34 protein-coding genes (1 of these 34 running past the window's edge) are annotated in these 57,671 nt (G+C 69.8%); 22 read left to right on the forward strand and 12 right to left on the reverse strand.

Features of this window, described 5'->3' with window-relative positions; all coding sequences use genetic code 11:
• The 5 genes from BN6_RS16225 to BN6_RS43755 form a co-directional block, all read left to right on the forward strand.
• Positions 1-1,091, forward strand: partial view of an ABC1 kinase family protein gene (locus tag BN6_RS16225; protein ID WP_158509391.1) — the 3' portion only. The gene continues 343 nt to the left of window position 1, outside the view; the window shows 1,091 of its 1,434 coding nt (coding positions 344-1,434); its start codon lies beyond the left edge, outside the window; the stop codon is at positions 1,089-1,091.
• A 66-nt stretch (positions 1,092-1,157) separates the two neighbouring features.
• Positions 1,158-1,403: an acyl carrier protein gene (locus tag BN6_RS16230; protein ID WP_015100759.1), complete on the forward strand. Its 246-nt coding sequence runs from the start codon at positions 1,158-1,160 to the stop codon at positions 1,401-1,403.
• 27 nt (positions 1,404-1,430) lie between these two features.
• Positions 1,431-2,705: a beta-ketoacyl-[acyl-carrier-protein] synthase family protein gene (locus BN6_RS16235; RefSeq protein WP_015100760.1), complete on the forward strand. Its 1,275-nt coding sequence runs from the start codon at positions 1,431-1,433 to the stop codon at positions 2,703-2,705.
• Positions 2,699-3,691: an ACP S-malonyltransferase gene (locus tag BN6_RS16240; RefSeq protein ID WP_015100761.1), complete on the forward strand. Its 993-nt coding sequence runs from the start codon at positions 2,699-2,701 to the stop codon at positions 3,689-3,691. Before BN6_RS16235 ends, BN6_RS16240 begins: the two co-directional genes overlap by 7 nt.
• Before the next feature lie 139 nt (positions 3,692-3,830).
• Positions 3,831-5,126: a putative 4-hydroxy-3-methylbut-2-enyl diphosphate reductase gene (locus tag BN6_RS43755; RefSeq protein WP_015100762.1), complete on the forward strand. Its 1,296-nt coding sequence runs from the start codon at positions 3,831-3,833 to the stop codon at positions 5,124-5,126.
• On the opposite strand, the gene BN6_RS16250 is transcribed toward BN6_RS43755, so the two are convergent.
• The gene (locus BN6_RS16250; protein WP_231905312.1) at positions 5,104-6,402 is read right to left on the reverse strand and encodes a hypothetical protein; all 1,299 of its coding nucleotides are present in this window, start codon (positions 6,400-6,402) and stop codon (positions 5,104-5,106) included. The genes BN6_RS43755 and BN6_RS16250 overlap by 23 nt on opposite strands.
• Before the next feature lie 370 nt (positions 6,403-6,772).
• Between BN6_RS16250 and BN6_RS16255 the strand changes: the two genes are divergently transcribed.
• From BN6_RS16255 to BN6_RS16275, 5 genes are all read left to right on the forward strand, one after another.
• Positions 6,773-13,165, forward strand: coding sequence for a type I polyketide synthase (locus BN6_RS16255; RefSeq protein WP_015100765.1), 6,393 nt, complete (start codon positions 6,773-6,775; stop codon positions 13,163-13,165).
• Positions 13,162-13,410 (forward strand): DUF5988 family protein, encoded by a 249-nt coding sequence (locus BN6_RS50235; RefSeq protein WP_041312942.1) that lies wholly within the window; start codon positions 13,162-13,164, stop codon positions 13,408-13,410. Before BN6_RS16255 ends, BN6_RS50235 begins: the two co-directional genes overlap by 4 nt.
• An 83-nt stretch (positions 13,411-13,493) precedes the next feature.
• Positions 13,494-14,936: an FAD-dependent monooxygenase gene (locus BN6_RS49620; protein ID WP_051075595.1), complete on the forward strand. Its 1,443-nt coding sequence runs from the start codon at positions 13,494-13,496 to the stop codon at positions 14,934-14,936.
• Positions 14,917-15,822, forward strand: a complete 906-nt coding sequence (locus BN6_RS16270) for an NAD(P)-dependent oxidoreductase (protein ID WP_015100767.1) — start codon at positions 14,917-14,919, stop codon at positions 15,820-15,822. The genes BN6_RS49620 and BN6_RS16270 overlap by 20 nt, the downstream gene beginning before the upstream one ends.
• 58 nt (positions 15,823-15,880) lie before the next feature.
• Positions 15,881-16,330: a nuclear transport factor 2 family protein gene (locus BN6_RS16275; RefSeq protein ID WP_015100768.1), complete on the forward strand. Its 450-nt coding sequence runs from the start codon at positions 15,881-15,883 to the stop codon at positions 16,328-16,330.
• Between the two features lie 196 nt (positions 16,331-16,526).
• Here BN6_RS16275 and BN6_RS16280 read toward each other — a convergent pair whose 3' ends face one another.
• The 5 genes from BN6_RS16280 to BN6_RS42000 all read right to left on the reverse strand — a co-directional run bounded on the left by BN6_RS16280 (position 16,527) and on the right by BN6_RS42000 (position 23,836).
• Complete coding sequence (locus BN6_RS16280) at positions 16,527-17,789, reverse strand: NAD(P)/FAD-dependent oxidoreductase (RefSeq protein WP_015100769.1); 1,263 nt, start codon at positions 17,787-17,789, stop codon at positions 16,527-16,529.
• 153 nt (positions 17,790-17,942) lie between these two features.
• Positions 17,943-19,196 carry a cytochrome P450 gene (locus BN6_RS16285; RefSeq protein ID WP_015100770.1) on the reverse strand — a complete coding sequence of 418 codons (1,254 nt, stop codon included), beginning with the start codon at positions 19,194-19,196 and terminating at the stop codon, positions 17,943-17,945.
• A 544-nt stretch (positions 19,197-19,740) separates the two neighbouring features.
• Positions 19,741-20,988, reverse strand: a complete 1,248-nt coding sequence (locus BN6_RS41995) for an alpha/beta hydrolase (protein ID WP_015100771.1) — start codon at positions 20,986-20,988, stop codon at positions 19,741-19,743.
• 1,228 nt (positions 20,989-22,216) lie between these two features.
• Complete coding sequence (locus BN6_RS46705; RefSeq protein WP_158509392.1) at positions 22,217-22,360, reverse strand: hypothetical protein; 144 nt, start codon at positions 22,358-22,360, stop codon at positions 22,217-22,219.
• Positions 22,361-22,477: 117 nt separating this feature from the next.
• On the reverse strand, positions 22,478-23,836 hold the full coding sequence (locus BN6_RS42000; RefSeq protein ID WP_015100773.1) for a hypothetical protein: 1,359 nt from the start codon (positions 23,834-23,836) through the stop codon (positions 22,478-22,480).
• Between the two features lie 1,394 nt (positions 23,837-25,230).
• Here BN6_RS42000 and BN6_RS16305 point away from each other — a divergent pair.
• From BN6_RS16305 to BN6_RS16320, 4 genes are all read left to right on the forward strand, one after another.
• Entirely contained in the window at positions 25,231-25,695 is a 465-nt protein-coding gene (locus BN6_RS16305) for a LuxR C-terminal-related transcriptional regulator (RefSeq protein WP_041312947.1), read from the forward strand.
• Between the two features lie 710 nt (positions 25,696-26,405).
• Positions 26,406-27,935: a PfaD family polyunsaturated fatty acid/polyketide biosynthesis protein gene (locus BN6_RS16310; RefSeq protein WP_231905313.1), complete on the forward strand. Its 1,530-nt coding sequence runs from the start codon at positions 26,406-26,408 to the stop codon at positions 27,933-27,935.
• Between the two features lie 30 nt (positions 27,936-27,965).
• Positions 27,966-33,848: a type I polyketide synthase gene (locus BN6_RS16315; RefSeq protein ID WP_015100776.1), complete on the forward strand. Its 5,883-nt coding sequence runs from the start codon at positions 27,966-27,968 to the stop codon at positions 33,846-33,848.
• 397 nt (positions 33,849-34,245) lie between these two features.
• Complete coding sequence (locus BN6_RS16320) at positions 34,246-35,793, forward strand: GMC family oxidoreductase N-terminal domain-containing protein (RefSeq protein ID WP_015100778.1); 1,548 nt, start codon at positions 34,246-34,248, stop codon at positions 35,791-35,793.
• Between the two features lie 540 nt (positions 35,794-36,333).
• On the opposite strand, the gene BN6_RS16325 is transcribed toward BN6_RS16320, so the two are convergent.
• On the reverse strand, positions 36,334-37,920 hold the full coding sequence (locus tag BN6_RS16325) for a PHA/PHB synthase family protein (protein ID WP_084672674.1): 1,587 nt from the start codon (positions 37,918-37,920) through the stop codon (positions 36,334-36,336).
• The gene (locus BN6_RS16330) at positions 37,856-38,764 is read right to left on the reverse strand and encodes an alpha/beta fold hydrolase (RefSeq protein WP_015100780.1); all 909 of its coding nucleotides are present in this window, start codon (positions 38,762-38,764) and stop codon (positions 37,856-37,858) included. Before BN6_RS16330 ends, BN6_RS16325 begins: the two co-directional genes overlap by 65 nt.
• Positions 38,765-40,509: 1,745 nt before the next feature.
• Between BN6_RS16330 and BN6_RS16340 the strand changes: the two genes are divergently transcribed.
• From BN6_RS16340 to BN6_RS43760, 3 genes are all read left to right on the forward strand, one after another.
• The gene (locus BN6_RS16340) at positions 40,510-41,520 is read left to right on the forward strand and encodes a 3-oxoacyl-ACP synthase III family protein (RefSeq protein WP_015100782.1); all 1,011 of its coding nucleotides are present in this window, start codon (positions 40,510-40,512) and stop codon (positions 41,518-41,520) included.
• A complete protein-coding gene (locus tag BN6_RS16345) occupies positions 41,514-48,776 on the forward strand; it encodes a type I polyketide synthase (RefSeq protein ID WP_015100783.1) in 7,263 nt (2,420 codons plus the stop codon). Before BN6_RS16340 ends, BN6_RS16345 begins: the two co-directional genes overlap by 7 nt.
• A gap of 612 nt (positions 48,777-49,388) precedes the next feature.
• Positions 49,389-49,937, forward strand: coding sequence for a 3-oxoacyl-[acyl-carrier-protein] synthase III C-terminal domain-containing protein (locus BN6_RS43760; RefSeq protein WP_015100786.1), 549 nt, complete (start codon positions 49,389-49,391; stop codon positions 49,935-49,937).
• Positions 49,938-49,991: 54 nt separating this feature from the next.
• On the opposite strand, the gene BN6_RS43765 is transcribed toward BN6_RS43760, so the two are convergent.
• A complete protein-coding gene (locus tag BN6_RS43765) occupies positions 49,992-50,276 on the reverse strand; it encodes a hypothetical protein (protein ID WP_015100787.1) in 285 nt (94 codons plus the stop codon).
• A 245-nt stretch (positions 50,277-50,521) separates the two neighbouring features.
• Here BN6_RS43765 and BN6_RS47880 point away from each other — a divergent pair, with 245 nt between their 5' ends.
• Together BN6_RS47880 and BN6_RS16355 are read left to right on the forward strand one after the other, a co-directional pair.
• Positions 50,522-50,767, forward strand: coding sequence for a helix-turn-helix domain-containing protein (locus tag BN6_RS47880; protein WP_197540280.1), 246 nt, complete (start codon positions 50,522-50,524; stop codon positions 50,765-50,767).
• A gap of 12 nt (positions 50,768-50,779) precedes the next feature.
• A complete protein-coding gene (locus BN6_RS16355; protein WP_197540281.1) occupies positions 50,780-51,577 on the forward strand; it encodes a transposase in 798 nt (265 codons plus the stop codon).
• Between the two features lie 30 nt (positions 51,578-51,607).
• On the opposite strand, the gene BN6_RS16360 is transcribed toward BN6_RS16355, so the two are convergent.
• Entirely contained in the window at positions 51,608-52,198 is a 591-nt protein-coding gene (locus tag BN6_RS16360; RefSeq protein ID WP_015100788.1) for a TetR/AcrR family transcriptional regulator, read from the reverse strand.
• Between the two features lie 78 nt (positions 52,199-52,276).
• Between BN6_RS16360 and BN6_RS42965 the strand changes: the two genes are divergently transcribed.
• Positions 52,277-53,272, forward strand: coding sequence for an O-methyltransferase (locus BN6_RS42965; RefSeq protein WP_084672676.1), 996 nt, complete (start codon positions 52,277-52,279; stop codon positions 53,270-53,272).
• Between the two features lie 599 nt (positions 53,273-53,871).
• The gene (locus tag BN6_RS16370) at positions 53,872-55,527 is read left to right on the forward strand and encodes a hypothetical protein (protein ID WP_015100791.1); all 1,656 of its coding nucleotides are present in this window, start codon (positions 53,872-53,874) and stop codon (positions 55,525-55,527) included.
• Positions 55,528-55,561: 34 nt separating this feature from the next.
• Here the strand turns inward: BN6_RS16370 and BN6_RS46710 are convergent, their stop codons facing one another.
• Together BN6_RS46710 and BN6_RS16380 are read right to left on the reverse strand one after the other, a co-directional pair.
• A complete protein-coding gene (locus BN6_RS46710; RefSeq protein WP_015100792.1) occupies positions 55,562-56,035 on the reverse strand; it encodes a hypothetical protein in 474 nt (157 codons plus the stop codon).
• An 825-nt stretch (positions 56,036-56,860) separates the two neighbouring features.
• Positions 56,861-57,256 carry a pa-i galactophilic lectin-like protein gene (locus BN6_RS16380; protein WP_015100794.1) on the reverse strand — a complete coding sequence of 132 codons (396 nt, stop codon included), beginning with the start codon at positions 57,254-57,256 and terminating at the stop codon, positions 56,861-56,863.
• A gap of 176 nt (positions 57,257-57,432) precedes the next feature.
• On the opposite strand from BN6_RS16380, the gene BN6_RS16385 reads away from it, so the two are divergent.
• Positions 57,433-57,633: a hypothetical protein gene (locus tag BN6_RS16385; RefSeq protein ID WP_015100795.1), complete on the forward strand. Its 201-nt coding sequence runs from the start codon at positions 57,433-57,435 to the stop codon at positions 57,631-57,633.
• The last annotated feature ends 38 nt before the right edge of the window (positions 57,634-57,671 follow it).

The following is a 57,671-nucleotide window of genomic DNA, read 5'->3' on the forward strand; positions in this document are numbered from 1 at the left end:
CCGAGGACATGGCGCTGCTGCGCCGCGCCGCCCGGCTGCTGGCCGTGACCGCGCCCGGGTTCACCGAGCTTGTCGACGTGCGGGCCATGCTCGACATGCTGTTCGAAGCCATGCGCTCGGAACTGGACTTCACCCGCGAGGCCGTCGAGGCCGACCGCGCTCGCGCCGAAGTCCTCGAGTACAAGCACCTCGACGTTCCCGAGGTGTACGAAGCATCGCCGACGGTGATGGTGCAGAGCCTGGCGCCGGGCTGCTCCATCGCCGACGCCCGTCCCGAGGAGTTCACCACCGCCGAACGCGTCGGCATCGGCCGCGACCTCATGGCGTTCATGTTCAGCAGCTACTTCACCACCAAGGTCTTCCACGCCGATCCCCACCCGGGCAACGTGTTCGTCCAGCCGGGAAGCAAAGCGTCGCTGCTGGACTGGGGCATGGTCGGCCGCATCGACCACCGGACCAGCCTGGGCATGTTGCGGATGCTGCTCAACGTCGCCCTCAACGACGCCCTCGGCGTCACCCGCGCGTGGGTGGACATGGGGCGCGCCACCGAACGCGCGGACGTCGCCGCGTTCCGCAACGACATGGAGCTGCTCGTCCCGAGCCTGACCACCGTCACGCTCGACCGGCTCGACTTCGGCGCCACCTTCACCTCGGTGCTGGGCAGCTCGACCCGGCACGGCATCCGCACCAACCCCGCCATCGCGCTGCTGGGCAAGTCGTTCGCCAACCTGGAGGGCTCCATCCGCTACCTGGCACCCGAGCTGAGCGTCGTGGGCACCTTCCGCGACCAGCTCCAGGACATCATGATCGACATCGCGGACGAGGCCATCTCCGAGGCGCGGCTGGCCGACGTCACGCTGGAACTGCTAACCAACGGCACCCAGACGCTGCACTACGTCCACACCGCCCTGCGCCAGCTGATCGGCGGCGAGATGGTGTTCCGCGTCGAGCGAGCCAACCGGCTCGACCGCCACGCGGGCCGCCGGCGCAGCCTCTTCGCAGTCGTCGCCGGCGCTTTCCTGTGGTCCACCCACAAGCGCCTCGCCCGCTCCGTGAGCGCGACCGCTCTCGTGGATGGCGACCAGACGTGACAAGTCCACCGTGCACGGCCGCCCAGGTCGGTTCGTGCACCCTCGACGCGCGGGAGGCGCTGACCCATGTCCATCGACCCCGACACCGTTTCGGCCGAGTTCGTCAAGCTGCTGTCCAAGATCGCCGAGGTGCCCGAGGAGAAGATCCACGCGCACTCCTCGCTCAAGGGTGACCTGGACGTCGACAGCCTGGCCATCGTGGAGCTGTTCGACGTCACCGAGGCGCAGTGGGGGGTGAAGATCCCGGACGAGGACGCCCAGGCGCTCGCCACCGTCGGCGAGATCGTCGACTACCTGCGCCGCAGGGTCTGACACGGCACCCGACACGAGGGAGTTCCCATGTCCGGCACGGTCCCGGGGGTCGTGGTCACCGGTGTGGGGGCCACCACGCCCCTGGGCGGCGACGCCCGCACGACGTGGTCGGCCCTGCTCGCCGGTGACAGCGGCATCGGCGCACTCGACGTCCAGCCGCCCTGGAAGGTCGACCAGCTGCCGGTGCGCATCGTCGCGGCCGCGGTCGTCGACCCGTCCGCCGTCCTGTCGCCCAAGCAGGTCCGGCACACCGACCGGGCGACGCAGTTGGCGCTGGTAGCGGTCGCCGAGGGGTGGGCCGATGCCGGGTTCACCGCACCCGCCTCCAGCGGCGAGAGCCCGCTGGACCCGTTGGAGGTCGGTGCGGTGGTCAGCTGCGGCCTCGCCGGTATCACCTCGATGATCCGGCAGTACGAGGCCCTGGTGGACCGGGGCGCGGCCGGCGTGTCGCCGTACTGCATCCCGATGATGATCCCGAACTCGCCCAGCGCGGAGGTCGGCCTGCTGGTCGGCGCACGAGCCGGCGTGCACTCACCGGTCAGCGCCTGCGCGGCGGGGGCCGAGGCGATCGCCTACGGCGTGCAGATGATCCGGTCCGGGCGGGCGAAGGTGGTTGTGGCCGGCGGCGCGGACGCCACGATCCACCCCTTGGTGCTGGCGGGGTTCGCCCGCATGGGAGCGCTGTCCTGCCGCAACGACGACCCGCTCCGCGCGTCGCGCCCCTTCGACACCGGACGCGACGGTTTCGTGCTCGGTGAGGGGGCGGGGGTGCTGGTGCTCGAGGATGCCGAGCACGCCAGGGCGCGCAACGCGCGCGTCTACTGCGAACTGGCCGGCTACGGCTTGGCGGCGGACTGCCACCACATCGCCCAGCCGGACCCCTCCGGCGCGGGCGTGGCGCGGGCCGTCACCGCAGCGCTGCACGACGCCGGCACCCCGCCCGCCGAACTCACCCACGTCAACGCCCACGCGACCTCCACGCCCCTGGGCGACGTGGCCGAGGCAGGGGCGATCCGCCGGGTGCTGGGCCGACACGCAGACAGCCCGTGCGTCTCGGCCACGAAGTCCTCGACCGGGCACCTGATCGGAGGGGCCGGCGGTGTCGAGTCGGTGCTGACCGCGCTCACCGTCCACCACCGCGTCGCACCGCCCACCACGAACCTCGTGGACCTCGACCCCGCCGTCGGTCTCGACGTCGTAGGCCCCACCCCGCGCCCGTTGCCAACCGGGCCGGTCACCGCCCTGAACAACGCGATGGGCTTCGGCGGGCATGACGTGTCGCTCGTGCTGCGCTCGTGCTGACCGGCCCTGCACGTCGACGGTCGCCGTCCCGCCGCCCCGCGCCGGTGCTGCTGTTCCCCGGCGTGGGCTCCTACCGCCCGGGTGTCCTGTGTGGACTGGAAGAACTCCCGGAGGTCCGCTCGGTGATCGACCAGGTGGACCACGCGGACCACGGCCGGCACCGGGTGCCCCGGCTGCTGCTCGACCCCGGAGGCCCGGACGAACGTCACCTGTCGGCGCACGACCCGACCTCCGCGCACTTGGCCGTCTACACCGCCGCTGTGGCCGTGTCCGCTTTGCTGCACCGGAGGTTCGGCGTGCGCGCGCGGGCGATGATGGGCCACAGCGCCGGTGAGATCGCGGCCTTGGCCGCGGCCGGGGGCGTCGACGTCGGCGACGGGGCCCGCGTCGTTCTCGCGCGGGACGCCGCGATAGCGGAGAGCGCCGCGCCGCCGGGCGGTTTGGTCGTCGTCGAAGCGACCGCGGCGGAAGTGGACCGGCTGCTCGCCGAGGTCGCCCTGCCGTCCCTGCAACGGGCGTGCGACAACGCGCCGAACCAATGCGTGGTGTCGGGCGCGGCCGGTGACCTGCCGGCGCTGACGGCAGTGGCGAACCGGAACGGCCGGCGGACGACGCGGCTGGCCACCACGATCATGTTCCACAACCGAGCGCTCATCGGCGCCGCCCGCGCCTTCCTGGACCAGATCTCCTCCGTCACCGTCCACCTGCCGCACACCCCGGTCTTCTCCGCGCCGCTGCTGCGCACCCACCGGAGCACAGCGGAGCTGCGCGAAGCGACGGCGCACCACCTGATCGGACCGGTGCACTTCCGCCGGGCGCTGGAGGGCCTGCACCGCTCGGGGACCGGGACGTTCCTCGAAACCGGCCCGCGCAACGTCCTCACCGCCCTGGCAAAGGCGACCGTCCCCGACGCGCGCGCCGTGTCCGTTCTACCCAGGAAAACCACCGTGGGCCACCTGGCCGCCGTGCTCAGGGCGACCTCGTGACCCCCGGCGGCGTGGGCAGGTGGCTACACGGGCGGCTGCGGCGGGTCGGCGGCACACCGGGACCGATGTGGCGTTCACGAAGCAGGCTGAGACGGGCCCAGGACCCGTGGGCTCGGGTTGCTGCGGTGAGGGAGGCAGGATGAGAAGGACTCTCAGGGTCGAATCACTGAACGTCGGACAAGGGCAGCTCGCCGGGAAGATCGTGGTGGCGGACTGGGTGGAGCACCCGGAACGAGGACGGGTGCGATGTCCGGCCGCCGCGCTGCTCGCGGGCAGCCTGCGTCGCGCGGGCCTGGAGCCGGTTCGCGTCGAACACCTGCGCGCCGAGGACCTGTCGTCCCGCGACATCACGTGCAGCGCAGATGTGGCGGCCGTTGCGTCCTATGTGGACCGGGATGGCAGTGCGCTGGGCATGGCCGCCGCCGTGCCGGGCGGTGATCGCCGCGCGGCGGCCCTGGTGCTCGGCGCGGTCCGACAGTGGGCACAGGTACTGAGGACGCGGCGTATCGCGCTGGCTGCGGTAAAACCCTGGTGCACCGGGCTCGAAGCGTCCTTCCGTGCGTTGGACCAGTTGTTGAGCACCGTTGCCGGGCCCGTACACGTCCTGGGCACCCCTCCTCCGTGCCGGGTCACCACAGAGGAGTTCATCCGGCGTGGCACGGTGTTCGTCGAATCCCTCGACCAGGTCCCGGACGGTGCCCTGCTCCACTTCGGTCCCGCGGGTGCCAGTCCCCTCGTGCGGGCGAAGGCAGCGACCAGGGACCTGGTCCTGAGCGACGGGACCTGCCCGTTGGTCGCTGCGGCGGCCGGCGAGGTCCGGCGGCTGGCGGAGGAGGGTGCCACGGTGGTGGTCGTCGCCGATCCCGCGCACGCGGCCGTGCCGACGTTGACGGGCCAGGCGCCCGAGCAGGTCGTGCTGGTCAACGAGATGGCACAGGCCGACGCCGTGCGGGTCGGCGATCCCGGCCCGATCGGCGTGGTGGTGGAGCCGGGAGCGGACGTGGCAAGGCTCATGCGGGTGGCCGAACGGGTCCGGGCACGCTTCGATCACGTCAGGCCCCAACATCCCGCGACCCTGTGCCACGAACCTTCCGACCGGCACAACGCGTTGCGGCTGTTGGCCGAAGCGGACGTGGTGCTGGTGGTGGGCAAGGCGGCAGCGGACGACAGCGAGGAGGTGGTCGCGCGGTTCGCGGCGCTGGGCGTGCCGGCGTTCGTGGTGGCGTCGGCGGGAGAGGTCGAACCGGACTGGCTGCGCACGGCGGGGTGCGTCGGCGTGACCGCGTCGCTGACCGCCGATCCGGGTGCGGTCGACGGTGTGGTCGACGCCTTGCGAGGGTTGGGACCGTCGGCTGTCGTGGAGGTCGCCGTGCGAACCTCGCCCGTCGTACCGCGGGTCGTCGTGCCGCCCGTCATCCGGCCGACGCCCGTTTGAGCAACGCTTTGGCCGCGTGGTGGTTGCTGTGGGGGCGCAGGTGGGCGCACATGGAGCGGACTGCCCGGTCGACCCGCCCGGACGTGAGGTTCGGGCGTTCGTCGAGGAGCACCGACCACGCGGTGCACGCGCGGTCCAGGTGTCCGGCGGACAGGTGCAGTTCCGCGAGGCGAGCGCTGGTGATGGCCAGGGCTCGCCGCTGGTCCGGTTTCCGGTGCCTCAGCGAGACCGTCAGAGCGCGCAGCGCGGCGGGCCGGTCTCCGATCGCGTCCAGGATCTCGGCCTGCTGGTGCGCCAAGGCCGCGACGTCGTAGCCACCCACGTGTGCGTCGGACCCCTCCGTGCGGTGCAACAGCCGTTCCGCCCTGCTCAGATGACCCAGCGCGGCGTGGCTGTCGCCATACGCGGCAGCAGCCACGCCGAGTTGTCCCGTGAGGAACGCGGCCTCCATGGGCGGCACCCGGTGGGACTGCCGCATCGCCGCTTCCGCCAGCAGGAACGCCATGCGGCGGTGGCCGAGGTAGTGGGCTTGCACGCTCAGGCTGCGGAGGGCCGCCGCGTAGCAGCACGCGTCGCCGGCATCGGCGGCCAGTCGCGCTGCGGCCTGGTAGTAGCGCTGACCGGCACCCTGCAACATGTCGTCGAAGCACATCCAACCGGCGAGGTAGCACAGGCGGGCAGCTGCGGAGTTCAACCGTGCCCGCACCTTCGGCGTGGCCGAGGCGCGCAACCACGGCGCGACGGTGGTGGCGAGGTAGGCAGACAGTGCCACACGGCCGGTTCCACCGCCGAAAGCCATGTCGATGGCGGAGAAGACGGACACCATCGACGTGGCGGCTGCCGCGTGCGAGACACCGATCCTTCCGCGTCCGCCCGCAGGTGGTGATGTGCCGACGAGGGGCAGGGCACCACGCCGGGTGAGGCTGTACGTCACACCTCGCAGCACGTCCTGCCCGCTGGTGCTCGCGGTTCCCATCCACACCAGCTGTTCCACCGGCTCTCGAGGAAGAGGAATCCGCAAGGCCCGGCCGGCTGGACTGACGAGCCCGGTGTCCTCCGGACCGACGGGGCGTCCCAGCTGCCGCGAGAACACCTCCGCGACCAAGTCGACGACCTGGGGGGAGGGGCGAGAGCCGGACAGCCAGTGCGAGATGGAGGTGCGGTCGTACCTCAGCGTGACACCGTTCTCCGCGCCCAGCCCGTTCACCGCACCGGCCAGCATCTGGCCCGTCCACCCGCTCTCTGCCAGCAGCTTCCTCAGTTCGGCGTTCGGCACTCGTGGAGAAGTCGTCATCACACCATCCTGAAACGAGGTCGGTTTCTTCTCAATCCCGAATATCGCTGCAACTCGATATCGGCCGGCCTCGCCTGGGGGCGGGCCGAACGGTCCTGCCGAGATCCTGCGGCGACATGTCCTCAAAGGACAAATCCGAAGCGGACCCCAATGGACCATTTCGGCGACGTGGCGGTGACGTTCAACAAGGCCGCACGTTCAACGGGTTCCCATCGGGCCGCCCTTCTACACCTCATCGGCGTCGGGGAACGTGGGAAACGCGGAGCGTCGAAGGTCGTCGGTGACGGCCTGCTGACGGAGGTGCCCCGTCCGGCCTCCGCTGGGTGAACGGATTCCGAGTGAGGAGCGCGTCGTGGTCACTGGTTCGAAGGCGGACCTTTCCCGGGCGGTACAACAGGAACCGATCGCGGTGATCGGTGCCGGCTGCAGGTTTCCCGGCGGGGTGGACTCGCTGGAATCGTTGTGGCACCTGCTGATCGAGGGCCGCGAGACCGTGACCGAGGTGCCGCTGGACCGGTGGGAGCCGGGAATCCTGGCCGGGGTGGGCCCCGCGGCGGTCGCCAGGATGCGCTGGGGTTGCTTCTTGGACGGTGAACTGGGCGCGTTCGAGCCGGGATTCTTCGGGATAAGCGTAGAAGAGGCACCGTGGATCGACCCGGTGCACCGCCTACTGCTCGAAGTGCTGTGGGAGGCGTGTGAGCACGCGGGCATCCCGGTGAAGGAGTTGCGGGGTTCCCGGACCGGTGTCTTCGCCGGCATCTACGGGACCGACTACGCGCTGCGCGCCCTGCGTCCGCCGGATGAGATCAACTCCTACTACGCCTCGACGAGCCTGCACGCGACGGCGGTCGGGCACGCGGCGTTCACCCTGGACCTGCGGGGACCGAACCTGGTGGTGGACACCTCGTGCTCGTCCAGCCTCGTCGCACTGCACCTGGCGTGCCAGAGTCTCCGGACGCGGGAGTCGGAGTTGGCGCTGGCAGGCGGGGCGCAGCTCATGACGGGTCCCGAGTCGGGACTGACCAGGGTCGGTTGGGGGATGTTGTCCCCGACCGGTCGCTGCCACGCCTTCGACGCGGGCGCGGACGGCTTCGTACGGGGTGAGGGCTGCGGAGTGGTCGTGCTGAAGCGGCTGGAGGACGCCGAACGCGACCACGACCGGATCCTCGCGGTACTGCGCGGCTCGGCGGTCAACCAGAACGGGCAGGGCCACCGGATGACGGTGCCGTCCGGGATCGCGCAGGAAGCGGTGTTCCGCGAGGCGCTGCGGTACGCGGGTGTCGACGCGGCGGAGGTCGGGATGGTGGAGGCGCACGGTCCGGGCACACCGGCGGGCGACCCGGTCGAGTTCGGGTCCACCACGGCCGTCTACGGGCAGGGCGGGGGCCGGTGCGCGCTGGGGTCGATCAAGACCAACATCGGGCACTTGGAACCGGCCTCGGGCATCGCGGGTCTGCTCAAGGCCGTGATGAGCGTCCGACATGGGCAGGTTCCCGCGTCGCTGCACTTCGCCGGGTGGAATCCGCAGATCCACCCGGAAGGCTCGGGGCTGTTCGTGCCCACCGAGACGGTGCCGTGGCCGATCGAGGACGGCCCGAGGATCGCGGCGGTCTCCTCGTACGGCCTCGGCGGCACCAACGCCCACGTCGTCGTGGCAGAGCCGCCCCAGGAGTCGGTTCCGCTGCCGGCACGATCGCGCGTCGACGTGACCGCGTGCGCTTCCCGCCCGCACGTCGTGGTGCTGTCCGCAGGGTCGCAGGGTGCGTTGCCCTCCTCGGCCGCTCGCCTGGCGCACTGGCTGGACGGCGATGGCGCGAACGTGCGACTGCCCGATCTGGCGCACACCCTCGCCGTGCGGCGCTCGCACTCCGCTGCGCGGCTGGCGGTGGTGGCCGGCTCGCGCGACGAACTCGCGGGGCACCTGGAGCGGTACGCGCGGGGGGAGACCTCCGGCGACGTGCGGGACGGGCTGGCGGGTCGGGGAGTGGGACCGGGTGCGGTGTGGGTGTTCTCCGGGCAGGGTTCGCAGTGGGCACGGATGGGCATGGGGCTGCTGGGCCGGGACGAGGCGTTCACCGACACCATCCGGTCGCTGGAACCGTTGATCGAAGAGGAGTCCGGGCTGCGCGTGTCCGAGGTGCTGGCCGCACCGGACGTGGTGGCCGGGTTCGCGCGGGTGCAGCCGGTGCTGTTCGCGGTGCAGGTCGCGCTGGCAGCGATGTGGCGGGCCCACGGGGTGGAGCCCGCAGCGGTGATCGGCCATTCCTTCGGCGAGATCGCGGCCTCTGTCATAGCCGGGATCCTGACCCCCGAAGACGCGGTCCGGGTGGTGTGCCGCCGATCCCGGCTGACCGCCCGGGTGGCGGGTCGCGGTGCCATGGCCTCGGTGCACCTGGGGCTGGACGACGTGGAGGCCGAGCTCGCCGCGCTGGGCGAGCAGGCGTCCGAAGTGGAGGTGGCGGTGATCGCCTCGTCCTCGTCCACCGTGTTGTCCGGCGACGCCGGGCAGATCGCCGCGCTCGTGCGGCGGTGGGAGGACGCGGGAGTGTCGGCCGCGCAGATCGCGGTGGACGTGGCCTCCCACTCCCCGCAGGTCGACGAGGTGCTCGACGACATCCGCACCGCACTGGCCGACGTACGACCGCAACCGGCTCGGCTTCCGTTCTACAGCACCGTCCAGTCCGATCCCCGCGCGCCGATCTCCGGGGACGTCGAGTACTGGGTGGCCAACCTCCGTCGACCGGTCAGGTTCGCCGACGCGGTCACGGCCGCCGCAGCCGACGGCTTCCGCATGTACGTCGAGGTGTCGCCGCACCCGCTGCTGTCCTTCCCGCTGCAGCAGAACCTGCTCGCGTCCGGCGAACAGCACGGGGTCGTCCTGCCGACCCTGCTCAAGGAGCAGGACGAGCAACGCGCGTTCGCCCGGCAACTGGCGGCAGCCCACTGCGCCGGCTACCCCGTCGAGTGGCAGCGCCTCTACGGTGAAGGAGAACTGGTCGACGCCCCCGCGACGACGTGGCAGCGCTCCACCTACCTGGTGCCGCCGCCCATCGTGCTCGGTCCGGGCACACCGTTGACCGACGGCCACCCGCTGCTGGGCTCGCACGTGCACGGGTTGGACCCCACCGACGATCGGCACTGGTGGCGATCCCGCCCCAACGTCGCCTCGCTGCCGTGGCTGGCCGACCACAAGGTCGAGGACGTCCAAGTGCTACCGGGAGCCGGGCTCTGCGAGATGGCCCTGGCAGCCGCACGCGAGGTGTTCCAGACGGAGTCCGTGTGCGTGAGCGACGTGGAGTTCCTGCGGATGTTGCCGGTGGCCGCGGATCACCGCGCCGCGGGGGACCGCTTGGCGGCGACCGCCGATCCGGACGAGTCCGGGTGCTACCGGTGGAACCTGGCAGCCACGGACGACGACGAGAACCGCACCGTGTACGCCACGGCCGTCCTGCGCCACGCCGAGGTTCCGCGACGACCGCCTGTGGATCTGGCCGAGCAGCGCGCGAAGCACACCCGGCCGGTCGATCTGGCGGAGTTCGCCGAACGACTGCTGAAGCTGCACCGGATCGAGCACGGCGGCGTGTTCACCGCACTGAGCCGGGTGGACGTGTGCGACGGAGACGACAACGGCACGAGGTCGAGCGCGCTGGCCAAGATCTCCCTGGCGGACAGCGCGTTCAGCAGGACGCGCGGGTTGATCTGGCACCCGGCCCAGATGGACGCGTGCCTGCAAGCCCTCGCCATCCTGTGGACCCGCTCCTGCGAGCTGGGCGATGGACTGGCGCTGCCCCGCCGAGTCGGCTCACTGCTGGTCCACGGCGACACCTCGACAGGCAGCCATTGCCTGGCCCGCCTGGACCAGGCGGATTCCACCGGCTGCACCGGCACGCTGTGGCTGCTCGACGACGACGGTCGCGTGGTCGCCGAGGCCGTCGACGTCGTGTTCTCCCTCGCCGGCGAGATGACCGCCGAGCAGCTGTTCGACAGCCGCCTGCTGCAGGTGCGGTGGTCTCCTTCGCCGCTGCCGGACGAACCGCCGGCGATCCGGGGCACCTGGTTGCTGGTCACGGAGACCGCGGCCGACCCGAACGCCGCCGTGCTGGCCGACCTGCTCCGGGAGAACGGCGGAACCAGCCTGGTCGCCGTCGTGCCACCAAGTGCCGATGCGCTGGACGACGCGACCACGTCGTTCCTCGCCGAACCCGAACTGACGGGTGTGGTGGTCCTGCCGGGACCGCCCGGTGGTGGTGGTGAAGACCTCGACTTGGCCACTGCCGTGCAGCGCGTCGGTCGGGTGGCGCTGATCGTGCGCGCGCTCGCCCGCCGCGCCCAGGGCACCACGCCGCGGCTATGGGCCGTCACCCCCGGCGCGCAGAGCGTGTTGCCCGACGACTCTGTCGATCTGAGCCACAGCGGGGTGCAGGGCCTGATGCGGGTGCTGTCGATCGAGCACGGAGAACTCTGCCCGACCTCCGTCGACGTGGACGGGGACACCGGTCCCGCCGACCTGCTCCTCGACCTCGCGTCGGGTTCCCGAGGAGATGACGAGATCGCCTGGCGCCACGGGGTCCGCCACCGGGCACGCCTTGCCTACGCGCCCCGCCAAGCCGAGGACCGCCGGAACCGCACCTGCGAGGTCGGCGTCGACGGCTACACGCTCTTCCCGCGCAGGGTGAGGGACCTCGACTCCCTCGAACTGGTTCACCAGGAGCGGAAGGCCCCCGGACCCGGGCAGGTCGAGATCACGATCGGCGCCAGCAGCCTGAACTTCCGCGACGTGCTGGTCGCGCTGGGTTTGCGCTCGGCCGACCACGGGATCGGCTTCGACTGCGCCGGCACGGTCACCGCGGTCGGCGACGAGGTCGACCCCGCATGGTTGGGCCGTCGGGTCGCCACCGTCACCACCGACGGCGGCGCGTTCTCCTCGCACCTCGTGGTCCGGGCGGACTGGCTGGTGCCCGTGCCCGACGACCTGAGCACCCTGGCCGCGGCGGGCCTGACGGGCGCCTACATGACGGCGTGGTACGGCCTGCGGCACCAGGCCGGTCTGCGGCCGGGCCAGACCGTGCTCATCCACTCCGCCGCCGGCGGGGTGGGGTTGGCCGCGGTGCACGTCGCCCGCGCCCGCGGCGCCACCGTCCTGGCGACCGCCGGCACCGAGGTGAAGCGGGAGTACCTGCGCTCCCTGGGAATCGCCACGGTGCTCGACTCCCGTTCGCTGGAGTTCGCCGAAGGCGTCCGCAAGGCGACCGGCGGCCGGGGCGTCGACGTGGTCCTCAACTCGCTGACCGGCCAGGCGCAACGGGTCGGCTTGGACCTGGTCGCCCCCGAGGGCAGTTTTGTCGAGATCGGCAAGCGGGACATCGACGCCGACGCCCGCATCGGCCTGGCTCCGTTCCGGCGCAACATCTCCTTCCACAGCATGGACCTGACCCTGCTCACCGATATCAATCCCGACCTGATCGCCCGGCTGTCGGCCGAAGTGGCCCAGGCACTCGCGGCGGGCGAGATCCCGGCGCTGCCCTACGCCGACTTCCCCGTCGCCGAAGCCCCTGACGTGTTCCGCAGGATGGCGAACGCCGAGCACATCGGACGCCTGGTGCTCACCTGGCCGACGGCGGGGACCGTCGAAGCCGTCGAACCGCCCGAGCAGGTCGAGGTGGTGCGCGGCGACGGCAGCTACATCGTCTCCGGCGGTCTCGGCGGTCTCGGCCTCCTGGTCGCCCGGTGGCTGACCGACAACGGGGCGGCTTCCATCGTCCTGTGCAGCCGGTCGGCTCCCGGCCCTGACGCCCGGCGCGCGATCGAGGGGATGCGCGCCGCCGGGACCCGAGTGGTCACGGTCGAAGGCGACATCGCGGCCGCCGGCACCGCCGAACGACTGGTTGCCCGCGCGACGGAGGGAGGCCGCCGGTTGCGAGGTGTGCTGCACGCCGCCGCGGTGGTCGAGGACATCACGATGGACCACTTCGACCCGCCCATCCTGCACCGCGTCTGGGAGCCCAAGGTGACCGGCGCGTGGCGACTGCACGAGGCCACGCTCGGCCACGAACTGGACTGGTGGGTCGGCTTCTCCTCCGTTGCCTCCCTGCACGGGTCGCCCGGTCAAGGGCTGTACGCCGCGGCGAGTGCGGCGCTCGACGAGTTCTGCGCCTGGCGCCGATCCCGGCAACTGCCGGCCACCAGCGTCAACTGGGGTCTGTGGGGTCGCTACGGCATCGGCGCGGCACTGGAGCAGCGCGGCTTCACCATGATCGACCCGGTCGAGGGCGTCCGCGCCTTGGACACGATCCTGCGCCACTCCCGCGCGCGCACCGGTTACACACCGCAGGACATCGCCCTGTTCGTGGGCAGCCGCCTGTCCTCGCTGGAGTCGACCTTCTTCGCGGACGTCCTCGGCGCTGTGGGAACGGCGGTCGTCGACGACCCGGTGCTGGCGCGGCTGTGCCAGGTCGACAGCGCACCCCAGCGACAACGCCTGCTGGAGCAGCACATCAGCGACCACGTGGCCACCGTCCTGCGGCTGCCGGACAACTCGCTCAGCCCGGAGCACAACCTCGCCGCGCTGGGCCTCGACTCCCTCATGGCACAGGAACTGCGCGCGCGCCTGGAACGCAGCCTGGGCCTCGACATACCTCGCACCGTGATCTGGACCTCACCCACCATGAGCGCCCTGGCCGGTCAGATCGCGGCCAACCCGGCCGCGCCGTGGGCGACCGGAGGCTCCCAGGAGGACCCGTCATGACCACACTCGTCCCTGACCCGCAGCCCGAGCCCCGACCTGGCGCAACCGATGCCGGCGCGTTCCGCCTCTCCGGTGGACCGGACCGACTCGTCGATCTCCCGCCGGTCCCGCAGCGACGGGACGCGAGTCGCCTCACGTTCCGGTGGACCGGAGGTTACGAGCACTACGAGCTCGACCGTCACACGGACGGGGACACCACCATGCCCCTCTACCGCTGGACGTACCGCACCGAGGTCGCCGAATAGCTCAGCGTTCAGCATCAGGTGCCCGTGTCACGCCGTTTCGCCGTCGGACAGGAGGACGTGGAGTGCACGCAACACGAGATCCGGTGGTCGTCGTCGGAGCCGGCCCGTGCGGGCTGGCCATGGCCGCGAAGCTGCTCCAGCGGGGAATCGAGGTGCGCTTGTTCGACGCGTCGCCCGAGCCGGCGACGGGATCGAGGGCCATCATGCTGTGGCCGCCGGCCCAGGACGTCCTCGCCGACCTCGACGTCCTGCACGAAGCACGGGCGATCGCGTTCCGACCGCGTGCCCTGTCCTACCTGAGCGACGGGCGCCCGCTGGCCCGCATCCGGTTGCGCCCACCCCTGGACGCCCTGCTGCTGCCGCAGGAACGGACCGATGAACTGCTGGCCGGCGCGGTGACCCGGCTGGGAGGGAAGGTCGAACACGGCGTCCGCGTGCTGGGCGTGCGGCAACACGAGGACGGGCTCACCGTCCACATCGCCGACCAGACCGGCCAGGAGTCTCGTGTGGAGGCTTCCTGGCTGATCGGGGCCGACGGCGTGCACAGCACCGTCCGCGAGAGCCTCGGCATCGACTTCGCCGGGTCCCGCATGCCCGGACGGTTCGCGCTCGCCGAAGCACGTCTGCGCGGCACGGTCGACCGCCCGGACGACGTCAGCTACCACCTGACAGCCAGTGGTGTGCTGTTGATCGCGCCCATGCCCGGCGGGACGTTCCGGATCGCGGGCGACATCGCACCGGACCGGGAACTCGAACCCGGTGTCGTGGACGAACTGCTGGAACGCGGACCCGCCGAGTTGCGCGTCCGCGAACTGAAGAGCCTCACCACGTTCTCGTCGGCCGAGCGGATGGCCGGGCGGATGCGGCTGGGCCGCTGCTTCCTGGTCGGCGACGCGGCCCACACCCATTCCCCCTTCGGCGGCCAAGGACTGAACCTGGGCTTGCACGATGTCCGGAACCTGGCCTGGAAGCTCGCCGGTGTCCTCGACGGCACGTTCGGCGACGCGCTCCTGGACACCTACGACGTCGAGCGGCGGGCCGCCGCCCGATTCGCCACCAGGCTCACGGGCACCTTGATGCGCGCCGCCCTGTCCCGGTCGCGCTGGAAGCGTCCGCGCGGCGCGCTCGTGCGGTGCGCACACCACCTCGGGATCCTGCAACGGTGGTACGCGCCGGTGGTCGCGGGTCGGCGCACCCGCCATCCGTCCGTCCACCCCGGACCGACGAACCGCTTCGCCGGACTGCCCGCCCCGCCGTGGGCGCTGGAAGGGAACACGGTGCCGGACCGCTTCCGGCTCGTCACCACAGGACCAGCCGAACGCTCCGCGTTGTCGACGCGCGCGGCGGCCCTGGCCGACCGCCGGGCCACCCTGGTCGACCACCACCACCTGCGACGCCTGACCCGGGGGTTCCTCCTGGTGCGCCCGGACGGCTACGTCGCGATCGCCGGCGGCCCGCACGTGCTCGACGGCGTGGACCGCTACCTGACAGACCTGGAGGACACCGGTGGAAACCACCAGACGTGACCGGGTCGGGTTCATCGGCCTGGGACGCCTCGGCACTCCCGTCGCCCGACGGCTCCTGCGGGCCGGGCACCACGTGACCGTGTGGAACCGGACCAGGGAGAAGACCGCTCCGCTGGTCGCCGAGGGCGCGGCCGAGGCGAACTCCCCGGCAGGCGTCATGCGTGACGTCGGAGTCGTGTTCCTGTGCGTGCACGACGCGGCCTCGGTCGAGCGGGTCACCTTCGGCCCCGGCGGGCTCGCCGAGGCCGCCACCGCGGACGACCTCGTGGTCGACCACACCAGCATCCACCCGCACAGCACCCGTGACCTCGCCCGAGCGTTGGCCGAGGCCACCGGGGCCCACTGGCTCGACGCACCGGTCTCCGGGGGTGTGCCCGCCGCCGAGAGCGGCACGCTCACCGTGATGGCCGGCGGGGAGCGGGCCGACTTCGACCGCGCGGAAAGCTACCTGAAGGCATACGCGAGCAAGCGCACCCTGGTCGGTCCGTGCGGGGCCGGACAGGCGGTGAAGCTCTGCAACCAGGTCCTCATCGCCGCCACGGTGTGGGCGATCGCCGAGGCCACCCGGCTCGCCGCTGTCGCAGGTGTCGACCCCGTCCTGCTCACCGACGCCCTGGCCGGAGGGCTGGGTGACTCCCCGATGCTGCGCCTGTACCAACCGCTGATGGTCTCCGGATCCGACACCTCGCTAGGGTCCTCGGTCAGCCTGCTGAAGGACCTCGACTCGTGCCTGGACATCTCGCGGCGCGAGGACTGCCCGCTGCCGCTCACCGCCCAGGTCGCCGAACTCTTCCGGATCGCATGCAAGTGGACCCCGGCGGACCGCTCGGGCCACATCATCGACCTGCTCATCGGACCGACCCGGCCGCCTCGCAGGGATGAATGACCCGGCGACTGTTCCGACGTACCCGTCCCGGCACGACACGCAGAAAGGTGTACCCACCGTGCCTGAAGTCCACAGCCCGGCCGGCGAACGTGCTGAGCACGCCGCAGTCTTCCACACCTGGGCCAAAGCCATCTCCGACGCCGACCTCGACTCCTACCTGACGTGCTTCAGCGAGGACACCGTGGTGGAAGACCTTGCCCTCGACACGACGACCCGAGGCTTGGAAGCGGTCAAGGAGGGGGCCGCGAGGTGGTTCGCCGCTTTCCGGGACACCTCGCTCGACCTCACCTGCCACCTCGAAGGCGACGGTCACGCGGCGGTGAGCTGGACCTACACCGGGGTCGTCGCCGACGCCCACCCCGGTGTCTTCGACCGATCCGCCGTCGGCCGCCGGTTCACCAAGCACGGGATCAGCCTCTTCAGGTTCGACGACGAGAACAGGTTCGCCTGGGAACGCTCCTACTGGGACCTGGGAGAGCTTCAGCGCAGCGTCTCCGGCGAGGATTGACGAACTGGTGCCCCGTCTGCCCATGGGCGCAGGGGACGCGTTGTGCCACACCACGTTGGTATGGTGTGGCACAACCGTCCGGCGCCCAAGCACAGCCGTGTCGGCGTACGGGAGGACGGTACGGGCCGCTCGGTGCCGAGGCCGTCGGAGCGGTGGCGGTGTGCCGGACCTCCCGCGTCTTCGTCCCACGAAACGGCTACCAGGTGACCCCCAGCGCCGCAACCGCACGGATCGCCGAATCACAACCGTCCTCGTGAAACCCGCTGCCGAAGTAGGAACCGGCGAACGCCAGCGTGGGCCCCGAAAGATCGGCGAGTCGATGCTGAGCGGCGAAGTTGATCGCGTCGAAGCGGGGGTGTTCGTAGGACGCACGCGCCAGGATTCGTTCAGGGGCGATGAGATCGACGCTGTTGTAGCTGACCAGCACTCGCTCGGGGACGTCCAACGAGGAGACGGCCGCCACGTCGACGTGGAAGTGGTCCATCGACGTGCGGTGCGTGAGGCAGGACACACGGACGTTGAGAGGGCTGGTCCCGACTCGGTCGTTCCGGAGCACCGTGGTGTCGGTGTGCACCAGGACTTCGATCGGCGTGTACTGGACGGAACCCAGGAGTTCGCGTTCCGGCGCGGTCGCATCTACGAGGATCTTCCGCGCTTGTGACGCGTGCGTCGCGATGACTGCCTTGTCGAATCGGTGCGAACCCCCGGCGGCGTCGTGGATCTCGATGCCCAAGTCCGAACGGCGGATGGAGTTCACCGACGTGGCCGTGCGGACGGACGTTAGCTGTTCCGCGATCCGCCGGACGTACTCCCGACCACCCTCGGAGACCATCCGCCAAGAGGAGAACGGGTCGGGCTCGAGCAGCCCTTGATTCTTGAAGGTGTTCACCACGAACTGGACCGGGAGCACTTCGAGGGCCCGGTAGCCGGAGACGAACCACGAGCCCGTCCGCGGGTAGAGGAAGTGGCGCACGAAGTACTCCGAGAACCCACCCTGTTCCAGCAGCTCACCGATGACCAGGGTCGTTTCCTTCCCGGAAGTGGCCATCTCTTGGAGAGCGGCCGAAAACCGCGCGATGTCGTCGAGGAACCGTTTCCAGGTGTCCGCGTCGATGTTCTCGGGCCGGTCCGGCGTGGTGTCGGTGCCCAGCGGGTTGGCGGCATGGACGAAGCCGCAGTCGGCGCAGGTCACATCCGTGGTCAGCGCCGCGGGCTGCCCGGTGACGCCCAGTTCGGCGAACAGCCGCTTGAGTCCTGGGGACGTCCGTTCGTTGTAGATCAGGAAACCTGCCTCGGCGAGCAGCTTTCGGCCCGCGATGTCGACCTCGCGGGTGTCGACGTGTCCGCCCAGCCGTGAATCGGCCTCGAACAGGGTCACGTCGAACTGCTTCTGCAGCAGGTATGCGGCGGTCAGGCCGGCCACACCGGAGCCGACCACCGCGGCTGTCGATCGGGTCATTGGGACAACCTCCGAAGAGAAGGGCGGGTTTCGTGGGAAGACGCGGACGCTGGAGAAGATCACCTGGCCGGTTCCCGGCCAGTCCGACTGGATGTTGGTCGCGAGCCGCCGCCATGCGGACCGGTGTGGCCTTGAACCGGCGGGCGGGGCAGGTCAGCGGTGATGTCTTCCTGAGCCGGCGTCGAGCGGCAGGCTGTCCAGGCAGCGGACCACACGACCGGCCCGCCATCGGAGGTCGGCCGGGTCACCGGCGAGGGCCAGTCCGGGAAACCGGTCGAGCAGTGCCGGGATGGCGATCGCGGCCTCCAACCGCCCCAGCGCCCAGCCCAGGCAGAAGTGGATTCCCCGGCCGAACGCCAGCAGCTCGTTCGCGGGGCGACGGATGTCGAAGACGTGGGGATCGGGGAAGACCCGCGGGTCCCGGTGTGCGGCACCGATCACCACCTGTACCTGGGTGCCGTCGGCGGGGATGACCGTGCCGGCCACGGTCAGTTCCCTCCGGGCGAACCGGGAAGGTGCGATGTGCACAGGACTCCCGTACCGCAGCGTCTCGTCGATGGTCCCGTCGAGCAGATCGGGGTTCTCACGAAGCAGAGCCATCTGGTCGGGGTTGGTGAGCAATCCCCATATCGCAGTGGTGATCAACGTCGTCGTGGTCTCGTGACCGGCGTTGAGGAGCACCACCACCATGCCCCGCAACTCCTCGTGTGTCATCGAAGTGGCACCATCGCCGTGCAGCACGTTGCCGAGAAGGCTGTCGCTCGCGGTCAGCTTCGCTTCCTCGATCAGTTTGTCGACGAAGGGAACGATCTCCCGGCGGGCGGCGAGAGTGTCCTCGGGGCTGCGCGGGACGTTGATCCGCTCCACCCAGTCCTGGATGAAGGTGTGATCGAGGCCGCGGATGCCGAGAAGGTCGCAGAGGACCCCGAGCGTCAACGGTGCGGCGAACTGACGGACGAGGTCGAAGGCTTCGCCCGTGGGCAGCGTGTCGAGCAGCCGGGCGGTCAGGTTCTCCACCACGCCACGCATGTCATCGATGCGGCTCGGCACGAACCTGTGCGCGACGGGCTTGCGCAGCCTCTCGTGATCCGGAGGGTCGGACGTCAACATGGACCGCCCCTGAAAGGGCTGCGTGGCGTCTGGAGCGCCGTAGTAGAGAGTACGCCACTGGTCGGTGGCGTACGTGGCGTCGTAGGCCAGATCCGGGTGGACCAGAACGGTTTTCGCCTCGGGATGACCGAGAACCAGCCACGCCGGGAGGCCCGTGGGCAGGATGGTGAGGTGGATCGGCCCCTGCGCGAGCAGCTCGGAGTAGACCGAGTAGGGGTCGGTTACCAGACGATCGCCGTAGGCCCGCAGATCCACAACAGGTTGTCGATCTCTGTGGTGCGGAATCACGTGGTTCATGGCGTGGTTCTCCTAGTGGTTCAGGGAAGGAGTCGCACAGCATCGTGGCGGCGGACTCCCGCAACGGCGTCGTGGGTCCGTCGAAGGGGCTTCCGCTGGACGAGGCCAGGCGACCGAGGTGGTTCTCCGCAGTTCGAGGACACGGCTCCGAACCGCGTCTGCCGGATCGGGACAACGCGCCCCGCACAGCTCGGCACGTGCTTCGGGCGCTGCTTCCATCCGTCCTCCGAGCCTTCCTGCCGGATGACATGCGTCCACGGCACTTCGTGGAGATGCACCTTCAACCAAGTTCACCGCCGACCGTGCCGTTCAGCCAAGGGAAGTCCGCGCGGGAGTTGTTGAATCTCGCGCGGTGTTGACACCACCGCGGGCCGCGCGCGTGTTACAGGCGCTGTGCCGCCACTCGTCCAGCGACCTCGGCTGCGGGAGTCGTCGTGACCGACCGCGACAACCACCATGAGCAGGGGACCGTCGTCGACGCCCTCGCCCCGGTCGGACCGGACCGGCCCACGGCAAGTTGGCTCTCTTCGACCTCCGGTCGGGCTCAGCGCCCGTGGTCGCGAAAGTGCCGCAGCATGAGCTGCCGCATCGTCTGGTTGGGCGCGCTGTAGAATTGGTGGTTGATCGTGTGATCAGCCCAGCGGTACCGGATGGTGCGGATGTCGACACCGGCCTTCTTGGCGGCGTCCGCGAACCTGAGCGTGCCTTCGACCGGTACCACGTGGTCGGCGTCGGCCACGAACAGCAGTGTGGGCGGGGCGTTCGGGCCCACGTAGGTTATGGAGGAGACGGCGCGAGCGCGGTCGGGATGGGCGTCGGGGGAACCCCCGAGGTAGCGGTCGCTCAGGGAGCGCACGATGGGACCAATGACCAGGTCGGGATTGGCGTAGATGCCTACCGGGTCGACCGCCGGGTACTCGGCCGCCACGGCGCGCAACTTCGGAACCGTGCCACCGCACCACGAAGTCGCCTTGCCTTGGGCCGCGGCGTACGCCGTGTTCAGCACGAGCGCGCCACCTGCGGATTCGCCGTAGGCGAAGCTCCGGTCCGCGTCGCCCCCGTAGCCAGCGGCATTCTCGGCCAACCAACGCAGTGCACAGGCGACCTGAGGACCGGCGGTGTCCCAGTTCGGATCCTGGGGCGAACCGAGGGTGTACTCGACGCCGAACACCAGGAAACCGTTGTCGGCGAACCAACGCAAGTTCGCCGACTGCATCGAGGGGATGCCGAAAGCGAACGCCCCACCGTGGACGTACACCAGCACCGGCGCCCCGGTGGTCGTGCCCTTGGGCCGGTACACCTCCATCTTCAACGTCTGGTCGCCGTTGGACGCGTACGCCACCTGCTCCGGTGGCGATTCGCCCACTCCAGGGCCCCGGACGAGGAACGTCTGCCACCAACGGATGTCCGCGCCGTTGGCCTGTCCGACGACCACGTGGTCGATGAGCACGACCGCCGAGCCGACCGAAGACAGCACGCCCACCAGGGCGATGGTCAGGCCGGTTCGCCGCACGCCGAGTCGTGCTGCGGTGAACGCCAGCGCCGCGCCGACCAGACCCACGACGATGAACGGACCCGCCAGGGGAGGCAGGAGAAGACTGCCGATCGTCCCGATGATCGGCAGCCCCGGCACGAAGGTCCCCAGTGCCAACCAAGCACAGATGCCGGCGACGATACTGCCGAGGACCATGAGCAGGCGACGCAGCAGGAGTCGCCCAGAAGAGGGACGGGACGCGGTGACAGCGTCCTCTGGCGACTTCTCGGCGGTGTCGTCGGTGGAATCGGAATCCATGCGATGCCTCCTCGAAACGGTGGTGGTCCGGTGCACGTGATGACCGACGTCGTCCGCGAAGCCGTTGGCGCGCCACGTCGATGACCGGCACCGCCATCGCCACCATGTTCGGGCGCGTGTCGGGCAGTTCGGCGGTGAACTCCAGCGGCAGACACCACACCCGACGCGACAACGTGCGGATGGTCCATGCGCCGTTGCCGAGGAACGTCAGATCGCGCAGCGATCTTCTTGATTGGCGGCAGCCCCGGTTGCGGGCCGCCGCGTCGTGGCGGAGCACTTCGGTCGGCACGCGGTGCACGGTGCTGATTGGCAGGCCGAGCAGGCATTGGATTGGGTCTGGCCTGTGAATCACCGGCATTCCCTCCACGTGTCCATGGTCAAGTGATCGGTGGCGTGTCGGTGCCGGGAAGCGTTGACGCCTCCCGAGTAGACCTTCTCGCGTCGGCGTCGACCGATCACAGGGTCGGCTTCGTCCGTGGCGGTGGTGGTAAGAGGCGTGGTCGCAACACCCTCGACCACGCTTGTTCGTCGACGCCGTTCCGGTACTCCGCATCGAGATCGTGATGTGATCAGCGGCCTCTACGAGATCCGCCCGTACGTCCGATCTCGGAGGGGCTGAGTGATCCTCGTTCAGGGTAGGGGCGCTCGCCGCCCCCGGTCGAGTCCGCGTTCGGTGACTTCGAGCAGGTAGTGGGCACCTTCACTCTGTTGTCGTACGGCGATAGAGGGTAAGCACAAGCCAGCGCGACGGACGCGCCGGCAGCACTGCGGCGGAATGAAGATGGACGTGCGGGGTAGCAGTTGGGTGTGCGCGACAAGGAGCAGCCGGGTCCAGGAGCCGGACGTGTCGGGGTTGCGGGTCTTCAGGGTTGTCCAGCCGATGGTTTGTTTGAACAGACGGAACCTGTGTTCCAAGAAGACCACCACCACACCGGTTTCACCCCACGCCGACCCGGCAGGTGCTCGACCGCGACCCGGATCAGGGTGCCTTCGATGATCGGCAGTGGCCCGTCGTGGTCCAGCCATGGACGGTGTCGGTCGTGGTGACCGCCGCCGGCCGCAGTCAGGGCGAGTTCGCCGCCGTGTTCGCGCGGGCAGCCGCAGTACCCGGTCCGAGCGGATTCGACCCGTCACTTCGACATGGAGATGGTTCAGGACGAATGCCAGGCGGGGTGATGTGGTGTCCGGCGTCGGCGACGTTGAGGACCGGCGGATCTCCCAGCCGCCACTACGCGGCCGCGATCAGGCGCAGCACGCCGAGGATCGCCGTCCACGACGAACGACCCGGCTCCAACGCGGCGAGGAACGAGTACGGCTGGCCCGGGACGAACTGCGACGCGTTCCTGGCCTGCCCGTAGACGCGCCAGGACAACCACCTGCTCCCCGGCGATCGGTGCTCGAAGGGGCGTCGAGGTCGAAAGTCCGATCCGCCGTGATCTGGGCGGTGGTCGTGGAGACGCTGCTGATCCACGTGGCTTGACGGGTCGGTTCATGCCGTGAGCTGCCCAGTCACTCGTTCTGCTCGCCGTAACACCTGGGTGACCACGGCGTTGTCGCGGTAGTGCCAGAGGCGTACAGAAAACGAGCGCAGGGCGGAGCGCACACGCCCGGAACGGACCGACGAGCACTCGTCCAAGAACCACTGCCACGTCCTGCAGGCTTCTTCCGGGTCACCACGGCGCAGTTGCGACTCGGCCAGTTGGTGCGTGGTGAGCAGGCGCGAACGGCGCTCACCCTCGGCACGGCGGCGCAGCGACGCACGCAGCGCGATCTCGGCCTGCCGGTGATCATGCAGGAACGCCAAGGCTTGACCGGCCAGGTGCCCGACGTCGGCGTGGTGCGTGCGCCCGCCGGACCGAGGGGCGTCGTCCGTCTTGGTCAGGTGCTTTTCGGCCTCGCCCAATCGCGCGAGCGTCGTTCGGCGTTCGAAGAGCGCGGCGTGCGCGACGGCCGCCTGCCCGAGGAGCAACGCGCGCGTGCCTGGAGGTGGGGAAGTCCCAGCGCGGTCCACAGCGGCGTCGGCCAACTGCGCGGCGTGGCGGTAGTGCCCCAGGAAGCACGCCTGCGCGCTCATGCCCCGCAACGCCAAGGCCTGGCCGGTCCGGTCGTTCACCTCGTCGACCAGGAGCAGCGTCACCCGGTAGTAGCACTGGGCGAGGTACTGGTGGAGGTCGTCAAAGCACTTGAAGCCGATCAGGTCGGTCAACGCCGCCACGCGGCTGACCAGTTGATCAGGGATATGTGCGGTGGGGGCCGGGCGTAGCCGGCCGAGGACGTCGTTGGCAAGGTAGGTCACAAGTGCCGAGCGGGCATGTCCACCGCCGAGCGTCTGGTCGGCGGTGGCAAAGGCGGAGGTCATCACGGCGAGCACGGTTTCGAGACCGGACCAGGGAACGTCGTCGTCGTTCGGACGGGCGTGGAGTACCTCCGGACGGTCCCGCCGCGGTGGCGCCACCAACCAGTCGGTCCGGAACGGCTGGTCACGCAAGGCGATGCGTTGCCTCGGGTCCAGGTCCGACTCCGTCAAGCGGTGCAGCGCCACCAGCCCGGAACCCGGTTCTGGCAGGGGGTCGGCCTCCTCCGCGGCCAGGTTGCCCAAGCCCGTGTCCGCCACCGAGACCGGGCGATCGAGCCTGCGGGACAGTGCTTCGGCGGCGAACGCCGTGACCAGCGGTCGCGGGCGGGTGCCGGACAGCCAGTGCGAGACGCTGGTGCGGTCGTAGCGCAGTCTGGTGCCGGCTTCGGCGGCCACGCGGTTCACCGCCAGGGAGAAGTTGTGGTTGGTCCACCGCGCTTCTCGCAGCAGAGCACGGAGCAGGTCGTTGGGCGTGTGGTTCCGCGATGTCATGGGTCTCCCGGTCGAACGCGTGTTGCCGATGCGCTCGGGTGCCTGTGGGTCGACGAGGTGGTCGTCATGTCGGAACGACCCGCGGTCCGGCGCATTCAGGACGTCCGTTCCAAGTAAAGTGACGAGCCGGCTCGATTGCCATCGCACGTTGGGGCTGGGCCTGTCGTGCGATCGCGAACAAGTGTCAGCGCGGTTCGCCGGAATGTTGTGCACAGACCGTGCGCCATTGCGATGGCGGAAGGGCCACGCGAACCGGTCGGCTCTCGAACGGATCAATCCGGCGAAACGAAGATCACGTCCCGTGCTCTACGCCGTGTGGCGCTGGTGCTGGTCTCCCCGGAGACGGGACCGCTCTTGACCGGATCAGTTTTCATTCGGTTCGGCAAGAGTCCTTCACCCCCTTCCGATCTGACGTGATGAGCCGCAGCGATTGGGTGATGTCCACTCTGTTGCCTATGGGGGAGAGCACATCGAGAGACCTCGCTGCGACGAAGCACATCGGCTCCGTACCCCTCCTCCCCACGTCCACCGGGGTACGTGGCTTCGGCGGTCAGGCCAGCGGTGGACGCGCCTCCGCCCGGATGATCCGCCGTCCAGCGGTGAGCCTGCCCTCCGGATGGCGGTGAGGTTGTGGTCGGCCGATACCCGCACAGATGTCCGGGAAATTCCAATTGCTGCGGATTGGCGGACCTGCGACCGAGATGCCCGAATGGAGCTATTGTCCTGCGGAGTGGATCACTACGCTTGGTCTGGGGCTACAGTGGGGCGGCTCTAAAAAGGGTAGGAAGGGCGTCGGTGTGCCGGGAAGTGTCCGAAGGAAGCGCAGGGGAAGACCTCGCCGTCGAGTAGTCGCTGCGACTCTTGTGTGCCTATCAGGATCCTGTGCAGGAGTTGTTGGGTCTGCTGGTCGCCAAGTGGCACACGATTCACCCGAGTGATTCCGGTGACGACCTCTCCTGCTGGGAGTTCACCGAGTGGGAAGGTCATGTTGAGCTACTCTTGGTGAAAGGGCTGAACCGTCGGCGGATTGCCCGCATGCTGCACCGATCCCGCCACCTGGCACTGAGTCCGCCGCCTGTGCATCCGCCGGGAAGTCCGCAGACATCACAGCCCCCTCGGTCTCGCCTGCTCGACGATCTGCCCCCGGACCCCACAGTGCCTCCAGTCGTTGAGCCAGCGCGTTCGTGGGGCGGAAGTCCTTGTGGGTCGAGGAATCTTGCAACACTCTCAACAAGATCGGCCGACAGTGCGGGGCTGGGCAAGTCCTCGTCCAGTAGCGTGAATCGCAGGACAGACCGACTGCGGGTCGCGGCCAAACCATGCACGTGCCGACCAACCGGTGGTTTCCTGCGATCGGTCCACTGTCGACGAGGGGCGAGCCGAGGGAGACCGCAGTGACGATCGGTGTGAACGTGGTCCAGCTGCCGGCGAGGCATCCCGACGGGGACGACCCGCTGCGCCTGGTCGAACACGCCATCCGCTGCGTCCGGGAAGCCGCGGAATCGCTGACGATCGCGGCACGCCTGCTGGCCGGGACGGGAACCGGAGCCCCGCCACCTCGGGTTGCCGGACTGGCGAGCCGTGGCCGGTCTGACCGCACGTGGCTCACCGGCCAGGAGCGCAGGGTTCTCACGCTCCTGGCCGCCGGCCTGTCCAACCGGCAGATCGCGCAGGCGCTCGACATCTCGGACAAGACCGCGAAGAACTACGTGCACGTGATCTTGAGCAAGCTCAACGCGAGCAGTAGAACGGAGGCGGCGTTCACCGCGCTGTGCGAACGCTTGGTCGACCTCGAGGAGTGTCGTCGGGTCCAGGCGGCAGGCGATGCTGCGGCAGCGGACCCCAGGACACCGCGCTGACCGTCACAGAGAACATCAAGCCGCTGACGCCCTGGGGCGAACAGCGACGGCCCGGTGGTTCCACCGCCGCACAAGCGGTCCGTAGTTGCCGACCGGATTCCCGCCGGGGGCTTCGACACTGTCGGGCGGTCGGTCGTTGTGGTCGAGGAGCACCGGCCAGGTCGTGCGGCACCGTCGTCGCTTGTGGCTGTCGTGGCTGGTGTGCTGGCACCGAGCAGTCTGCACCGGCAGGGTTGCCGCGGACCATGGTGCGTGGGTCCAGGGTGTCCCGGTCCCGGCCGATCGGCCGCCGGCGAAGGGCTGCCACTCCAGCCGAATCGTTGTAGGCGAACGCTGTCCCGGGGTTGCAGGGCGACTGGATCGGCGCCGCGGTGTTGCACGTGGCCATACCGGTGTCGGTCCACTCCGGACCACGGTGGAGGCGGGCAGCACCCGAGATCTGGAGTGGGGAAGTTTCACCACATTCAACAGCCGTTCCTCCGGAACTGTTGTCGCGCCGCCGTTCCGTTGCTCCTATGGAACAGCACGTCGGTGACCCGGGCGTCGATCGGCGCCGGAGCGGAGGATCGACTCGATGGGAGCGTCAGATGGCTGTTAAGCCGATGACCCGGTCGACGCCGCCGGGGTCGGGTACCGCGGGAGCGGTACGAGCCGTCCGGTGGCTGCCAAGCGGCCACCAGCCCGTTTTCGACCGCGCTGGGCTGACCTCGTTGGCCCACCGCACCCGTGAGGAGTTGGTAGTCCTCGACGGTGGCCCGGACTCAAGCCTCGGTCTGGCGGTGGGTGGGCGGCTGGAAACCGGGTCGGGGGACGGGTACCCGGTCGTCGGCCTTCTCCCGCCCCTGTACCCGGAGAGGCTGGGTGACCCCCGGTTCTGTGCCGCGCACGGCACCCGGTTCGCCTACGTGGCGGGCGAGATGGCCAATGGCATCGCCACGGTGGACCTGGTCGTCGCGGTGGCCCGGGCGGGGATGCTCGGCGCCTTCGGCGCTGCGGGTCTGCCCACGCGCGTCGTGGCCACCGCGGTGGACGAGCTGTCCGCACGGTTGTCCGGCCGTGCCAACTGGGCGGTGAACCTGATCCACTCGCCCACCGAGCCGCGGGCGGAAGAGGAGATCGCGAGCCTGCTCCTCGAACGCCGGGTCCCGTGCGTCTCCGCATCTGCCTATCTGGACCTCACGCCCGCCGTCGTCCGGTGCTCGGTGGTGGGGCTGCGCCGCGACCGGACTGGGGAGGTGGTTCGCGCCCGACGCGTCATGGCGAAGCTGTCCCGGCCGGAGGTGGCCGCCCGGTTCCTGGCACCCGCACCGCGCGACCTCGTCCGTCTCCTGGTCGACCGCGGGCAGGTGACGGAGGAGGAGGCGGAGCTGGCCGCCTGCGTGCCGGTCGCCGACGATGTCACGGTCGAGGCGGACAGCGGCGGGCACACCGACAACCGACCGATGACGGCGCTGCTGCCGGCGGTCACGGCGGTGCGCGACGCCGCCGTCCGCGAATACCGCTACCGGTCTCCGGTGCGAATCGGCGCCGCCGGCGGCCTCGGCACACCCGAGGCGCTGGCCGCCGCCTTCGCCGCGGGAGCGGCGTACGTGGTGACCGGCTCGGTCAACCAGTGCACGATCGAGTCGGGGCTCTCCGCCGAGGGCAAGGAGCTGCTGGCCCACGCCGACATCGCCGACACCACCATGGCACCTGCGGCCGACATGTTCGAGATGGGGGTCACCCTCCAGGTCCTGCGGCGCGGCACGCTGTTCGCGAGCAGGGCCTGGCTGCTCCGCCGGGCCTACGACGAGCACCCCTCCCTGGAGGCGTTGCCGATCTCGATGCGGGACAAGCTCGAACGGGTTGTCTTCCGGACCACCGTCGAGGACGTCTGGGAGCAGACGCGCCGGTACTGGTTGGACCGCGACCCGGAACAGGTGGTGCGGGCCGAGCGGGACCCCGGACACCGCATGGCCCTGGTGTTCCGCTGGTACCTGGGACAAGCCGGCCGCTGGGCGATCACCGGTGAGCGGGCGCGGCGCACCGACTACCAGATCTGGTGCGGGCCGGCGATGGGAGCGTTCAACCGCTGGGCCGCGGGCAGCTTCCTGGACGATCCGGCCAACCGCTCGGCCGTGCAGATCGCGCGCAACCTGCTGGAGGGCGCGGCGGTGCTGACGCGGGTGCACCAGCTGCGGACCTGCGGCCTGCCCCTCGCCCCGGAAGCGTCGGTGTTCCGACCCCGGCCTCTTGCCTGACCGGACGACCGAACCGAACGGAGATGGTTCATGACCGAGCAACGGCCCGGATCGCAGGTGCCCATCGCCGTGGTGGGGCTCGGCGCCCTGCTGCCCGGCGCGGTGGGGGTGGACCGGTTCTGGCGGTGCCTGGTCGAAGGACGTGACCAGATCACGGACGTGCCCCCGGACCGGTGGCTCCCGGAGGACCACTACGACCCGGACCCCTCCGCGCCGGACAAGACCTACGCCAAGCGGGGCGCGTTCCTGCCCCCGGTGAAGTTCGACCCGATCGCCTACGCCGTGCCCCCGAACCAGCTCCCGGCCACCGACAGCGCGCAGCTGCTCGGCCTGGTGGTGGCCGACCAGGCGCTGCGTGACGTCGGGTCACCGCTGTCGTCGACCACGCGCGAGCGGACCAGCGTCGTGGTCGGTTCGTCCGCGCTTCCGCTGTTGTCGCAGATGACCCACCGCTTGGAGCGCCCGGTGTGGCTGAAGGCGCTCCGGGAGACCGGGGTGCCGGAGGACGTGGCGCACCGCGTCTGCGAGCGCATCACCGAGCACTACGTGCCGTGGCAGGAGGCGACTTTCCCGGGACTGCTGGCCAACGTGGTGGCCGGCCGGATCGCCAACCGCTTCGACCTGCACGGCACCAACCACACCACCGACGCCGCATGCGCCAGCTCGCTGTCCGCGGTGTCCGTCGCGATGGCCGAGCTGGCGCTGGGCCGCGCCGACCTGGCGCTGGCCGGCGGCGTGGACACCCAGAACGGCATCGAGATGTTCCTGTGCTTCAGCAAGACCCCTGCCCTGTCGCCGAGCGGGGACTGCCGACCGTTCTCCGCCGCCGCCGACGGCACGATGCTCGGTGAGGGGGCCGTCCTGCTGGCGCTCAAGCGATTGACCGACGCCGACCGGGACGGCGATCACGTCTACGCCGTGATCCGCGGGATGGGTGCCTCGTCGGACGGTCGCGGCACGGCGATCTACACCCCGGTTCCCGAGGGACAGGCCCGCGCGCTGCGCCGTGCCTACACCGACGCGGGGTACGGCCCGGAAAGCGTCGGGCTGGTCGAAGCGCACGGCACCGGAACCAAGGCCGGGGACCGCGCCGAGTTCACCGCGCTGCGCGAGGTGTTCGGCGACGCCGGGGGAGCCGATCGGCAGTGGTGCGCACTGGGCTCGGTCAAGTCGCAGATCGGTCACACCAAGTGCACCGCCGGCGCCGCCGGTCTGCTCAAGGTGATCCTCGCCCTGCACCACAAGGTGCTTCCACCCACCATCAAGGTCGACCAGCCCAACGCCGAGCTGGACCTGCCCTCCAGCCCGTTCTACCTCAACACCCGGGTGCGGCCGTGGGTGCAGGCCGAGGGGACGCCGCGCCGGGCAGCGGTGTCGGGCTTCGGGTTCGGTGGTTCCAACTTCCACATCACCGTCGAGGAGCACGTGCCGGCGGACCAGGGCGGGGCCGCCGGCGTCTACCGCGCCGCGCCCACCGAGCTGTTGCTGTTCAGCGCCGACGACCCCGGGCAGCTGACCGCGCGGGTACGTGAGGCGGCCCGATCGTGCGCGGACGGCGACCTGCCGCTCCAGGCTCGCGACAGCCAGCACGAGTTCGACGTCGGGCACACCGCCAGGCTCGCCGTGGTCACTTCCGCCGGCGGCGACACCGTCACCGACCTGCTCCGGGTCGCCGACGCGGTGGACCGCGACCCGCACCGCCCGTTCAGCCTGCCGAGCGCCGCGCACTACGGAATAGGCGACGTGGAAACGGGAGGCGTGGCCTTCCTGTTCCCGGGCCAAGGTTCCCAGTACCTCGCGATGGGAGCGGACCTCGCGGTGCACGAGCCGTGCGCGCGTCGGGCCTGGGACCGCGCCGCGGGACTGCGGCTGGGGGAGGAGGCGCTGCACCGCGTGGTGTTCCCACCACCCACCTTCGACGAGCGCGGCGAGGCCGGGCAGCGGGAGAGGTTGGCGGCGACCGAGTGGGCCCAGCCGGCCTTGGCCGTGCACAGCCTCGCGCTGCTCGGCGTGTTGGATCGCCTGGGGCTGCGGGCGGACGCGGTGGCCGGGCACAGCTTCGGCGAACTGGTGGCGCTGCACCACGCCGGGGTGTTCGACGCCGACACCCTCGTCCGCTTGGCCCGCCGACGAGGCGAGCTGATGAGCGAGGCCGCCGTCCGCGCGCCGGGTGCGATGACCGCCGTCTCCTCGACCGCCGTGGAGGCCGAGACCGCCATCGTCGAGTTGGGACTTCGCCGGACGTTGGTCGTGGCCAACCGCAATGCGCCGCGACAGGTGGTGGTCTCCGGGGAACGGACCGCCTGCGCCGAGCTGGAGCGCGTGCTGGGGGAACGAGGGATCACCACCCGCCGGTTGGACGCTTCGGCGGCCTTCCACAGCCCGCTGATGGCGGGAATCGCCGGCCCGTTCGGCGAGTACGTCTCGGACCTCGCGATGGGGACTCCCGCCATCCCGGTCTACGGCAACACCGATGCCGGGCTCTACCCGCCCGACCCGGACGCCATCCGGCGGCGCATCACCGAGCACGTGCTCGCGCCGGTCCGGTTCGCCGAGCAGCTCGAGGCCATGTACGCCGCCGGAGCGCGCACGTTCGTCGAGGTGGGTGCCGGCTCGGTGCTCTCCGGACTGGTCGGGCGGGCCTTGGCAGGGCGGGACCACCTGGCGGTGCCCCTCGACCACCGCGACCGCCACGGGGTCACGGCGCTCCAAGACGGGCTCGGCCGCCTCGCCGCCCGTGGCGTCGCCCTGCGGTTCGACGCGCTCTGGGAACCGTTCGCCCTCGCCGGGGCCGACGGCCACGACGACAGGAGGAGGAAGCCTGTGATGACCGTACCGATCGACGGCGGCAACCACGGCAGGCGCTACCCCGTCACGGACGACCGTGCGCTGCCGCCGCCATCCGAGGCCGCCAGGAGCCGGGAGCGGGTGCCCGCTCCCGGCGACGGGTGGTCGGAGACAGCGCAGGACAGGCAGCGGCATGTGAGCGAGGTGCACGCGGAATACCTGCGCGCCCTGACCGAGGCGCACCTGGCGTTCCTGAGGTCGTCCGGCGCACCAGCGGCACCGGCTTTCGACGTTCCCGGCGCTGCGGCCGAAAGGAACCGCCCACCGCTCCCACCGCCCCACGGCTCCGTGCCGGACGGCGCTCGACCTTCGCCGAACGGGAGCACGGACGCCTCGACGCCCGATGTGCGACCGACGACGCCTGCCGATCACCTCCCGGTCCCCGCCCCACCCGTGGAACAACCCGTCCAGGAGCGAACGGCAGAGCACCTTTCCCACGCGGCCGGGCCACAGCCGGAGCCGGTCGTGCGCACTGAGCCGGACACCACTGTCCGGCAGCACCAACCCCCTGGGCACACCGGGAACGGATCCCGGAGCGCGGAAGTGGCCCAATTGGTGCTGGCGACGGTGGCACGGCTGACGGGCTACCCGGAGGAGGTCCTGGAGCCGGGGATGCAGTTGGAGGGCGACCTGGGCATCGACTCGATCAAGCGGGTCGAGATCTTCTCGGTGCTGCGCGAGCAACTGCCCACATCGACGGAGGGCGACACCGCGAACCTGGGTCGGCTCCGCACGCTGGCGGACGTGATCGACGCCGCCGGGGGACAAGCCGCGCAACGGCACGGGGAGGAGGTGGAGCAGGCGGGAAAAGCACGAGCCCCCGAAGGGGGCACCTCGACCGGCGGTGAAACCACGATCCCGCTGCGGCGACTGGCAGTTCGCGCCTGTGCCGCACCCGCCAGCGGCCTGGCGCTGCCAGGTCTGTCCGAAGGGCAGGTCGTCGTCACCGAGGACGGCACCGGAGTCGCGAGCGAGGTGGTCAACCTGCTCGCCGGACACGGGGTGCGGGCTGCGGTGGTGGACGAGGTTCCGCCGACCGCCCGCGGCGTGGTGTTCCTCGGTGGGCTGGCGGAGGTCGACCGGCCCGAGCAGTCGCACGCGGTGCTGCACGGCGCCTTCCGGGCTGCCAGGTCGGTGGCACGGGCGTTCACCGAGCACGGCGGTGTGTTCGTCACCGTCCAGGACACCGGTGGCGACTTCGGCCTGTCCGGGCGGTGCGGCACACGGGCCTGGCTCGGCGGGATCGCCGCGCTGGCCAGAACGGCGGCGCGGGAGTGGCCGGCCGCGGTGGTGAAGGCCGTGGACTGCCACCGCGGGGAGCGGAGCCCGCAACAGGTGGCCGCCGCCGTGGTCGGGGAACTGTTGGCCGGGGACACCACGACCGACGTGGGGCTCGGCGCCGACGGCACCCGCATCGTGTTGCGCGCCGTGCCCGCCGACCCCGAAACCGAGCCGTGCGACCGGCTCGGTCCCCACGCGGTGCTCGTGGTCAGCGGCGGCGCCAGGGGCATCACAGCCGTGGCTTTGCGGGCTCTGGCCGCCGCGCACCGGCCACGGCTGGTGCTGCTGGGGCGCACCCCGCTGGAGGACGAGCCCGAGGGACTGGCGGACGCGGTCGACGAGATCGACCTGATCCGCGCACTCGCTGTCCGCGACGGAGGACCCCCGGCCCGGATCGGTGCCCGCGCACGGCGCATTCTGGCTTCCCGGGACATCCGCCGGACCCTCGCCGAGCTGACCGCCGCCGGCTCCCAGGTCCGCTACCTCACCGTGGACGTGCGCGACCACGCCGCTCTCCGCGAGGCGCTGCACGACGTGCGTGCCCGATGGGGGCCGATCACGGGACTGGTCCACGCCGCCGGCGTGCTCGACGACCAGCGGATCGAGGACAAGTCCGAGGAGCGGCTGGACGCCGTGCTGAACACCAAGATGGCAGGGCTGCACGCCCTGGTCGAGGCGACCCGGACCGACCCGCTGTCGCTGGTGTGCCTGTTCTCCTCGGTCTCCGGGGTGTTCGGCAACGCCGGGCAGTGCGACTACGCGATGGCCAACTGCGCGCTCGACACCGTCGCCTCGGTCATGCGGGCCGAGCACCCCGGCCGGCTCGTCCGCTCGTTGGCCTGGGGCCCTTGGCGCGGTGGCATGGTGACCCGGGAGCGGGCACGCCACTTCGCACGCGCCGGGGTGACCCTCATCGAACCGGAGGCAGGCGCGGCTGCGTTCCTCGCGGAGCTGTCCACCCCCGTCCACGCAGACAGCAGGGTCATCCTCGACGCCGGGGACTTCCGCGCCCCCGCCGCAGCGTTGCGGGCGGAAGTCCGGGTGTCCCACCGAACCCACCCGTACCTGGCCGACCACGTGCCGCTGGACGTACCGGTCGTGCCCCTGGCGGTGACCCTCGACTGGTTCGTCCGCGCGCTGCGCGCCTGGAGACCCGGCACCGAGGGGCTGGCGCTCGAGGACGTGCGCGTCCTGCGCACCGCGTCCCTGTCCCGGTTCGACGGCCCAAGCCTGCGGTTCACCCTCGCCGGTGAGGAGAACGGGCGAGGCATGCGAGTCGAGCTGCGTGGCGATTCGGGTCGGGCGCTCTGCCAAGCCCAACTCGGCGACCTGCGCTCCCCTGGACCGCCGGACGACCCCGCCGGCCTCGTCCCGGTGGATGAGCCGATGGCCTACCGCCGACCGTCGTTCTTCCACGGACCGGCCTTCCACGCGGTGCAGCGGATCCGGCGGATCAGCGCGGCGGGGCTGGTGGCCGACGTCACGGGTGTGCGCGAACGCGGCTGGGCTGGAACTGACTGGCCCACCGACCCTGCGGCCACCGACGCCGCGCTCCAAGCGACGCTGCTGTGGGCCGAGCCGCTCCTGGGCACGAGCATGCTCCCCATGTACGTGGCCACCTATCGCCTGCACCGCCTGGGCCCGTTGCCCGACCGAGGACGGTGCGTGGTGCGAGCGGGGGTGACCACCGAGAACATCGCCCGCTGCGACGTGGTCCTCTTCGACGCCGACGGTGCGGTCCGGGCCGAATTGCTGGGCGTCGAGCTGGTCCGCCGTCCTCGCTGAACGCCGGGGACGGCTCGTGCGAACCGGAAGCCGAGCGGGAACAAGAGGTGTGGCGATGATCTGGACACACCACAAAGACGACCGGAACCAGGCCGGTGCGGTCGACCCGCTACGGGCCGCCGCCGGCTCGCTCCCGCGTCGGGCCGCGCGTGCCGGAGGCGGCGGCGAACCCGCGCGCCGAGTCCTGCCCAGCACTCCCACAGCCGCAAACCCCCTGCTGCGGCGTCGTGCCGGCGATCCCCACCAACGCAGAAGTCCGAAAGACCGACGGCACCGCCCTGACCCTCGCGTGCCGGCCACCACCGACCCGCACGCCCTGTGCTTCGCCCCGGCCGACGGCTGATCGGCCGCTCAGCCGGGAGCGATCCCGACCGTGACACGACAAGGAGGACACGACGTGGGCAACCGACGCACGACCACCACACCGACGGGCCGCGACCGCGTGGACCGCGAAGAGCAGCACGGAGCCGTCATCATCGGCTCAGGGGTGGGCGGCAGCGTGACCGCGTTCCGGCTCGCGGAAGCGGGCGTGGACAACCTGGTGCTGGAGCGCGGCCGCCGGTGGCCGATCACTCCGGCGGCGGACACCTTCCCGCGGTGGCCTTCCCCGGACAAGCGACTGCTCTGGGTGGGCGGCCGACCGCCGGTACCGCTGCTCTCCCAAGTTCCCTGGCTCGGGTCCGTCGCCGAGGAGGTCGCCGCGAAACTCCTCCCGCGATCCACCGGACTGCTGGACGTCCTACCGCACCGGAACCTCACCATGGTCTGCGGAGCCGGTGTCGGCGGCGGCACGCTGGTCTACGGCGGGATGTTGCCGCAGCCACGGGCCGAAGCGTTCCAGCGGGCCTTCCCACCGGAGCTCGACTACGAGGAGTTCGACCGGACCTACTACCCGCGCGCTCGCGATCGCCTTGGCGGCACCGAGTTCCCCGACGACCTGCTCGCCCGCTCCACCTACCGCTCGGCCGAGATCTGGCGCGATGCCCTGGTCGACGCGGGACTCCCCCTGGAACGAGTGACCAACACTTACGACTTCGACGTCGTCCGCGCCGAGCTGAACGGCACCGCGCGAGCCTCGGTGACCATCGGGCAATACCTGTTCACCGGGTGCAACAGCGGCGCGAAGCTGAGCATCGACCGCACCTACTTGGCGCGCGCGGAGGCGACCGGCCGGACGGAGGTCCGGCCGCTGCACGAGGTCACGAAGATCGGTCAGCACCCCAACGGCCGCTACCACCTGGTTGTCGACCACCTCGACATCCGCGGCACGGTGCTGGAGAGGGTGGGAATCACCTGTGACCGCCTCGTGCTGGCCGCCGGGGGCGTTCACACGCCCCGGATGCTGGTCACCGCCAAGGCGACCGGGCAGTTGCCCAGGTTGAACGAGTTCATCGGTGGCCAGTGGGGCACGAACGGCGACCAGATGTACGCCCTGAAGGTCAAGGCCATGCCCGCGGGCGGCCCGCACGGCGGACCACCGGCCTTCCTCACCCGCTCCGGCGACGGCATGGCCCTGGTGACCCACGGTGGCGCCGCAGGACTCGGGAAGTCGTGGATGCTCTGCCCGGGGATGGGCATTCCCGACAGGTTCGGGCGGTGGACGTGGTCCACGATCACCTCCAGGCCGCGACTGGAGTGGGCGCGGGGCAGCGACGCGAGCACCCGGCAAGCCACCAGGGACCTCATGCGCCAAGTGGCACGGAACATCGACGGCGGTGCCACCGTGCACGACCCGTTCGCCACACACCCCCTCGTCCTGCACCCTCTGGGCGGAGTCGTCCTGAACAAGGCCACCGACGCCTACGGACGTCTGCACGGCTACGACGGGCTCTACTGCCTCGATTCCGCCCTGATGCCGGGATGCACCGCCGCGGTCAACCCGGTGCTGACCATCGCAGCCGTGGTGGAGCGATGCCTCGACCACATCGTGGACGACTTCACATAGCCGGACACGCCTCTGCCCGGAACTCCGGTATGGACGATCGACGAGGCCGCGCTTCCTGCTCGTGGATGCCGCGACCGGAGGTCCTGATAGGAGCTGGTCGGCTCGGGTCATGTGGTTGGCGGTGACTTGTCGTAGCGGGTGGCCGAACCATGCGATTTCTTGATCTTGCAGAAGCAGCGTTCGACAGTCTTGCGCCGCTTGTAGCGCGCGGGTCGAAGAAGACCGGCCGTCCTTCGTGGAGCCCTTCTTCTTTCGGTGGGCCTGATAGTCGGCTCTCTTCGGGACCACGGCTGTGATCCGGCTCGAGCACGGCCTGGAAACGATCCTGAGGTCCGCCATAGCCACAAAACCAGCGGGGTTCGGCGGATACGAAGGGCATGTCGCGATCGACCCGGACGTCGAGATCGTCAACGCCACCGGGGTCACACCGGGGCCACACCGGGCAACAGCGGCGATGTCGAATCGCCGAGTTCGGCGACGCCTGCGCTGGCCGTGCCCGGCAAGCACCGCGTGGACCGTCTGTTCGGGATCGTCTAGCGGTCAGGTGAGAACGTACGGCCCGGGTGCCCGCTCCATCGGCGGATAGCGGTCACTGCCGAGCGGCGGTGGTGTGCGCCGTGGTCCCGCGCGCTCGGTGAGCCAGCGCATCCACGTCGGCCACCAGCTGTCGTGGTTCTTCGTGGCACCGGCCAGCCACTCGGGCGCGCCGGCGACGTCATCGCGTCCGCCAGTCCAGTAGCTCGTGCCGGAACCTGGGGCGGCCAAACCGACATGTCCACCGGTGGTGAGGTGAAAGCGCACATCACCAGGCAGCAGTCGCACGGTTCGGTAGGCGGATGTCCACGGAACGATGTGATCATCCAGTGCGGCTACAAGGAAGACGTCCTGGGTGACGTGATCGAGGCGGAGCCTCCGCCCGGCGAGTTCCGCGGTGCCGGCGGCGAAGGCGTTCTCCACGCACAGGTCTCGCAGCAGGTATTGCTGTGCCCGGTGGGGGACGTTGAGGGAGTCGCAGCTCCAGTACAGGATGTCATAGGCCGGAAGTGGTTCACCCATCAGCCAGTGGGCCCTCATCCTCGACCAGATCAGCTCTTCGGAACGGAGCAGGCGGAAGAACGCCTCGAGTTGCCGGCCGCCGGCGAAGCCCTGGGCGGTGCTCAGGGCTTCCACGAACCGCAGCGCGGGTCCCCGCAGCAGCCAACCGGTGGCGCCCGTCGTGGCGACCTCGGCGATGTCGTTGAAGTCGACGAGTGTGTTCAACGCGGTGATGCTCCGCAGTCTCGGCAGGGAGTGGTCGTCGTCCAGCCAGGCGGCGAGCATCAGTCCGATCAACCCGCCGAGGCAGGCGCCCGACAGGTTCACCTCGTCGGTGTCGGTGATGTCCCGGACGACTCCCAGGGCGGGGACCAGGGACTCCCGGAGGTAGTCGTCATAGCCGATGTGCCGCAGGGAGGAGTCCGGGTTCCGGTAGCTGATCACGAACACGGTGTGCCCGTGGTCGACGGCCCACCGCACCATGCTGCGTTCGGAGGTCAGGTCGACGACGTAGAACTTGTTGACCCACGGAGGTGAGTACAGGAGCGGGACGGTGTGGACGGTCGCGGTGGTTGGCTCGTACTGGATCAGCTCCATGATGTGGTTGCGGAAGACGACCCTGCCGCGTGTCGTCGCCAGGTCTCGTCCGACGGTGAAGGCGCCTCGGTCCACCGGTGACGGCAATCCGCCGTTGTGCCGGACGTCGGTCAGCAGGTTCGTCAAGCCCTGGACCAGGCTGCGGCCCCGAGTTCGGACCGCCTTCCGCAGGACGGCGGGGTTGGTGAGCAGCAGGTTGGGAGGAGCCAGCGCTCCGGTGGCCAGGTCCAGCACGAACCGTGCGGCGCGCAGGTCGCCGGGGGACAGCGGAAGGGCGTCCACCGCCTGCGTTGCCGCCCGCGTGGCCATCAGGTAGGTGTCGCGCAGGGCGCGGAGGTGGCGGTTGGACGTCCACGCAGGATCGCGGAAACGCGCGTCCTGCGCCGCAGCGCCAAGGGAGGTCTTCGCGGAGACGGCGGGGATTCCCACGTCACCATCCCCTCTCGGTGACCCGGTCGTCGTCACCCTCGTTGGGCGGCACGTCCAGCTCGTCACGGATGAACGGGCTGAGGAAGTCGATGAACTCGACGTGGCTGTCGAGGAAGCCGATGTGACCGCCTCCTATGAGCAGGGCCAACCGCCCCCTGGGGAGCTTCCGAACCGCGCGCACCGCCTGCCAGACGGGAAAAACATCATCGGTCACGCCCCAGATCACCAAGGTGGGCATCCGAAGTTCGCCGAGGCGGTCGACGATGTTGTAGCGGGGGCGTTGCCCGGCCGGACCGATGGCCATGCGTACCGTCCGGTAAGACGTGAACAGAACCGTCCGTGCTTGCAGTGCGAGACTCTGCTCGACCGACTCCCGCAGCGATACCCGCCAGGGCCGTCGCAGCTGGAGGGCGCCCAACAGCGCCAGTGCGATGTTGCCGCCGGGCAGCAGCAGCGCGGAGATCACCACGTTCTCGACCCAGGTGGGCGCCAGGGCAGCGGCAACGGCGAAGGGTGTTACCGCGCGGCCCAGTCCGGCGGAGTCCGCGAGCACCAGTCGGGTCACCCGTCCCGGGTTCCTCAGCGCGAATGTCGCCGCGATGAGGCCACCGGAGGAGTGCCCGAGCACGATCGCCTCGTCGATGGACAGCACATCGAGGAAATCAGCGAGGAAGGACACCATGCTGTCGAGCTCTACGTCGGGCTGCGGGCTCGTGCCGCCATACCCCGGGAGCGACACCGCCAGGACGCGATGGGTGCTCTGGAACTGCGCGACGATCCGGCGCCAACTCCTGAACGTCGTGAGGTTGCCGTGCACCAAGAGCAGCACCGGCCCCACGCCGGCTTCGAGGTAGGACGTCGACAGGCCCCGCACCAGCACGCGGCGCTCGTCGACCGTATCGGTCCTCACAGCGCGTTCCGCCTCTCCCTCGATCCATCACTTCCGGTGATACCGCGCGCACCACCGATCGCCGGGCCTGGGACATGCGGTCCGGCCGGCGTGCGCCCGGCGCCGAGAGCAGGACAGCTCGATGCGGAAGGCCGGGCGACATCCCTTCCTGCGGCATCGTGTCTGTGCCGGCGGAACGGTCGTCCGGGACGCGGTAGGCGCCGCCTGGGGTGAGCGCGTCACGTGGGGGCCGTCACCATGTCTGCTCAATCCGCCTGCCGAGTCGGTCACAGCGTCAACCAAACACGGCTTCTCCGGAAACCTGAAGGGCACTCCGGCCCGGGAGAAAGTGCTCCCTCGCCGGTGACCGACCCGTCCGCGCCCTTCCCGGACGGCGCGGAGAGGTAGCGCATCCGACCCGTCGTCCGCGATCGCTGGTCCAAGCTGTCCCTGTCGTGCAACCGTTTCCGCACATACTCGCGCAGTCGGTCCTCCTCGCAGCCGGCCGCCGACCACGCCCTCCCACCGCCGCACTGCTGGACAGCTCAAGGACGGCGAGCACTTCGGCATAGGGGATGAGCGCGTGGTGGGGGAGCGCGACGATCCGGTCGAGGGTTTCGACGTCCGGGACGATCCGCTACAACGGTTCGACGTACGTAGCCAGCGACCTGTCCGATACCCGGTGGGCGTTGGTCGAACCGATGGCTATGGCCTGGCGGGCCGCCCGGCGCGGGCCGGGAATTGCGGCACAGGCGCACGACTTGCGGGTCATTCCGAACTGGGCCGGGTGACGCGGCAACCGGTGACGCCCGAGAACGACGGCCAGGTCGGGCGTCTGCACCCGAGTCTTGAGACCGCTGCTGATCGCCGTCCATGTGAAGACTCGATACGTGGTGGACTTGAGAGTGGCAATCGAAGCCGTGCTCGAGTTCGTCGATCTGATGTACGGTCCCGAGTACTCCGCGTTAGCGCGACAGCTTCAGGAAAATTCGAACCTGTGCACCTGTGCGGCAGGCAAAGCGCTATTGGTCCATGATTGCGGCCTCCTGATCCGATGCGTGGTCCGAGTCACCGAGTAGCTGGCGAAATCGATGGCCGAAAGCTTGCCCTACCGCTTGCGTACAAAGATGAAAAAGGCCCGACGTGACGGCGCTTCGATGGACCCGAAGGAGGAGAGATCGGGCATCATGGTGATGGCCGTACCGCAGGTCGGATCTCCGCAGCCCGAGGTCGACCGGTCTTGTGCCCAACGCCGATCGAAAGATCGGATCGGTTGGAGGACCGGCATGGACGCGGGCTAGCGACGCGTCGGCAGCGTGACACTTCGGGGCTCGTCCAGTCTCCTCGGCTCTCCTTCGACGGACCACTTGATGAGTATGCGGTTGCTGAATGCAGGGTGGCATGAGTTGGTGCGATCGAGTGGGTATCGAGATGCAACGGCAGGCCGAATTTTCCTCATGTTCTGTGCCTGGCGTGGGCGATCCGACGGGCAAGCCCGAGTTTGGTTCGCATTTGAGGTCACCTGAAGTGATCTCTAAATTCACGCTATCGGGGAGTTGATAGTCGGCGCTGCAAGGCTGAGGATTGCACGATGATTGGTGCGGGATGTCGGATGCGGCTCGTGCCGCGGGTGCGCGAATGGCGGACATCGACCATGATTCGGTAGGGCGGTCCTCGGCTGACAGTAAGGCGGGTCGTTCAATTCGGACAAAGTGAGGGACTGCTGGGCTGACGGTCAGACTCTCGGTCCACGATGGAAGGGTTTAATGAAGCGGCTCAGCTCGCGGGTTACCGAGTTGGCGGTCCACCTGCCTGAATCAGTACTGTCCACCGAGGATCTGGAGCGGCGCCTGGCCGCACGAAATCCTCAAACGAAGATCCCGTACGGGATGATCACCAGATTGTCCGGCGTGCGCTACCGGCACATCGCCGATCCCGGTTGCGACAGCGTCGAGCTGGGTGTGCGGGCAGCGCGGAAGTTGTTCGACGAAAGTGGTCGGGACATAGCCGACGTCGATCTCATCTTGTTCGCCGCGGTGTCGTTGCCCATGGTCGAACCTGCCACCTCGCACGCGGTGGCCGCCGCGCTCGGTGCTCGCTGCCCGGTCTTCGACGTGCGCAACGCGTGCAACAGCGTGGTCAACGCGATGGAAGTCGCGGACTCCCTCATCCGGACCGAGTCCTATCGGACGGTGCTGATCGTCTGCGGCGAGCGGATCACGAACCTGATGAAGTGGACGGTCGGTGATCTGGGGGAGTACCTGGCCAACGGAGCGGCCTACACGGCGTCGGATGCCGGTGCGGCGTTGCTGATCGAGGCGAGCGATGAGCCGGGAATCCTGGGAGTCGGGTTCAGCGCGGAATCGCAGTCGTGGGATGCGGCGGTAGTTCCCATCGAAGTCGCCGCTGGCTCCCAGACCTTGCGGACCGGTGCCTTCAGCGTTGACGGGCTCCGGTTCGCCCGCGCTTTCGTGGAATCCGACTTGGGCGTGATACCGAAGAAGTTGGCCGAACTGGGTTTGTCGATGTCGGATCTCTCGGTGGTCTGCGTGCACCAGCCGGTGGAAGTGCTGACCCGCGTGCTGTGCGAGCGGCTGGACCTGCGTGAAGAACAAATGGTCAAGGTGATCGGCGAGCATGGGAACATGGCCGCCGCGAGCCTTCCGGTTCAATTGGCGCTGGCGATCGAGGCAGGACGGGTCCGACGCGGTGACCTGGTGGCATTTCTCGGCCTGGCCAGTGGCATGAGCTACGGGGTGGTGGTGATGAAGTGGTGAAGGTTGAGGGCGTGGCGTCGGTGCCGATCGCGGTGGTGGGCGCGTCGTGCAGGTTGCCCGGCGGGATCTCGACGCTGGACGAACTGTGGGCGGCCTTGACGGGCAAGTGCGATCTGGTGGGCGAGGTGCCGGTCGGGCGGTTCAACGTCGACCGGTTCTACGACCCGGACCCGGATCGTCCGGGCAAGACCTGTTCCATCGCCGGCGGGTTCCTGTCAGACCTCGAACTGTTCGACGCGGGTTATTTCGCGATCTCGCCGCGTGAGGCGGCGGCGATGGATCCGAAACAGCGCATCCTGCTGGAGTTGGCGGTCGAGGCCGTGGACGACGCAGGGATCGACCGCACCGTCTTGGCGGGATCGGACACCGCTGTTTTCGTCGGGCAGTCGGAGATGGGTTACGGCCTCGGGCAGACCCTGGAGCCCGCGCGGATAGGCGCGCACGCCATGCCGGGTGGCGCGTTGTCGATCGCCGCCAACCGGATCTCCTATGCGTTCGACCTGAGGGGTCCGAGCATGGCGGTGGACACCGCCTGCTCGTCGGCGCTGGTCGCGGTGCACCAGGCGTGTGAGGCGCTGAGGACCGGTGGCAGTGCGCTGGCCATCGCCGCCGGGGCCAGCGTCCTGGTCAACCCGCTCGACTTCGTCGGGTTCGCCAAGGCGGGAATGTTGTCGCCGACGTTCCGGTGTCGTGCGTTCTCCGCTGGTGCGGACGGCTACGTGCGAGCCGAAGGCGCCGGCCTGGTCGTGCTCAAGCGTTTGGACGACGCCCTCGCGGCCGGGGACCGGGTGCACGCCGTGTTGACGGCGACCGGGGTGAACACCGACGGACGAACGAACGGTCTGCTGGTACCGAGCGCTGAGGCGCAGGCGGCGTTGTTGCGTGACACCTACGCGCGTGCCGGAGCAGGTCCTGATGATGTGGTGTACGTGGAGGCGCACGGCACGGGAACCCCGGTCGGTGATCCGATCGAGTGCGCTGCCCTGGGTGAGGTGCTGGGCAGGCACCGGGCACAGCCGTTGCCCATCGGGTCGGTCAAGACGAACCTCGGGCACCTGGAGAGCGCGTCCGGCATGGCAGGCCTGTTCAAGGCGATGCTGGTGCTGCGCCACGGTGTGGTGCCGGCGTCCTTGCACGGGCTGCCGGCCAATCCCGACATCGACTTCGACGGGCTGGGGCTGTCCCCGGTGCACGAGCCGTTCGCGGTGGAGCGCGGGGTGGTCGGGGTCAACAGCTTCGGCTTCGGTGGCGCGAACGCACACGCCGTCCTGGCGTCGCCACCGGAGACCCCGCCGTCAATGCAGGGCGGCGGTTCGGTGCCGTTGATGGTGTCCGCGCGATCGGACGAGGCGCTGGCAACCGCAGTGGACGCTATGTGCGAACGACTGGAGCGTGGCTCGGCGGACGAGTTCTACGACCTGGCCTACACCAGTTGCCTGCGCCGTACTCCGGAGCCGCGCCGCGCCGTTGTGTTCGCCGCGGGTCCCGGCGAGGCGGCGAAGCGGTTGCGCGCCGTGGCGAACGGTGCACGTGATGCGGCGGGCGCGACGGGAGTGGTGGGGGAGCGGAACCGGGTGGCGTTCGCGTTCTCCGGCAACGGGTCGCAGTGGGAGGGCATGGGACGGCAGTTGTCGACCACCGAGCCGGCGTTCCGCGCGGCAGTGGTCGAGGTCGACGCCGCGCTGCGTCCCAGGCTCGGTTGGTCGGTGCTGGACGAGTTGGCCATTCCGCTGGGCGGGGTGTCCGACACCGCGATCGCGCAGCCGCTGCTGTTCGCGGTTCAGGTCGGGTTGGTCGCGGTGTTGCGCGAACACGGTGTCGAACCGGTGGTGGTGCTGGGCCACAGCGTCGGTGAGGTCGCGGCGGCTTACGTCGCCGGAGCGCTCGACTTGGACGCGGCGGCCGAAGTGGTCGCGGAGCGGAGTCGGGCCCAGGCGACCACGGCGGGTACCGGGCGGATGATGGCGGTGGGGTTGCCGCAGGCCCGCGCTGAGCAGATGCTCGCGGAGTTCTCCGGGCGGTTGGTGCTGGCCGCGGTGAACAGTGATCGCGACGTGACGATCGCCGGGGATGCCGACGCGATCGAGCAGTTCGCGCAGAAGCTGGCGGCCGACGACGTGTTCGCCCGTGAACTGGATCTGGACTACGCGTTCCACAGTCCGGCGATGGACGCCATCGAGCAGCGGCTGCGCGAACGCCTAGCGGCGGTGAACTCCGGGCCGCCGGAGATCCCGATGTTGTCGACGGTGACCGGGGAGCCGGTGCGTGCCGGCGACCTGGACGCCGACTACTGGTGGCGCAACGTTCGGCTACCGGTGAGGTTTGAGAGCACCATGTCCGCGTTGGAGGCTCATGACGTCGGGATCGTCGTGGAGATCGGTCCGCACCCGGTGTTGGCCCCGTACCTGCGTCGGGCCGGCTACCGGACACCGACCACGCTGGCTCGCGGCGAGGCGGGGACGCTGATCGGTGAGCGAGTCCTGGCCGAAGTGGTCGTCGCCGGCGGACAGGACCTCGCGCGGCACTTCCCCTACCGGGGGAAGGTGTGTGCCCTGCCCCGGTACCCGTGGCAGCGGGAACGGCACTGGCTGCTCCCGGCTGACCTCTGGGTGCGCACCAGCGGCGAGGGGCGGCTCGATCACCCACTGCTGGGCGAGCGCATGCCGGTGGTCGACCCCACCTGGCTCAACACCGTCGAGCCGTTCCGGACACCGTGGCTCGCCGAACACCGCGTCGAGGCGACCGTGGTCATGCCGGCGACCGGGTACGTCGAGATGGCACTGGCAGCCGGCCGACGCGCGCTCGGCGGACCCGTCGAACTCGACGGTCTGGACATCTTGGGCGCGATGGTGTTGTCGTGGGGCTCCGCGATGGACCACCGGACACAGGTGTCGGTGTCCGGTGAAGATGGTCTGCTGAACGTGTCGAGCCGGCCCGGCGACGTGGCGTGGACCACTCACGCGCGGGGACGGGTTCGCCCCATGGTCGCGGAATCGCCGTCGCGGGTCTGCGAACCGGGCACCCCGGCCGAAGTTGTCGGCCATGAACAACTGTACGAGGTGTGCGATCGCGCCGGCTTGGCCTACGGCCCCTTGTTCCGAGGCTTGCGCGGTCTCCGGGTCCGCGGCGGCGAGGTGTGGGCCGACTACGACTTCAGCGGATCGCAGGACGGGTACGAAGTCCATCCGGCGCTGCTGGACCTCGCCATGCAAGCGGGTATACCGCTGTTGCGGCTGGACGAGCCGGGCGCCCGCGGCTACCTGCCCTCGGCGGTCGAGCGGGTGCGGGTGTGGCGACAGCCTCCGCCGACCGGTCGGGTTCGAGTCGTCCTGCGCAGCCACGGCCGCCGCGAGTCGGTGTGGGACATCGTGGTCGCGGACGACAGCGGCGACGTCGCCGTGGAAATCACCGGTTGCAGGATGCGGTCGTTCGGCAAGGTGCTCGTCCCCGGACCACCGCGTTGGGAGACGGTCATGCGGGCGGCTCCCCGGCCGGGTACCACGGCGGCTGTCCCCGCCGCCGGGACCAGGGTGGCGCGATCTTCAGTGCCGGGCAGCAGGTCGCGCCAGCGCGACCTGCTGCTCATGGCCGGCGGTTGCGCCATCGTGGACACGGCACGGTCACTGCTGCCCGACCGCGACACGTTCACGACGGACGACTTGATCCGCGCCGGCGTGCGGGAGGAGTACCGCCGACTGGTCCGCCGCCTGCTGTCGATGGCGATCGCCCACGGGTGGCTGGCCGAGGACGGTGCGGACACCTGGCGACTGGTCGCGGCTCCGGACCTCCCGGCTGTGTACCGGAAGCTGGTCGACCAACCCGACCTGGCCGTGGCGTCGGCTCACATCCTCTCCTGCACCCGACGCCTGACCGACATGCTGTGTGGCCGGGAAGACGCATTGGAAGTCGTGTACGGCGACACCGACTCCATCGCCTACTTCCACGACCTGGCGCCCTTGACGCAGTTCGTGAACGTGGTGCTGCGGGATACCGCAAGGGCGATCGCGAGTATCTGGCCCGCCGACCGGCCGTTGCGCGTGCTGGAGGTCGGCGCGGGAACGGGCGGGGCCACCGGGTTCGTCCTGCCGGAGCTTCCGCCCGACCGCACCAGGTACGTGTTCTCCGACCTGTCCAGCGCGTTCTTCCAGGCAGCCCACGCCCGGTTCGACCACCTCGGGTTCGTGGAGTGCCAAGCGCTGGACATCAACGCCGACCCCGTCGAACAGGGGTTCACCGAAGGCGAGTTCGACCTCGTCATCGCCAGCAACTCGCTGCACGCGAGTCCGAACGCGGAACAGGCGCTGCGGAACGTGTCGCGGTTGCTGGCACCCGGCGGATCGCTGCTCGCGGGCGAATCCCACGACCCCGACACCCTGGCTCTGCCGTTCGGGTTGCTCAAGGGATTCTGGGCGGCGGACGACGACCCGTTGCGTGCCGATTCGCAGCTGCTGGCCTTGGACCAATGGACCACGTTGTTGACCGATACCGGTTTCACCGACGTCGACGCGGTGTTGGACGATCAGAACACAGGGTTCTCGGTGATCTCGGCCCGCTCCGCCCGCTCCCCTCAGGTCGAACACCGTCAGCCGGTGTCGGCGGTCACCGATGCTCACTGGCTCGTCGTGATGGACCAGACCGCAGACCGCGAACGCGCGGACGCCGTCCTGGCGGCCCTGCGCGACGTCGGGACCGCCACCGACCACGTAGTAGCGGGCCTGCCGCTCCCGGCAGGCGAGATCGACGGCGTCGTCTTCGTGCTCGGCGGCAACCCCTCCGACCTGGCGGACGCGACGACGCGGCGCGCCGCAGTGCTTCGTCAGGTCGCCGACCTCGCCGCTCGGCGCCCCCTCCTGCGACTGGCTCTGGTGACCCGACCGTCGGGCGTGCTCCCCGCCCCAGAACGTGCCGAGGAACCCGGCGACGCCCCCATGTGGGGCGCTGCGCGTTCGTTGGCCAACGAAGTCCCTTCCCTGCACGTGACGCGGATTTCGTGGGATCACGGCACGAACCCGACCGCGGACGCCCGGCGGGTGGTCACCGAACTGCTCGATCCCACCGGTGAAGACGAGGTCCTGCTGACGGCCGGCGGGAGGTTCGTCCCTCGTGTGATCAAATATTCCCCCGTCGCGTTCGAGCCCGCCGCCGGGTTCCGGCTGTCGATCTCCGAGCCCGGTCTGTCCGTGCGGTTCGGCTGGGAGGAACACCCGCCGCCGGAGCCCGGCCCTGGCCAGGTCGTCGTCGAGGTGGGAGCGGCGGCGCTGAACTACCACGACGTGATGCTCGCGACCGGGCTGCTGGCACCAGGTTCCGACACTCCGGAGAACACGGACAACCTCGCGCTGGGGCTCGAATTCGCCGGCAACGTCACGGCAGTGGGGCCGGGTGTCGAAACGCTGCTGCCCGGAGACCGGGTGTTCGGCCTCGGTCAGGCGGCGTTCGCCTCCCACGTGCTGGCCAGCGCCCACCACCTGGCGAAGGTGCCGGATCACCTGGCCTTCACCGAAGCCACGACCATCCCGGTCGCTTGGATGACCGTCCACTACGGACTGGACCGCCTCGCCCGGTTGCAGCCCGGAGAATCGATTCTCGTCCACGGGGCAGCGGGGGGTGTCGGAATCGCCGCCACCGAGTTCGCACTGCGGCGCGGCGCGACCGTGTTGGCGACCGCGGGCACCGAGCTCAAGCGCGATTTCGTGCGCGCTCTGGGGGCTCACCACGTACTCGACTCCCGGAGCACGCGATTCGCCGGCGAGGTGATGGCGATCACCGGAGGAAGGGGGGTGGACGTCGTCCTGAACTCCCTCGGCGGGGAGAGCCTCGCTCGCAGCCTGGAGACGCTGGCACCCTCCGGCCGTTTCGTCGAGATCGGCAAACGGGACATCTACGCGAACTCCCGGCTGGCGATGCGCCCGCTGGCGGACAACATCAGCCTCTTCGTGGTCGACATCGCCGACCTTCCCCGACACGACCCCCAGCGGGAGCACCAGTACGCCCGCGAGATGTTCGACGCGGCCTGCGGCGGCGAGTTCACCCCACTGCCCAACCGGGTCTACCCGGCCGCGCGGATCGGCGAGGCGTTCAAGCTGATGCAGCACTCCCGGCACATCGGCAAGATCGTCCTCTCCTTCGAGGAACCCGTACCCGTGCGTCCGCGGACGCGCCGGCCGGCACCGGATCCGGACGGGACGTACCTCGTCGTCGGCGGCCTGGGCGGATTCGGCGCGGCCACGGCGATCCGGCTCGCCGAGCGCGGAGCGCGCCATCTCGTCCTGGTCGGCAGGCGAGGCATGGATTCGCCGGAGGCTCGGCGAGTGGTGGACGAACTCGCCGAACGTGGAGCACTCGCTGTGGTCCACGCCATCGACATCACCGATCGGCACTCGGTGCTGAGCATGCTCGACACCATCGAACGGAGTGGCAAACCGCTGCGTGGCGTCGTCCACGCGGCGATGGTGCTGGAGGATCGGCCGCTGCTGGAGTTCGACGCCACGGCGTTCCGCGCCGCCCTGGATCCGAAGCTGATCGGGGCGCAACACCTGGACGAGTTGACCAGTGCGGCGAACTTGGACTTCTTCGTCCTCTACTCCTCTTGGTCGGCCCTGTGCGGTCTCATGACCCAGTCCAACTACAACGCCGGGAACACCTTCCTCGAGGCGATCGCCCGCAGGCGACTCAGGGAAGGCAAGCACGGCTTGGCCGTGGCGTTCGGGGCGATCGAGGATGTGGGCTACGTCGCGCGGGAGAACATCGGGAAGCGATTGGCAGTCCTGGGAGCGGAACCGATGTCGTCCTGCGCGGCGCTGGACGCGGTCGAGGACTTGATCGGACAACCGTGTTCTGAAGTCATCGCGGTAGGTGACATGGACGCCGAAGAATTGCGGATATCGATGCCGCTGCTGTCCACACCCCGCCTGGCCGCGCTCACCTCAGGCGCGGCGCAGTCGGAGGACGACCTGACCGCACTGCTGGACCGGATCCGGGGTTTGCCCGACGCCGACGCGTTGCCCCACGTCCTGGACGCGATGCTGGTCGAGATGGCCGCCGTGATGCAGACCACGCCGGATCGGATCGATGCCACGAAGAAGCTCGACGAGCTGGGGGTCGACTCGCTGATGGCGATCGAGTTCGCGGGGGGTCTGAGCAAGCGCTTCAAGTTCCAGTACTCGACTATCCAGGCGTTTCGCGCCGGAGGCGGACTTGTGGCGCTCGCCGACGACCTCCACCACCACCTGAAGACCTTGGCGGAGGCGCGATGACGTTGCGATGGACGCCGCACGAACCGGCGGAGCCGCCGGTGTCGCGAAGCCTGGTGCGCACTGGTCCAGGTCCGTCCGAGTTCGCCACAGCCGGTGGTGCCAACTGCCCTGCGCAGGCGATCCAGAAGGGGCGTGAGATGCGGGGCGCCGTCCCGAAGGCCGCCGGAGGATGGGTTCCGTCGAGAGTGGTGGCCGGCCACGAGCTGCCGGAGGCTTGGGGCGTGGATGGCGAAGGGGTGCGATCAAGGACCGGAATCGCCGCCCGTCACCGTGTGGGTCTCGGCGTTGCCACCGGCGATCTGGTGGTCGCGGCAGGGCTCCGGGTGTTCTACTCGGCCGGAGACCGCCAAGTGGACGAGGTGGTCCTGGCAACGTCCTCGCCGCACCGGCCGTGCCCGGTGACCGCGCCCGCTGTCGCCACATGCCTCGGCCAACTGCGGGCGTTCGACCTCGGCAGCGACGGCTCCGGCGGAAACCTGATCACAGTGCGGGCGGGAGCTCGCAGGAACGCCGCAGACCCCCACCGCTCCCCGCTCGTGAACGCGGTTTCAGCATGGCCGGCGGCAAGGTGCTCCAACGTGCAGCGGCCGCCATGCCCGTCTCGGTGAGGCGGTGCTGAACCTGGTCGGCCGGCGTGCCGACCAGGCCGACCGGCTCATTCCGCACCAGGCGATCGTCCGGATCCCGAGAGCCGTCGCCTACCGCCTCGGGTTGGCCGAACACTCCACCGCCAACAACATCGACCGAGTTGGCAACACCGGGGCGGCCTCCATCCCGCTGGTAGTGACCGACGCGCCGTCGGCCGTGCTGCACCGGCCGGAGCCGCCGCCCGGTCGAACCACCGCACCCGAGTCACCTCGGGGCGTCACCGTTCCGCACCACAACACAACCGGGAGAATCCTCATGACCAACGTCCTCGACCGCATCACAGCCCTGCTAACCGACAGGTTCAACATCCCCGCCGAGGAGATCCGGCACGACATCAGCTTCGCGGAGTTGGAGATCGACTCACTCACCATCGTCGAACTCGGTGTGACCCTGGGCGAGGAACTCGGCATCAAGATCTCTGACGACGAGCTGAACAAGTCGGTCAGCCTCGATCAGGCAGCCGCCCTCATCCAGGCCAAGATCGGTGAATCCACCGAGGAGCCTGCCAGGTGACCGTCGCGATCACCGGAATCGGACTGCTCACGCCGACCGGTATCGGTGAGGACGTCACCTAGTGGGCGCGACCGTCGGTTCGTCGGGAATCGGCACCAGGCGGTGATGTCGTTGAGGTAGAGCCCGCAGGCGCAGTCGAGTGCTTCCTGTGGTGTGCCTGCCGAAGGGGTGTCCGCTGGGCAGGATTGGGTCCTCGTAGCCGTCGCGGCTGGCGCGGTAGATGGCGAAGCTCCAGGTGGTAAGGGATCGGTTGTAGCGCAACCGCAGCAGCGGCAGGGTGGTGCCGTCGGCTAGGTCGTCGGTAACATAGGCGAACGCGCCGTGGTGGCGTACCCGCACGGTGGCCGGTTGAGGCCAGCGTTCCTGGGCGCGTGCCAGCAGGCCTTAGTGCAGCGAGACCTTGGTCGACTCGGGCGGTGAGGCCATAGGTCACGATCCTGCCCGATTCCGTCTCACCCCTATAGTCGATCCTGGAGTGGGTGGATTGAGTGGCTGTGCGGAGCCCGTATGCGATCACGCTGGACGAGGTGGATCGGCGGACATTGGAGGCTCTGGCACGGCGCGGTCGGGCCGAGCATCGACAAGTGACGCGGACCCGGATCGTACTGGCCACCGCCGTCGGGTCCAACGCCGGCATCGCCTGCGAACTGCGGGTCGTCGAGGACACCGGTCGTAAGTGGCGCAAGCGGTTCCGCCACGACGGGTTGCCGGATTTGGTCGACCGGCCGCGCAACGGGCGGCCTCGGGTATTCCCGGCCGCGGTCGTGGCCGAGGTCAAGGCATTGGCCTGCGAGCTGCCCACACGGGCCGGGGCGCCGTTGTCCCGGTGAAGTTGCCCGGAATTGGCCCGTGAGGCGGTCGCACGCGGCGTCTGCGAGCGGATCTCGGCATCCATGATGCGCCGCTGGTTGGCCGCCGACGCGATCAAACCGTGGCAGCACCGCTCGTACACCCTTCCGCACGACCCGCAATTCGCGGTCAAGGCGGCCCGGGTGCTCGACCTGCACTCCCGAGTCTGGCAGGGCGAACCGTTGGGAGAGGACGACTTCGTTCTCAGCGCCGACGAGAAACCCGGCGTGCAGGCCCGCTACCGGCTCCACGACACCCTGCCCGCCGGTCCGCGGCGGCCGATGCGGGTGGAATCCGAATACTCCCGCGGTGGAACCCTGGCTTACTTCGCCGCCTACGACGTCCACCAAGCCCGCGTGATCGGCCGCTGCGCGTCCACCACGGGCATCGTCCCGTTCTCCCGTCTGGTCGACCAGGTCATGACCACCGAGCCCTACACCAGTGCCCGCCGCGTGTTCTGGATCGTGGACAACGGGGCCTCCCACCGCAACCGGGCCGCCGCTGCCCGGATGAAGCACGCATTCCCCAGCGCCCACATGGTCCATTTACCGGTACACGCCTCGTGGTTGAACCAGGTGGAGATCTACTTCTCCGCCGTGCAACGCGAAACACTCACACCGGACGACTTCGGCGACCTTGACGAAGTCGCCGAACGACTGATGTCCTTCCAGGGCCACTACAACGCCACCGTCCAGCCCATCGACCGGACCTTCACCGCCCACGACCTCAATCGACTGCTCACCAGGATCGGCCGCCATGATTGCCACGCGCCACAACCACTGACGGCATGATCACCCCTGACGAACTAACGGTCGCGACCACTAGCGCAGGACGTGGGCGACAAGCCGGTCGGTGAACTCCTTCGGCACGGGCTCGCCGGTCACCAGCGCGCGGTAGTGGATTGGGCCGACCAGTTGGTCCACCAGGAAGTCGATGTCGGTCTCCGGTGGCAACTCGCCGCGGTCGAGAGCGCGTTGCAGGGGCAAACGATCGCGTTCGCGCTGCTTGCCGAGATGGTCCGTGCGCAGCCTGGTCGCGACCTCCGGGTCGTGCTGCGCCTGTCCGGCGAGGGCGCGGAAGACGGTCCCGGCGTCCGACGTCGTCAGGAATTCGGCGAGGTTGCGCAGGTGGATACGCAGATCTTCGCCGAGGTCGCCACTGTCGGGCGGCGTGAGGTGCTGCACGGCGTCGTCGGTGAAGGCATCCATCAAGATCTCTGTCTTGGACGGCCACCAGCGGTAGATGGTCTGCTTGGCGACACCGGCCCTGGCCGCGATCCCTTCGATCGTGAGCCCGGCGAACCCGCGCTCGGCCAGCAGGTCGTCGGTCGCGTGGAGTACCGCTTGGCGGGCTTCCTCGCTGCGCCGGTGCCGGTTTCCGCGGTGGGCGGCGCGGCCGGTGTCGCCTTCCATTCGGGCTCTCCTCATCGGGTACTGCAGCGAGCGTAGTCGGCGCTAGCCACAACGCAACGTTGCGTCTACGCTAGCGGTGTGACCGACACCTTGCAGACTCGATCAGTGTTGACCGTGCTCGACCGCTTGTTCGCCGCGGCCGCCGTCGAGGACGAAGCCCCGTCCCCGTGGCCCGCGGCCCGTTCGTACGCCGACGCTTCCGCGCAAGAGCGCGCGGATGTACTGGAAGGCGTCCTCATGCCGATCTCCGCGCGCGGCGGCACGCTGCTCTACACACTGGTCCGGGCCGCCCGGCCGGAGACGGTCGTCGAGTTCGGCACCTCGTTCGGGATCTCGACCATCTACCTGGCCGCCGCGGTCACCGACAACGGCGTCGGCCACGTGCTGAGCACCGAGCTCAGCGAGGTCAAGATCGCCGCCGCGCGCGCGAACCTGGTCGAGGCGGGGGTGGCGGACGCGGTGACGATCCTGCCCGGCGACGCGCTGACCACCCTGGCCGAAGTCCCCGGGCCGATCGGCCTCGTGCTGCTCGACGGCTGGAAGGACCTGTGCCTGCCTGTCCTGCGGCTGCTGGAGGACCGGCTCGCACCCGGCGCCGTCGTGGTCGCCGACGACACTGCCCTGGCCTCGATGGGCGAGTACCTGGACTACGTCCGCGATCCGGCCAACGGCTACGCCTCGGTCGACTACCCCGTGGAGGACGGTATGGAGATCAGCTGCCGCACGGGTTTCCGCCACCTGAGCGGGAAATTCCCGGCCCCCGGAGAAAGCGCGACCACGTACAACGCCTGGCGGGGTCGCCACCCACATCCCCGAACCCGTACCCGCCACCACCGGCCCGCGAGTTCGCGGCCCCGCGCGACGGCGGCCGCCGGCCGTACCTCTCCGGTGCTCGGCTGCCGACGACGGCAGACAAGGTCGAGCACCATCCCGGTCCTCACGGCTGGCGACAGGATGAGCACCTCGCCCCCGGAAGATCTTGAAGAGAGTTTGCAAACTCCACCTCCCCGACGATCACGTCTGCAACTCCGAAGGCCGACTGTTCGGCCTCAACGACCTGCGCGGCGACGGTGACCTTGGGACCACCCGGAGTCTTGGCTGATGCAGTGGTCACCCTGACGCCCGACAACGGGGTGGCCGGACGGAGTTTCGGCACGGCTCCCGGTTGGATGCCCAGCGTCAAGCAGTTGAACGGCGAGTTCGTGGAGGGGCACAGCAGCTGCCTCACCGAGTGGGTGAGTCGCTTCGAAACGCCCAACGCCGACGTGAGCAGCCTCGTCGTGTCGTCCGGCGTCCACACCACCGGCCGGTCGCCCGACGGGCCGCCGGTCGAACGCCGACGACCGCCAGGCCGCTGTCGTCGATCACGACCGTGCGGCCCGCCGGCTCGTCGGGCAGCACGTCGAGGTCGACACCGGGCACCCGGGCTGCGGCAGCAACCACGTGTCGTCATGCGGCGGCGTCCGTCCAGTCGCACCACCCTGGTCGCCGACGCGCGGTGACCTACGGCAATACGGCCGGATGCCGCCGGACAAAGATCTACTGTGGACACTCCGGGTGGAATCGCTCGTTTTCGGGGCGTCTCAACGGGGTTGCGCCGTTCTGTGGTTTGCCCGACGCGCCGCCTGCTCGAAGGTGGGTGCGGGTAGTACGGGACAATGAGGGGAGCGCCCATGCGCAGGAACGGCTACGGGTTGGTGATCGGGGTGCTCGCGCTGGGCACGGGCGTCGTGGTGGTGCCGGCGGCGGGCGCGGCAGAGCAGGTCCCGTGCGACACGGCGAGCCTGATCGCGGCTATCGACCGCGTCAACGCCGCGAACACCTACGAGCAACTACAACTGACGCCCGGCTGCACCTACCGCCTCACGGAGCCGGTCGGCGACGACGCGCTGCCGATCGGCAACGCGGGATTGCCGCGGATCACCGGTCGCGTCGGGCTGCGCGGGGCGGACGTCGCCATCGTCCGCGACGAGGCCGCGCCGCGCTTCCGGGTGTTCCGGGTCGAGAAAGGGGCGCTGCTCGACCTCGACGGCATCACGGTTTCCGGCGGCCACACGCCCGACTCACTCGACGTGGGCAGCTGGCACCTGGACGGCGGCGGGATCCACAACGCCGGCACCACCGTGCTGACCCGCAGCACGGTGTCCGGCAACCGCACGGGCAACGGCGGGACGGGGAAGACCGGATCGCCCGGTGTGCGCGGCCAGCTCGGCGGATACGGTGGCGACGGCGGCGGCATCTACAACGACGGCGGCGGCGCGACGCTGCGGGTGCTGCAGAGCACGGTGCGGAACAACGTCACCGGAGACGGCGGCACGGGCGGCCAAGGCGGGCACGGCCTCCTGCTGGACACGGGCTACGCCTGGCCCGCCGGTGCCGGCAGCGTCGGGGGGAACGGGGGCCATGGCGGTGGCATCTACAACGGGGGCACGCTCGAACTGGTGGATTCCACCCTGGAGGGCAACCGGACCGGCGCGGGTGGCGCGGGTGGTGCCGGCGGTGACGGCTCCGACAACCCGCGCGGCAACCCCAGCAAGGGGGCCCAGGGCGGCACGGGCGGCCACGGGGGCAACGGCGCGGGTCTGGCCTCCGACGGCACGGTGACCGGGTCCCGCTCCGGCGCCGTGCGCAACACCACCGGGGCCGGTGGTGCGGGGGGCCGGGGCGGCAACGGCGGTGTCGGCCCGAACGGCGGCGCCGGTGCGGGCACGCCCGGGTGGCAGGAGGAGCACTCGTTCGCGGGCAACGGGGGGAACGGCGGCGGTTTCGCGTTGATGTCCGCCTCGCTGACCGACATCACCGTGGTCGGCAACCGCACGGGTGCGGGCGGGCGGGGCGGGCACGGCGGCAACGCCGGCTCGCCGGAGGCGTTGGCCGGCCCCGGGACGAACGGGGGCTACGGCGGTTCCGGTGCGGGCATCGTGCTGTTCGGGGTCTTCGGCCTCCCAAGGGCGACGATCTCCGGCGGCCGGTTGGCGGACAACGTGACCGGGGACGGCGGGGCGGGCGGTGACGGCGGCACCGGCGGGCGTTACGGGACCGGTGGATGGGGTAACGACGGCGGTTCCGGTGGCGGACTCGTCGTCAACCATCCCCGTGCCGCGGACATCGACCACCTGACGATCACCGGCAACCGCACCGGTGCGGGTGGTGAGGGCGGCCAGGTCCAGGTGGTCGGTGCGACCGAGGGAATCCCGGGGAAGCGCGGCACCGGCGGTGGCATCTCCGCGGGCCCCTTCAAGTACGACCCGGCCTTGCTCAAGGCCACCGACCTGACCGTGTCGGGCAACCGGCCGAACAACTGCACGGGCCTGCCCACGGTGTGCTGACCGGGAGCGGTGGCGTCCACCGGCCGGTGAGTGTTCATTGGAACCTCGTCACGTCGCCTGCCGTCCGGTCGTTGCCGGCGGCGGATGTCGAGTCTGGAAGACGCGTTCCCCCAACTACAGCCCGCTCCTCGAAGCGCACGAATGCTTCGACGGCAAGCATAATCCGAGCGTGCCGACGCTGCCGGCGATCGGCCTCAACGACCGCAGCGACCTCGACGAGCTGGTCCACGGTGTGCCAGGACTTGCTCGAAGCGCGTGTGGCGGCACCCGTCCCCCCGACCACGTTCCACAGCACGCCGAGGTCGGCGACTGCCTGCACGAGCTGACCGGATTCCGCTTCACCCTGGCCGGCGGGCTGGTGCCGAACACGAGGTTCCGCGCCCGGCCGGGACCGGTAGAGCGTGACCGCCTCGGCCCGGGACTCCGGCGGGTAGTGCTTCATCACCATCTGAACGGGATTCCTGTCCACCCGGATCGTCAGGATCCAAGTGCGTCCGGTGTCCAACACCCAGGGTCAAGTCCCCTAGTGTGTTCTCTACTATCCAGGTGTCTCACGACAGCCGAGACGCATAGCCTGGAAGCATGGCTGAAGAGTGCCTGATCTGCGCCAAGCATCGTGGGGAAGGCCCGCTGGTCGGTCACCGTGTCTGGGCTGACGAACACGTGATCGTGTCCCACCGACCCGTAGGAAACGACGGAACGACCGTCCTGGGGTATCTGTTCATGGAAAGCCGTCGCCACGCCCGTCGTTGGATGCGCTGACCGAAGTCGAGGCTGTGGCCATCGCCAGAGCAGCTTGGAGGGCTGCTCGTGGCCTGCGGGCCGAGCTTGGTCCCGAGTTCGTTTTCTCCGCGATCGTCGGCCGTAGTGTCGCTCACGTCCACCAGCACCTGTTTGCCCGCTACCGAAACACCCCAGAGCAGTACTCGTGGATGGATAGTGCGGCGTGGCCGGGCTCGAAGCGCGGAGGCCTCGACGAGGTTGCCGATCTGTCCGCACGGCTGGCCCTCCACCTGGGGTGCACATGTTCCTCCGCCGAGGTCTGGACCGGGCGTAGAGGTACTTGGTGAGACAGCTCTGAACTGCCCCAAGAGCGCCCGAAGAAGCGCTGACGCCAACGTCGTCCGGACCTAGTTGGCGGACCGCAGGTCAACGATGCTCCAACCCGCCAACTTCGGCCGGACAGGACAAGGCGGACCGGAACTCGACGCACCAGGCGTCTCACCGAGTCCCGGACGCGGGCTACCGCCGGCGTCCGGGAGTTCCCACCGCTTCCGGTCGAGGCTTCGGGATCGGGTCCCGGGCCTGCCGACCGGGCCACCGGTGAGGTGGGTCAGCGCGTGCCGCCGCGGTTCTCGACCATCGCGCTGTACTCGCCGGAGTTGTCCCTGTACGCGGAGGGCTTGTCGTTGTACGCGACCGTCACCTCGCCGGTCTGGTGCGCCTGGAAGGTCTGGCGGGAGCCGACCGCGAGCCACGGGCCCGAACCGATGCGGGCGATCAGCATCCCCGCCGGCACTCCATCCAGGGCGAGACCCGCAGGCACGTAGGCCCCGGAGTACCTGCCGTCGGTGTAGGTGGTCCCGTCGGGGTACGTCATGCGCGTCCCGCCGAAGCCTGCCGATCCGCTCCCGGAGACGGTGAAGACGTCGCCGCTCTGGACCGTCACTCCGGTCTTCACCCCGTCCCCGGCTGTCGCGGGCACTGTCACAACGATGGGGCCGCCCATGGCGACACCTCCAGAAAGTCTCGGTGAGTAGTTGCTTGATCACCGTAGGTTCTTCGTGAAGGGGGAGCCAGTAGCCCGCCGCCCCGCCCCGGCAGAAGTACACGGTCGGGTATGGGGCCGCCCCGAGCGGTCCGCCCGGCGGTCCGGTGTGGTACTAACCGGCGGAGACCGACCTGTTGGACTACGCCGACGACCCGGCGCTGGACCTGCAGCGCGGCTACGCCTACCGGAACCGGCTGCTGATCGCCGCCGGATTCGACGGCCTGACCGACGAACAGGTAAGCCTGCCCGCCCCGGTACTGATCACCAGGGAGAATGCCGCCGTGCCGAAAGTGGATCTTGCGCCTGGTGGTGCTCCGCCCGAGCCGGCGGGGTAGTTCGAGGTCGGCTACGTCGATGACGCTCGGACCGGCTG

This window comes from Saccharothrix espanaensis DSM 44229, from assembly GCF_000328705.1.
Classification (GTDB): Bacteria; Actinomycetota; Actinomycetes; order Mycobacteriales; family Pseudonocardiaceae; genus Actinosynnema; species Actinosynnema espanaense.

Coding starts and splice junctions, on each gene's coding strand:
- BN6_RS16230 (WP_015100759.1), top strand. CDS start 1,158: ATGTCCATCGACCCCGACACCGTTTCGGCCGAGTTCGTCAAGCTGCTG.
- BN6_RS16235 (WP_015100760.1), top strand. CDS start 1,431: ATGTCCGGCACGGTCCCGGGGGTCGTGGTCACCGGTGTGGGGGCCACC.
- BN6_RS43755 (WP_015100762.1), top strand. CDS start 3,831: ATGAGAAGGACTCTCAGGGTCGAATCACTGAACGTCGGACAAGGGCAG.
- BN6_RS50235 (WP_041312942.1), top strand. CDS start 13,162: ATGACCACACTCGTCCCTGACCCGCAGCCCGAGCCCCGACCTGGCGCA.
- BN6_RS16280 (WP_015100769.1), bottom strand. CDS start 17,789: ATGACCCGATCGACAGCCGCGGTGGTCGGCTCCGGTGTGGCCGGCCTG.
- BN6_RS16285 (WP_015100770.1), bottom strand. CDS start 19,196: ATGAACCACGTGATTCCGCACCACAGAGATCGACAACCTGTTGTGGAT.
- BN6_RS41995 (WP_015100771.1), bottom strand. CDS start 20,988: ATGGATTCCGATTCCACCGACGACACCGCCGAGAAGTCGCCAGAGGAC.
- BN6_RS42000 (WP_015100773.1), bottom strand. CDS start 23,836: ATGACATCGCGGAACCACACGCCCAACGACCTGCTCCGTGCTCTGCTG.
- BN6_RS16315 (WP_015100776.1), top strand. CDS start 27,966: ATGACCGAGCAACGGCCCGGATCGCAGGTGCCCATCGCCGTGGTGGGG.
- BN6_RS16340 (WP_015100782.1), top strand. CDS start 40,510: ATGAAGCGGCTCAGCTCGCGGGTTACCGAGTTGGCGGTCCACCTGCCT.
- BN6_RS16360 (WP_015100788.1), bottom strand. CDS start 52,198: ATGGAAGGCGACACCGGCCGCGCCGCCCACCGCGGAAACCGGCACCGG.
- BN6_RS16370 (WP_015100791.1), top strand. CDS start 53,872: ATGCGCAGGAACGGCTACGGGTTGGTGATCGGGGTGCTCGCGCTGGGC.
- BN6_RS16380 (WP_015100794.1), bottom strand. CDS start 57,256: ATGGGCGGCCCCATCGTTGTGACAGTGCCCGCGACAGCCGGGGACGGG.